General features: G+C 60.2%; 52 protein-coding genes, 1 pseudogene and 1 riboswitch (1 of these 54 running past the window's edge). Of the genes and pseudogenes, 35 read left to right on the plus strand and 18 right to left on the minus strand.

All coding sequences use genetic code 11. The annotated features are described in order from the left end of the window. The 5 genes and pseudogenes from AF71_RS04130 to AF71_RS04150 all read left to right on the plus strand — a co-directional run. A partial coding sequence (locus AF71_RS04130; RefSeq protein ID WP_169680144.1) for a carbohydrate ABC transporter permease occupies positions 1-324 on the plus strand: 324 nt, incomplete at its 5' end. A gap of 4 nt (positions 325-328) precedes the next feature. Continuing rightward, positions 329-1,444: an ABC transporter ATP-binding protein gene (locus tag AF71_RS04135; protein ID WP_025660749.1), complete on the plus strand. Its 1,116-nt coding sequence runs from the start codon at positions 329-331 to the stop codon at positions 1,442-1,444. A gap of 38 nt (positions 1,445-1,482) precedes the next feature. Further along, positions 1,483-1,733 (plus strand): annotated as a pseudogene (locus tag AF71_RS31480) (GMC oxidoreductase); the annotation flags it as partial. Between the two features lie 78 nt (positions 1,734-1,811). Further along, positions 1,812-3,071 carry a glycerate kinase gene (locus tag AF71_RS04145; RefSeq protein ID WP_169680145.1) on the plus strand — a complete coding sequence of 420 codons (1,260 nt, stop codon included), beginning with the start codon at positions 1,812-1,814 and terminating at the stop codon, positions 3,069-3,071. 403 nt (positions 3,072-3,474) lie between these two features. Further along, positions 3,475-4,242 (plus strand): SDR family oxidoreductase, encoded by a 768-nt coding sequence (locus AF71_RS04150; RefSeq protein ID WP_018854672.1) that lies wholly within the window; start codon positions 3,475-3,477, stop codon positions 4,240-4,242. Position 4,243: 1 nt separating this feature from the next. Here the strand turns inward: AF71_RS04150 and AF71_RS04155 are convergent, their stop codons facing one another. From AF71_RS04155 to AF71_RS04170, 4 genes are all read right to left on the minus strand, one after another. Beyond that, positions 4,244-4,540, minus strand: coding sequence for an AraC family transcriptional regulator (locus tag AF71_RS04155; RefSeq protein WP_245267892.1), 297 nt, complete (start codon positions 4,538-4,540; stop codon positions 4,244-4,246). A gap of 53 nt (positions 4,541-4,593) precedes the next feature. After that, complete coding sequence (locus AF71_RS04160) at positions 4,594-5,175, minus strand: TetR/AcrR family transcriptional regulator (RefSeq protein WP_018854674.1); 582 nt, start codon at positions 5,173-5,175, stop codon at positions 4,594-4,596. 3 nt (positions 5,176-5,178) lie between these two features. After that, the gene (locus tag AF71_RS04165; RefSeq protein WP_018854675.1) at positions 5,179-5,652 is read right to left on the minus strand and encodes a nuclear transport factor 2 family protein; all 474 of its coding nucleotides are present in this window, start codon (positions 5,650-5,652) and stop codon (positions 5,179-5,181) included. A 532-nt stretch (positions 5,653-6,184) separates the two neighbouring features. Further along, a complete protein-coding gene (locus tag AF71_RS04170; protein WP_018117065.1) occupies positions 6,185-7,396 on the minus strand; it encodes an MFS transporter in 1,212 nt (403 codons plus the stop codon). Between the two features lie 108 nt (positions 7,397-7,504). On the opposite strand from AF71_RS04170, the gene AF71_RS04175 reads away from it, so the two are divergent. The 11 genes from AF71_RS04175 to AF71_RS04225 all read left to right on the plus strand — a co-directional run bounded on the left by AF71_RS04175 (position 7,505) and on the right by AF71_RS04225 (position 20,203). After that, the gene (locus AF71_RS04175) at positions 7,505-8,323 is read left to right on the plus strand and encodes a helix-turn-helix transcriptional regulator (RefSeq protein ID WP_018854676.1); all 819 of its coding nucleotides are present in this window, start codon (positions 7,505-7,507) and stop codon (positions 8,321-8,323) included. Between the two features lie 213 nt (positions 8,324-8,536). Then, positions 8,537-10,054 (plus strand): glycerol-3-phosphate dehydrogenase, encoded by a 1,518-nt coding sequence (glpD, locus tag AF71_RS04180; protein ID WP_018854677.1) that lies wholly within the window; start codon positions 8,537-8,539, stop codon positions 10,052-10,054. A gap of 41 nt (positions 10,055-10,095) precedes the next feature. Beyond that, on the plus strand, positions 10,096-11,172 hold the full coding sequence (locus AF71_RS04185) for an ABC transporter ATP-binding protein (RefSeq protein ID WP_018854678.1): 1,077 nt from the start codon (positions 10,096-10,098) through the stop codon (positions 11,170-11,172). Positions 11,173-11,183: 11 nt separating this feature from the next. Then, positions 11,184-12,254, plus strand: coding sequence for an ABC transporter ATP-binding protein (locus AF71_RS04190; RefSeq protein ID WP_018854679.1), 1,071 nt, complete (start codon positions 11,184-11,186; stop codon positions 12,252-12,254). A 2-nt stretch (positions 12,255-12,256) separates the two neighbouring features. Beyond that, positions 12,257-13,123 carry a sugar ABC transporter permease gene (locus tag AF71_RS04195; protein ID WP_018854680.1) on the plus strand — a complete coding sequence of 289 codons (867 nt, stop codon included), beginning with the start codon at positions 12,257-12,259 and terminating at the stop codon, positions 13,121-13,123. Positions 13,124-13,137: 14 nt separating this feature from the next. Beyond that, positions 13,138-13,965 (plus strand): carbohydrate ABC transporter permease, encoded by an 828-nt coding sequence (locus AF71_RS04200; RefSeq protein WP_018117059.1) that lies wholly within the window; start codon positions 13,138-13,140, stop codon positions 13,963-13,965. 16 nt (positions 13,966-13,981) lie between these two features. After that, on the plus strand, positions 13,982-14,263 hold the full coding sequence (locus AF71_RS04205; protein ID WP_018117058.1) for a DUF2160 domain-containing protein: 282 nt from the start codon (positions 13,982-13,984) through the stop codon (positions 14,261-14,263). Between the two features lie 77 nt (positions 14,264-14,340). Beyond that, positions 14,341-16,065, plus strand: coding sequence for an ABC transporter substrate-binding protein (locus tag AF71_RS04210; RefSeq protein ID WP_026371448.1), 1,725 nt, complete (start codon positions 14,341-14,343; stop codon positions 16,063-16,065). A gap of 138 nt (positions 16,066-16,203) precedes the next feature. Next, a complete protein-coding gene (glpK, locus tag AF71_RS04215) occupies positions 16,204-17,718 on the plus strand; it encodes a glycerol kinase GlpK (RefSeq protein ID WP_018854682.1) in 1,515 nt (504 codons plus the stop codon). 94 nt (positions 17,719-17,812) lie between these two features. Then, on the plus strand, positions 17,813-18,391 hold the full coding sequence (locus AF71_RS04220) for a dual specificity protein phosphatase family protein (RefSeq protein ID WP_018854683.1): 579 nt from the start codon (positions 17,813-17,815) through the stop codon (positions 18,389-18,391). Between the two features lie 147 nt (positions 18,392-18,538). Then, positions 18,539-20,203: a phosphoethanolamine--lipid A transferase gene (locus AF71_RS04225; RefSeq protein WP_018854684.1), complete on the plus strand. Its 1,665-nt coding sequence runs from the start codon at positions 18,539-18,541 to the stop codon at positions 20,201-20,203. 79 nt (positions 20,204-20,282) lie between these two features. Here AF71_RS04225 and AF71_RS04230 read toward each other — a convergent pair whose 3' ends face one another. Together AF71_RS04230 and AF71_RS04235 are read right to left on the minus strand one after the other, a co-directional pair. After that, positions 20,283-20,642, minus strand: a complete 360-nt coding sequence (locus tag AF71_RS04230) for a response regulator (RefSeq protein WP_018117053.1) — start codon at positions 20,640-20,642, stop codon at positions 20,283-20,285. A 198-nt stretch (positions 20,643-20,840) separates the two neighbouring features. Next, the gene (locus AF71_RS04235; protein WP_018854686.1) at positions 20,841-21,626 is read right to left on the minus strand and encodes an IclR family transcriptional regulator; all 786 of its coding nucleotides are present in this window, start codon (positions 21,624-21,626) and stop codon (positions 20,841-20,843) included. Between the two features lie 258 nt (positions 21,627-21,884). Between AF71_RS04235 and AF71_RS04240 the strand changes: the two genes are divergently transcribed. Together AF71_RS04240 and AF71_RS04245 are read left to right on the plus strand one after the other, a co-directional pair. Beyond that, positions 21,885-23,063, plus strand: a complete 1,179-nt coding sequence (locus AF71_RS04240; RefSeq protein ID WP_018854687.1) for an amidohydrolase — start codon at positions 21,885-21,887, stop codon at positions 23,061-23,063. Between the two features lie 217 nt (positions 23,064-23,280). Then, positions 23,281-23,937, plus strand: coding sequence for a CBS domain-containing protein (locus tag AF71_RS04245; RefSeq protein ID WP_018854688.1), 657 nt, complete (start codon positions 23,281-23,283; stop codon positions 23,935-23,937). Positions 23,938-23,947: 10 nt separating this feature from the next. Here the strand turns inward: AF71_RS04245 and AF71_RS04250 are convergent, their stop codons facing one another. Further along, positions 23,948-25,060 carry an acetate/propionate family kinase gene (locus tag AF71_RS04250; RefSeq protein ID WP_169680147.1) on the minus strand — a complete coding sequence of 371 codons (1,113 nt, stop codon included), beginning with the start codon at positions 25,058-25,060 and terminating at the stop codon, positions 23,948-23,950. Positions 25,061-25,246: 186 nt separating this feature from the next. Between AF71_RS04250 and AF71_RS04255 the strand changes: the two genes are divergently transcribed. From AF71_RS04255 to AF71_RS04290, 8 genes are all read left to right on the plus strand, one after another. Further along, complete coding sequence (locus tag AF71_RS04255; protein WP_245267893.1) at positions 25,247-26,110, plus strand: cysteine hydrolase; 864 nt, start codon at positions 25,247-25,249, stop codon at positions 26,108-26,110. 182 nt (positions 26,111-26,292) lie between these two features. Beyond that, entirely contained in the window at positions 26,293-27,732 is a 1,440-nt protein-coding gene (locus AF71_RS04260) for an MFS transporter (protein ID WP_026371450.1), read from the plus strand. A 40-nt stretch (positions 27,733-27,772) separates the two neighbouring features. Continuing rightward, on the plus strand, positions 27,773-28,330 hold the full coding sequence (locus tag AF71_RS04265) for a DUF924 family protein (protein ID WP_018854692.1): 558 nt from the start codon (positions 27,773-27,775) through the stop codon (positions 28,328-28,330). Between the two features lie 82 nt (positions 28,331-28,412). Then, positions 28,413-30,959: a mechanosensitive ion channel family protein gene (locus AF71_RS04270; RefSeq protein WP_026371451.1), complete on the plus strand. Its 2,547-nt coding sequence runs from the start codon at positions 28,413-28,415 to the stop codon at positions 30,957-30,959. A 121-nt stretch (positions 30,960-31,080) separates the two neighbouring features. After that, positions 31,081-31,344, plus strand: coding sequence for a hypothetical protein (locus AF71_RS04275; protein ID WP_018854694.1), 264 nt, complete (start codon positions 31,081-31,083; stop codon positions 31,342-31,344). A gap of 207 nt (positions 31,345-31,551) precedes the next feature. Beyond that, the gene (locus tag AF71_RS04280; RefSeq protein WP_113470949.1) at positions 31,552-34,065 is read left to right on the plus strand and encodes an FAD-dependent oxidoreductase; all 2,514 of its coding nucleotides are present in this window, start codon (positions 31,552-31,554) and stop codon (positions 34,063-34,065) included. A gap of 145 nt (positions 34,066-34,210) precedes the next feature. Beyond that, the gene (locus AF71_RS04285; RefSeq protein WP_169680149.1) at positions 34,211-35,041 is read left to right on the plus strand and encodes a response regulator; all 831 of its coding nucleotides are present in this window, start codon (positions 34,211-34,213) and stop codon (positions 35,039-35,041) included. Between the two features lie 185 nt (positions 35,042-35,226). Next, on the plus strand, positions 35,227-36,558 hold the full coding sequence (locus AF71_RS04290) for a diguanylate cyclase (protein WP_169680151.1): 1,332 nt from the start codon (positions 35,227-35,229) through the stop codon (positions 36,556-36,558). Between the two features lie 15 nt (positions 36,559-36,573). Here the strand turns inward: AF71_RS04290 and AF71_RS04295 are convergent, their stop codons facing one another. From AF71_RS04295 to AF71_RS04315, 5 genes are all read right to left on the minus strand, one after another. Beyond that, positions 36,574-37,593: a GlxA family transcriptional regulator gene (locus AF71_RS04295; protein ID WP_018854697.1), complete on the minus strand. Its 1,020-nt coding sequence runs from the start codon at positions 37,591-37,593 to the stop codon at positions 36,574-36,576. 296 nt (positions 37,594-37,889) lie between these two features. After that, complete coding sequence (locus AF71_RS04300; RefSeq protein WP_169680153.1) at positions 37,890-38,087, minus strand: hypothetical protein; 198 nt, start codon at positions 38,085-38,087, stop codon at positions 37,890-37,892. A gap of 341 nt (positions 38,088-38,428) precedes the next feature. Then, positions 38,429-39,583 carry a glycosyltransferase gene (locus AF71_RS04305; RefSeq protein WP_169680155.1) on the minus strand — a complete coding sequence of 385 codons (1,155 nt, stop codon included), beginning with the start codon at positions 39,581-39,583 and terminating at the stop codon, positions 38,429-38,431. A gap of 194 nt (positions 39,584-39,777) precedes the next feature. Continuing rightward, entirely contained in the window at positions 39,778-40,005 is a 228-nt protein-coding gene (locus AF71_RS04310; protein ID WP_169680157.1) for a hypothetical protein, read from the minus strand. Positions 40,006-40,330: 325 nt separating this feature from the next. Then, positions 40,331-41,131 carry a methyltransferase domain-containing protein gene (locus AF71_RS04315; RefSeq protein WP_169680159.1) on the minus strand — a complete coding sequence of 267 codons (801 nt, stop codon included), beginning with the start codon at positions 41,129-41,131 and terminating at the stop codon, positions 40,331-40,333. A 324-nt stretch (positions 41,132-41,455) separates the two neighbouring features. Here AF71_RS04315 and AF71_RS04320 point away from each other — a divergent pair, with 324 nt between their 5' ends. Both AF71_RS04320 and AF71_RS04325 read left to right on the plus strand, forming a co-directional pair. Beyond that, positions 41,456-42,397, plus strand: coding sequence for a LysR family transcriptional regulator (locus tag AF71_RS04320; protein ID WP_025660718.1), 942 nt, complete (start codon positions 41,456-41,458; stop codon positions 42,395-42,397). Between the two features lie 88 nt (positions 42,398-42,485). Beyond that, on the plus strand, positions 42,486-42,641 hold the full coding sequence (locus AF71_RS04325) for an entericidin A/B family lipoprotein (protein ID WP_007788385.1): 156 nt from the start codon (positions 42,486-42,488) through the stop codon (positions 42,639-42,641). 7 nt (positions 42,642-42,648) lie between these two features. Here AF71_RS04325 and AF71_RS04330 read toward each other — a convergent pair whose 3' ends face one another. Next, positions 42,649-42,996, minus strand: coding sequence for a hypothetical protein (locus AF71_RS04330; RefSeq protein WP_169680161.1), 348 nt, complete (start codon positions 42,994-42,996; stop codon positions 42,649-42,651). A gap of 172 nt (positions 42,997-43,168) precedes the next feature. Continuing rightward, entirely contained in the window at positions 43,169-44,167 is a 999-nt protein-coding gene (locus AF71_RS04335; RefSeq protein ID WP_062371170.1) for a glycine betaine ABC transporter substrate-binding protein, read from the minus strand. A 520-nt stretch (positions 44,168-44,687) separates the two neighbouring features. Here AF71_RS04335 and AF71_RS04340 point away from each other — a divergent pair. Further along, positions 44,688-46,142: a cobyric acid synthase gene (locus tag AF71_RS04340; protein ID WP_113471018.1), complete on the plus strand. Its 1,455-nt coding sequence runs from the start codon at positions 44,688-44,690 to the stop codon at positions 46,140-46,142. On the opposite strand, the gene AF71_RS04345 is transcribed toward AF71_RS04340, so the two are convergent. Beyond that, positions 46,139-47,929 (minus strand): chloride channel protein, encoded by a 1,791-nt coding sequence (locus AF71_RS04345; RefSeq protein WP_018854708.1) that lies wholly within the window; start codon positions 47,927-47,929, stop codon positions 46,139-46,141. The genes AF71_RS04340 and AF71_RS04345 overlap by 4 nt on opposite strands. Before the next feature lie 247 nt (positions 47,930-48,176). Beyond that, positions 48,177-48,574, plus strand: a riboswitch (cobalamin riboswitch). 128 nt (positions 48,575-48,702) lie between these two features. On the opposite strand from AF71_RS04345, the gene cobU reads away from it, so the two are divergent. The 5 genes from cobU to AF71_RS04370 are packed head-to-tail and all read left to right on the plus strand — an operon-like array spanning position 48,703 to position 55,119. Continuing rightward, the gene (gene cobU / locus AF71_RS04350; protein WP_018854709.1) at positions 48,703-49,227 is read left to right on the plus strand and encodes a bifunctional adenosylcobinamide kinase/adenosylcobinamide-phosphate guanylyltransferase; all 525 of its coding nucleotides are present in this window, start codon (positions 48,703-48,705) and stop codon (positions 49,225-49,227) included. Between the two features lie 5 nt (positions 49,228-49,232). Further along, positions 49,233-50,282, plus strand: coding sequence for a cobalamin biosynthesis protein CobW (gene cobW / locus AF71_RS04355; RefSeq protein WP_169680163.1), 1,050 nt, complete (start codon positions 49,233-49,235; stop codon positions 50,280-50,282). A 10-nt stretch (positions 50,283-50,292) separates the two neighbouring features. Then, complete coding sequence (gene cobN, locus AF71_RS04360) at positions 50,293-54,060, plus strand: cobaltochelatase subunit CobN (protein ID WP_169680165.1); 3,768 nt, start codon at positions 50,293-50,295, stop codon at positions 54,058-54,060. 1 nt (position 54,061) lies between these two features. Beyond that, complete coding sequence (gene cobO, locus AF71_RS04365) at positions 54,062-54,694, plus strand: cob(I)yrinic acid a,c-diamide adenosyltransferase (protein ID WP_018854712.1); 633 nt, start codon at positions 54,062-54,064, stop codon at positions 54,692-54,694. Next, the gene (locus AF71_RS04370) at positions 54,694-55,119 is read left to right on the plus strand and encodes an EamA family transporter (protein WP_025660709.1); all 426 of its coding nucleotides are present in this window, start codon (positions 54,694-54,696) and stop codon (positions 55,117-55,119) included. The genes cobO and AF71_RS04370 overlap by 1 nt, the downstream gene beginning before the upstream one ends. Here AF71_RS04370 and AF71_RS04375 read toward each other — a convergent pair. The 3 genes from AF71_RS04375 to AF71_RS04385 all read right to left on the minus strand — a co-directional run bounded on the left by AF71_RS04375 (position 55,116) and on the right by AF71_RS04385 (position 57,171). Then, positions 55,116-55,919, minus strand: a complete 804-nt coding sequence (locus AF71_RS04375; RefSeq protein ID WP_192240626.1) for a helix-turn-helix transcriptional regulator — start codon at positions 55,917-55,919, stop codon at positions 55,116-55,118. The two genes, AF71_RS04370 and AF71_RS04375, sit on opposite strands and share 4 nt — an antisense overlap. Before the next feature lie 2 nt (positions 55,920-55,921). Further along, positions 55,922-56,287 carry a nuclear transport factor 2 family protein gene (locus tag AF71_RS04380; RefSeq protein ID WP_169680167.1) on the minus strand — a complete coding sequence of 122 codons (366 nt, stop codon included), beginning with the start codon at positions 56,285-56,287 and terminating at the stop codon, positions 55,922-55,924. A gap of 98 nt (positions 56,288-56,385) precedes the next feature. Continuing rightward, positions 56,386-57,171: a TSUP family transporter gene (locus AF71_RS04385; protein WP_169680169.1), complete on the minus strand. Its 786-nt coding sequence runs from the start codon at positions 57,169-57,171 to the stop codon at positions 56,386-56,388. Positions 57,172-57,270: 99 nt separating this feature from the next. On the opposite strand from AF71_RS04385, the gene AF71_RS04390 reads away from it, so the two are divergent. Further along, on the plus strand, positions 57,271-57,671 hold the 5' portion of the coding sequence (locus AF71_RS04390; RefSeq protein ID WP_169680300.1) for a cobalamin biosynthesis protein. 19 nt of this gene lie beyond the right edge of the window; the window shows 401 of its 420 coding nt (coding positions 1-401); its start codon is at positions 57,271-57,273; the stop codon falls past the right edge of the window.

Genomic DNA, 57,671 nt, shown 5'->3' on the forward strand with positions numbered 1-57,671 from the left:
GCGCAGGTCGACGGTGCCAGCTTCTTCCAGATCTTCCGCCGCATCATGCTGCCGAACTCGCTGCCGATCATCGTCGTCACCGTCATCTACCAGTTCACCAACATCTGGAACGACTTCCTGTTTGCCTCGGCCTATGCCGGCACGGGCGATTCCATGCCGATGACGGTGGCGCTGAACAACGTNGTCAACACCTCCACCGGTGTCGTCGAATACAACGTCAACATGGCGGCGGCGATGATCGCAGCGCTTCCGACCCTCCTCGTCTACATTCTCGCCGGCCGCTACTTCGTGCGTGGCCTGATGGCGGGCGCTGTCAAAGGATAATCCAATGGCTTTCCTCGAAATCTCAGGTCTCAAGAAGCGCTTCGGCTCGCTGGAGATCCTCAAGGGCATCAACCTTGACCTGGAAAAGGGCGGCTTCCTCGTGCTCGTCGGCCCGTCCGGCTGCGGCAAGTCGACCTTGCTCAACACCATTGCCGGCCTGGAATCGATCACCGAGGGCGACATTCGCGTCGATGGCCGCAGCATTGCCGACCTGCATCCGTCGAAGCGCGACATCGCCATGGTGTTCCAGAGCTACGCGCTCTACCCGAACATGACGGTGGCCGGAAACATCGCCTTCGGCATGGAGATGCGCGGCGTGCCGGTCGAGGAGCGCAACAAGGCGATCGACAAGGTCGCCAAGGTGCTGCAGATCGGCCACCTGCTCAATCGCAAGCCGAGCCAGCTGTCGGGCGGCCAGCGCCAGCGCGTCGCCATGGGCCGCGCCCTGGTGCGCGACCCGAAGCTGTTCCTGTTCGACGAACCGCTCTCCAACCTCGACGCCAAGCTGCGCGTCGACATGCGCATCGAGATCAAGCGGCTGCACCAGGCGACCGGCACGACGATCGTCTATGTGACCCACGACCAGATCGAGGCGATGACGCTGGCCACCAAGATCGCCGTCATGCGCGACGGCGAGGTGCAGCAGTTCGGCACGCCGGCCGAGATCTACAACAACCCGGCCAACATGTTCGTCGCCGACTTCATGGGCTCGCCGGCGATGAACCTCCTCGCGGGGACGATCGAGAAGGGGGCGTCCGGCCTGACCGTGTCGCTTTCGCGTCCGCAGGGCGAGCCGATCCGGCTGCCTGTCACGGCGGGCAACGGCGCGCTCGAAGCGCATACCGGCCGCGAGATCGTCTTCGGCATCCGCCCCGAGGCGCTGACCGATCCTGACGGTGCGGACCGCAACGCCAAGGCGCTGGCCGAAAGCGACTGCCTGATCGAGGTGGTGGAACCGGCCGGATCCGACACCTTCGCGGTCACCAAGCTCGGCGGCAAGGAGGTCGTGGCGCGGCTCAGGGCCGACGCCCGCATCCAGGCCGGCCAGCACGCCCGCCTCGCCTTCAACCTCGACAAGGCCGTGTTCTTCGATCCGCAAAGCCAAACCCGAATCGCTTAAACCAGGAGCCAGGATTCCAAACATGAACAGCTCGGATGTGGGGCTGCGCGAGTGCCAAGACAGACCAGCATCCGTCGGTACGCGTGAGAAGGGATCGGACCGGAAGCTGTTGTCGGTCTCGATTCCAGGGTCCATGGTCTAGAGGCTTCGCGTGCGTGATTCGTTGGTCATGCCGCGAATTCCATCGTACAACAACGCACCGACCATCATGGTTGGCGAACGAGGCTCCGACCTTATCCGGAGACTTCCGCCGTTGCCTGCCGCGATCCTCGCTCACGAGCGCAAATGAAACGCGCCAGAGGGCAGGGCAATCGCCCGCCAGACCAGGCAGGTGTTCGGACTGCGAACTTTGAAAATGGAGTAGGGTTTGATTTCCGATCCACGAGCTTTCCTGCAAACCCTGTTTCACCAAGCCGTCAAGGCCGCCGATCCTTACGAGGCCCTGGTTCGCCATCTTCCTGATCCGCCGAAAGGCAGGACAATCGTTGTTGGGGCAGGGAAGGCCGCAAGCCAGATGGCGGCCGCTTTCGAACGCGCTTGGTCTCATCCCTTCGAAGGTCTCGTTGTTGCCAGGCATGGGCCAATCGCAGAGTGCCGATCGACGAAGATTCTCCAGGCGGCTCATCCGGTCCCAGACAGAGCCGGTCTTATCGCCGCCGAGGCGCTGATGAACCATCTGCATGGGCTGACGTGTGATGATCTGGTGATCGCACTGATATCCGGCGGCGGCTCGGCCTTGCTGCCGGCCCCGCCGACCGGTTTCACCCTCACCGACGAGAGCGCGTTGAACGAATCGCTGCTGGCGTCGGGCGCGCCGATCTCCGGGATGAATGTGGTGCGGAAGCATTTCTCCCGCATCAAGGGGGGACGGCTTGCCGCACTTGCCCATCCGGCAAAGGTCGTCAGCCTCGTCGTCTCCGATGTTCCGGGCGACAATCCGGCCTTCGTTGCGTCGGGGCCGACGGTTCCCGACAGCAGCGATGCGGAGGAGGCGCTACGAGTGATCCGGGACTACCGGATCGATCTCCCGGCGCGCGTGATCGATTGTATCCGCAATACCAGAGCGCCAAGTGCCGGTGACCGCGTCTTCGCCAACAACGAAGTGCATGTGATCGCCTCGGCGCGGGTGTCCCTGGAGGCGGCTGCCGATCGGGCAAGATCTCTCTGCGTGCAACCCCTCATCCTTTCGGATTCGATCGAAGGGGAGGCGAAGGATATCGGCCGGATGCATGCGGCGCTTGCTCGGGAGTTTTTGACGAGACCGCCGGCTCCAAAGCCTCTCGTGCTGCTTTCGGGCGGGGAGACTACGGTCAGCATCGGAACCGGAACATATGGCAAGGGCGGGCGAAATTCCGAGCTTCTCCTCTCGGCGGCGATCGATCTACAAGGAGTCGATGGCGTTGTAGCGATGGCCGCTGATACCGACGGTATCGACGGCTCCGAAGACAATGCTGGCGCCTTCTGTGACGGCGGGACGGTGGCGCGGATCAGGAGCGCCGGCGGCGATGCGCGCGCGTTCCTGGCGGGCCATGATTCGTGGTCGGCCTTCAACCTCGCGGGCGATCTGTTCGTTCCGGGACCGACAGGTACCAACGTGAATGATTTCCGCGCATTTCTTGTAGAATAGCGCGCCACAAGGCCGAGCAGCTTTAGCGTGTGCCAAGCTGCCGACGTCCTGCGTGGAGTGTCGGCGGCGCCAAATCAGTAAGGCGCAAGCCCGCCTAGTAGGTTGTCACAGACACGTATGTCTTTGTAAGAGTTGGGAAGCCCGCCCCAGGCCCCTCGGGGGCGGGCTCTATCGATCCGGACCCCTTCCGGACCGCGGCTGATGGTGAGCCGCTGGAAACACACATGCCCGGTGTTGCGTGTTGAGACAACCGAAAGCTGTTTTGTTGGTTATTTGGTAAGGTTACCGGGCGACGCAGGTGCGTCTGGACATTGACCGGGACTCTCTTCAACACTGCATCGGCAGACGCCCACTCGACGACGAGTGAGTGACGGCGAACAACGGGAGCAAGGGGATTGGGGTCATGGTCGACCGGCTGAAGGGGAAGATTGCAATTATTTCAGGCGGCGCGACGGGCATGGGCGGAGCGGCCTCGCGCCTCTTCGCTGCCGAGGGCGCTAGGGTAGCGATCATTGACCGGAATGAAGCGGCAGCACGGCAAACGGCGGAGGAGATTTGTTCCGCCGGTCATGTCGCCGACTACTGGGTCGCCGACGTGTCGGAGGAGGCCGCCGTCGTCGCGGCCGTCAGGGGTGTGGAGGATAGGTTCGGCGCCGTCACCGTGCTCTTCAATCACGCCGGCACTATCGTCATCAAGCCGTTCCTGGAGACCACGCTCGAGGAGTGGGAGTGGCTGCACGCGGTCAACGTGCGATCGATGTTCCTGATGACGCGGGCGGTCCTGCCGGGGATGATCGCCGCGGGCGGTGGTTCCATCGTCTGCACGTCATCAATCTCGGCCGTGGCCGCAACGCCGATGGAAGTGCTCTACGACACGACGAAGGGCGCTGTGCATATGTTTGCTCGTGCGATCGGGGTCGAATTCAGGGATCGCAACATCCGCTGCAACGCCGTCTGCCCCGGCTTCATCCGCACGCCGCACGGATTGCGCGAGGTCAGCGAATTGCAGGCATTCGGCGTCGATGTGTCGGACGCGGCTATTGCCGCCCAGCAGGGACGGATCGGCGAACCCGAGGACGTGGCACGCGCCGCGCTCTATCTCGCTAGCGACGAGTCGATGTTCGTCAATGGCGCGCATCTCTTCGTCGACAACGGCTTCACCGCTATCTAAATTAAACGCTGCAACGCCGCCAGCGTGCCGGAGGATGCCCCGTTTGGCGTCGGAACACTGTGATGAAATGGGTCCGCGATCGAAATCCGACGTCGATCGCGATTTCATCGATGCTCAGGCCATCGCTGATCAGCTTCGCTTTCGCGCGCTTTATCCGACGTTCCTGCAGATAGACGCGTGGACTGAAGCCCGTCGCCGACCGGAACCCTGCTGCGAAGTGCATTGGACTGAGCCCCGCCGCGTGCGCTATGTCCGCGAGCCGAAGCGAGGTCGCCAGGTTGAGTTCGATGAAATCCACGGCGCGCTTAACCCGCCAGGGTGCGAGGATGACGGAATTATTCCGGTGCTTCTTCATCTCTGCTTCTCTCCACTGGTCGCGGCAAAAAGTCGGGACTGGACCCGCTGAAGGGTCCGTTCGAAAACCTCAGGCTCGTCGAGTGCTCTGGCGACCACGAGGGCTCCCTGAACGGCAACGACGGTCTCCTCGGCCAGCGCGGCGGCATCCGACTCGAGGCATCCGGCTCGCGTGAGAGCTGAGGCAAGCGCGCTATGCCATTCGGCGAAGTAGTCCCTGACCTGAGCGCTGAACCGGTTGCGGACATTATCGAGTGCGAACGCACCAACGAGGCACACTCGGCTGCCGGAGCGAAAATACCGGGAAACAGAGCGAAACATGTCGGAGATAGCGGAGCGCGGATCATCCCCGTTCCGTAACGGTTCGAAAACCTGTGTCACGAACCATTCGTCGATCTCGCCGAGCACGGCTATGGCCATCTCTTCCTTTCCGCCGGGAAAGAAGTGATAGAGGCTTCCCTTTCCGAGTCCTGTTTTTTCCGTGATGGTTGAAAGACTTGCGCCCTCGAAGCCATACTCCCGAAAGACTTCGGCCAGGGATGGGATTGCGTCGGAGCGCTCGGCGACGATCTTTGGCATGTGTTACAGTCCCAATTCAGAAAGGCTTGGGTGGTCAGCAGGCCTGGGGCCGGACCGATCCCAGAAAAACTTGCGTTCGGATTCCTTGATGGGCATATCGTTGATGCAAGCATAGCGGTGGTGCATCAGGCCGCTCGCGTCGAACTCCCAGTTCTCGTTGCCGTATGCCCGATACCAGTTCCCGGAGTCGTCGCGGTATTCGTAGGCGAAGCGAACCGCGATGCGGTCGCCGTCGTGGGCCCACAGTTCCTTGATCAGCCGATACTCGAGTTCCTTGCGCCATTTCCTGGTCAGGAACTCGACGATCTTTTCCCGCCCTTGGACAAATTCCGCGCGATTGCGCCAGTAACTGTCAACGGTATAGGCGAGTGACACCCTGTCGGGATCGCAACTGTTCCATCCATCCTCTGCGGCTCGGACTTTGGCAGCCGCGGTTTCGCGGGTGAAGGGAGGGAGTGGTGGGCGGTGTTCAGGCATGGTTTCGATCTCCTAGTGCTCGTTTCTGTACCGATCGGTAAACAGTATGTCAATCGGTACAATCGATGGTGCGCAGAGTCAACGCAATCGCCAGCCACTGCATCTTTTTGCCGTGCGAATCGAAAGTTTTCGGATTGGAAAGCACGCAGTCCAGCAAGTGCCAACCACTGCAGACTGAGTGCGAAAGGGTTTAGGTACACGCCAGCTGCCGAAGGCTGAAAAGGGCCGAGATGGTGATCTCGGCCCTTGTCGTTGTGCGCCCAGCATGGGCGCATTCTTGTGGGTGGAAGTCCCACCGTAACCTGGGGTGGCCAGCAAGTGGCAGCAAATGCCGGTCGCTGGTGGCGCAACAGCGGCAAGCTCCTTAACGCCACCCTCACCATTAGATGGGCTGACCAACTTGGAATGCCCAGGCTCGTCTAACCTCAATCTCTCGAACCNCCCGGTGCGGACCCGCATGCCGGGTGGTGTGGCAGGGGTGCGATCACATCGATCGCCCCCTATGCCGATTGGTAATCCTGCGGGTGTTCGCTTACTTGCCCGCTTTCGTGGTGTGGCGGCGGCCCTTGCCGATGTCCGGCAGGAAGATGGTCAACAGGCCGAGCAGCGGTAAATACGAGCAGATTTTGTAGACGAACTCGATGCCCATGTGGTCGGCCACCATGCCGAGGCCTGCTGCGCCAATGCCGCCGATACCGAAGGCAAAGCCGAAGAACAGGCCGGCAATCATGCCGACACGACCCGGAACCAGCTCCTGCGCAAAGACGACGATGGCCGAGAAGGCGGAGGCCAGGATGATGCCGATCAGGAAGGTCAGGAAGACCGTCCAGTTGTAGTCGGCATAAGGCAGAGCAAGGGTGAAGGGCAGGGCGCCGAGGATCGAGAACCAAATGACGAACTTGGTGCCGAACCAGTCGACGACAGGGCCGCCGGCGACGGTGCCGATGGCCACGGCGCCGAGGAATACGAACAGCAGAATCTGCGCGTGCTGCACCGACACTCCGAAGCGTTCGATCATATAGAAAGTGTAGTAGCTCGAAAGGCTCGTCATGTAGACGTATTTCGAGAACACTAGCAGTGCCAGGACACCGATCGCCGCAATGACCTTGTTGCGTGGGAGATGGACCGCGGGTGCCGCCGCCTTGCGACCGGCGTTATTCTTGCGGTGATCGGCGTACCAGACGCCGACGCGCCACAGGACGATCATGCCGGTCAGAGCTGCGAGCGAGAACCATGCAACGCTATGCTGGCCCCGCGGTAGTACGATGAAGGCGGCCAGGAGCGGACCTATCGCCGAGCCGAAGTTGCCGCCAACCTGGAACAGTGACTGGGCAAGGCCATGGCGTCCGCCTGATGCCAGCCGGGCAACGCGCGAGGATTCTGGATGGAACACGGCGGAGCCGAGGCCGACGACACCCGCGCCGATGAGCAAGACCCAATAGGCGTGCGCATATGCGAGCAGCACCAGGCCGATCAGCGTGAAGCCCATGCCGACAGACAATGAGTAAGGCAACGGGCGTTTGTCGGTGTAAATGCCGATCAGCGGCTGCAGGAGCGACGCGGTGACCTGGAACACGAGGCCGAGGAAGCCGATCTGCGTGAAGTCGAGGCCGTAGCCGTCCTTGATCATCGGATAGAGCGCGGGGATCAGCGACTGCATGGTATCGTTGAGAAGATGGCAGAAGCTTACCGCCATGATAATGCCGAAAACCGTCTGTTCCGCAGAGTGCCTCTCTGCCGTCATTGCGCTGTCTGTCACGATTCTGCTCCGTCCTACGAGGCTTTGGAATAACCGACTTGTGGTCGTCCCGCTTTCGTGTTTTGGTCTTGCTATTTCGCAAGTGGGCCAAAAATGGTGAAATCCAAGCAAAGCCTGGCGACGAGTGAGTTGGCCAAGCTCCATGTGGAGCGTCTTGCTGCCATCGAGGCAGCCTCAGAGCCGGTCTATGCCATCCCCTCGGAATATCCGGCCGGCTACCATGTGGAACCCCATAGTCACAGCCGTGCACAGTTCGTCTATGCTCGGTCCGGCGTGCTTATGGTGTCGTCGATACTGGGGCGCTGGATGGTGCCGCCGCAGCATGCGTTGTGGATACCGGCAGGACTTGTCCACACCGTCGACATGCTCGGCGATGTTGCGATGCTTTCGGCCTATGTCTCGCCCCAGGCCTTGGCCGATCCACCGACGGCCATCCGCGTCGTGGCGCTGACTGATCTTGCCAGAGCGTTGATCACCGAGGCTGTTGCGCCGCCCGAGGCCAAGAGCGGCAGACGGGATCTCATCATGGCGCTGCTGCTCGAGGAGGTCTTGCGGCTTCCCGACCGGCCGTTGGGATTGCCGTTCCCCTCAGATACGCGCCTGGCGACGCTCTGCCGCGGCTTCATGGAAAGTCCGAGTGCAAGGCTGGTCATCGACGATTGGGCGGAGCGGCTTGCCATGAGCCGGCGCGCCTTTACTCGGTTCTTTCGCAAGGAAACGGGTATCAGTCTCTCAACCTGGCGGCAGCAGGCGGCGGTGTTCACCGCCTTGCCCCGCCTCGCAGCCGGGGAGGCGGTTACAGCCGTTGCCCTCGACCTTGGCTACGACAGCGTCGCCGCCTTCACCACGATGTTCAGGCGGACGATGGGAGCCGCTCCCCGCGCGTATTTCAGGGCACCCGAACAATATTGAGCCTCTGCCCAAGCATGGATCCGCCGTCTCGCAGGACCGGGCGATGACGCGCTGCGTCCTCGATTTGACGTTTACGTTCACGGCAAATCTGTGAGTTTTGAGAATTCGAAAAACATTCGTTTGACATTCGAATAATCTTCGCTTTAATTGCTCTGACTTTCGCAAATGCGTGAGCATGTTGCGTTGCGGCATATTCTGGCTCGGAGGGGGAACGTGAGCCGTCAGATTCACGATCTTTTCATTATCGGCGGCGGCATCAATGGCTGCGGGATCGCGCGGGATGCGATCGGGCGGGGCTATTCGGTCGCGCTTGCGGAAATGAACGATTTCGCTTCGGGCACGTCTTCCGGCGCGACCAAGCTCATCCATGGCGGCTTGCGCTATCTCGAGCACTACGAGTTTCGTCTGGTGCGCGAATCTCTGATGGAGCGCGAAGTGCTCTGGGCGATGGCGCCGCACATCATCTGGCCGATGCGCTTCGTGCTGCCCTATCACAAGGGTGGCATCCGCCCGGCATGGCTGATCCGTCTCGGGCTGTTTCTCTACGATCACCTCGGCGGACGAAAGTTGTTGCCGCCGACCGCGGTTCTCGACATGCGCCGCGACCCGGCCTCCAAGCCATTGAAGGCACTCTTCACGAAGGCGTTCGAGTATTCGGATGGTTGGGTCGACGATGCGCGTATGGTAGTGCTCAATGCGCGGGACGCGGCCGACCGCGGCGCGCTGATCATGCCGAGAACGAGAGTCGTTTCGGCGCGGCGCGAGAACGGATTGTGGTCGATCGAGACGGTCGACACCGTCAGCGGGCAGGGCAACAGTTTTCAGGCGCGGATGCTGGTGAATGCTGCCGGGCCATGGGTCGATCAGGTCATTCGCACGGCCTTCGGGCAGAACGAGGCCCGCCACGTGCGGCTCGTGCAGGGCAGCCACATCGTCGTAAAGAAGAAGTTCGACGATCCGCGGGCCTATTTCTTCCAGAACCCGGACAACCGCATCATCTTCGCGATCCCGTACGAGCAGGACTTCACGCTGATCGGTACCACCGACCGCGACTACTCGGCCGATCCGAAGGATGTGAAGATATCCGAGGAAGAGACGATCTATCTCTGCAACGCGGCGAGCGAGTATTTCAAGGAGCCGGTACGGCCGGAAGACATCGTCTGGACCTATTCGGCTGTGCGGCCTCTGTTTGACGACGGCGCTTCCAAGGCGCAGGAGGCGACCCGCGACTACGTGCTGAAGATCGAAGGCGAGGGTGAAAGCGCACCGCTGCTCAATGTCTTCGGCGGCAAGCTCACGACCTATCGGCGCCTATCCGAACACGCACTGGAAAGGATCGCCGAGGCGATCGGCGCCAAAGGCGCGTCCTGGACAGCGAAGAGCCATCTGCCGGGCGGGGATTTCGCCGCGACCGGCTACGAGGCGGAGGTTGCTAAGCTGAAGGGCGGTTATCCGTTCCTGGCGGACCGGCATGCGCGCCAACTGGTGCGCCGCTACGGCACCAAGGCGTCGGTCCTGCTCGGGCGGGCCGCCAGCGCGGAGGACCTGGGACACTGTTTCGGAGGCGATCTCTTCGAGGCAGAGGTTCGCTATCTCATCGATCACGAATGGGCCAGACGCGCAGAGGATGTGCTTTGGCGAAGAACGAAAGTCGGCCTGCGCCTGACCAAGGAACAGGCTGCGCTATTGGAGGAGTACATGGCCGCGCGACCGGCGCAGATGGCTGGTTGAAGCGGTAATGTCCCCGCTGTTGAGGAGGCACGGGAACCGGAATGCTTGAATTGCGGAACGCTGCAAAGATGGTGGGCGGGGAGTATCACATCCACGCAACCAATCTTGCATTTGAAAAAGGCACATTGAATGTGCTGCTGGGGCCGACGCTGTCCGGCAAGACATCGCTGATGCGACTGATGGCCGGGCTCGATCGACCGACGAGCGGTTCCGTCCATTTCGACGGCGTAGACGTGACCGGCATGCCGGTGCAGAAGCGCAACGTCGCGATGGTCTACCAGCAGTTCATCAACTATCCGGCCCTGACGGTTTACGAAAACATCGCCTCGCCAATGCGGATTTCAGGCAAGGACACCGCGACGATCGATCGTGAGGTGCGCAAGGCCGCCGAACTCTTGCGCCTTACGCCCTATCTGGATCGCACGCCGCTCAATCTCTCCGGCGGCCAGCAGCAGCGCACGGCGCTTGCGCGTGCCCTTGTGAAGAATGCCAGCCTTGTGCTGATGGACGAGCCGCTCGCGAACCTCGACTACAAGCTGCGCGAGGAACTGCGTGCCGAACTGCCGCGGATCTTTGCGCAGTCCGGCGCCATCTTCGTCTACGCCACAACGGAGCCTTCCGAAGCGCTTCTGCTCGGCGGCAGCACGGCCACCCTTTCGGAAGGCCACGTGACGCAGTTCGGACCGACGATCGCCGTCTACCGAAATCCGCTCGACCTCGTAACTGCAAAGACCTTTGCCGATCCGCCGCTCAATTTCATGGATGTGATAAAGGCCGGCGGTTCGTTCCAGAGGCAAGGAGCTGATATCCTGCCGGTGCCCGCGCATTTGGACGACATGGCCGATGGTCCGGTCACGATCGCCTTCCATCCGCACCACCTCGCTCTTTCGCCGCAGACTCAGACGGCAGCAAAACTGCAGGCACGCACGCAGGTTTCCGAGATCACAGGCTCCGAAAGCTTTGTGCATATGGATTTCGACGGTGTCCGTTGGGTCATGCTTGCCCACGGCATTCACAACATCGATCCGGATACCGAGGTCGACATCTACCTCGACACCCGTCACGTCATGGCGTTCGGCACCGATGGCCGGGCAATCGCAACTGGCGCAAAGGCGTAAGGGAGAAGGACATGGCACGCATCACGCTCGACCACATCCGCCACGCCTACGGACCGAACCCGAAGTCCGACGCAGACTATGCGCTTCGTGAAGTCGATCACGAATGGCGGGACGGCGGCGCCTACGCGCTTCTCGGACCATCCGGCTGCGGAAAGACGACGCTACTCAACATCATTTCCGGCCTGCTGCAGCCGTCGCACGGCCGTATCCTCTTCGATGGCCTGGATGTGACGAACCTTTCCACGCAGGCGCGAAACATTGCGCAGGTGTTCCAGTTCCCGGTCATCTACGACACCATGACTGTCTACGACAACCTGGCTTTCCCGCTGCGCAATCGCAGGGTCCCCGAGCCGGAAGTCGATCGGCGCGTTCGCGACATTCTCGAGATGATCGATCTCGGCGGTATGGCCAAGCGCAAGGCACAGGGCCTGACGGCCGACCAGAAGCAGAAGATCTCGCTCGGCCGCGGACTGGTGCGCAACGACGTCAACGCGATCCTGTTCGACGAGCCTTTGACCGTGATCGACCCGCACATGAAGTGGGTACTGCGTTCGCAGTTGAAGCGCCTGCACAAGCAGTTCGGCTTCACCATGGTCTATGTGACGCACGACCAGACGGAAGCGCTGACCTTCGCCGACAAGGTTGTCGTCATGTACGAAGGACAAATCGTCCAGATCGGCACGCCGGCAGAGCTTTTCGAGCGGCCGAGCCATACCTTCGTCGGTTACTTCATCGGGTCGCCGGGCATGAACGTCCTGCCGGTGCAACTGCAGGGCAACGCGGTGCGTATCGGCAGCGAGACGCTGTCATTGGACTACGCGCCGCAAGCGGCTGCCGGCGCCAAGACCGAGCTCGGCATACGCCCGGAGTTCGTCAATATCGGCCGCGAAGGAATGCCGGTCACCGTCAACAGGGTCGAGGACATTGGACGGCAGAAGATCGTGCGCGCCACCTTTGCCGGCCAGCCGATCGCCATCGTCGTGACGGAGGACTCCGAAATCCCGGCTGATGCGCGGGTGACCTTCGATCCGGCTGCCATCAATATTTACGCCAATTCCTGGCGCGTCGGCAGGGAGGGCTGAGCATGGAAAAGACCTGGAACAACAAAGCCTGGTTTCTGGTTCTGCCGGTCCTTGTGCTGGTCGCCTTCTCGGCCGTCATTCCGCTGATGACCGTTGTGAACTACTCGGTCCAAGATACGTTCGGGAACAACGAGTTCTTCTGGGCGGGGACTGACTGGTTCGTGCAGACGCTTCATTCCGACCGCTTCTGGGCGGCGTTGCAGCGCAATCTCGTCTTCTCGCTGATCGTTCTGGCGCTGCAGATCCCGCTTGGCATCTTCATTGCCCTCAACATGCCGAAGAAGGGGATCGGCGTACCGATCTGCCTCGTGCTGATGGCGCTGCCGCTGCTCATTCCGTGGAACGTGGTCGGCACCATCTGGCAGGTTTTCGGGCGTGTCGACATCGGCCTGCTTGGTCATACGCTTGAGGCAATGGGGTTTGACTACAACTATGTCCGCGACCCCCTCGATGCGTGGATCACCATCATCCTGATGGACGTCTGGCACTGGACGAGCCTTGTGGTGCTGCTCTGCTATGCCGGCCTCGTTTCGATCCCGGATGCGTATTTTCAGGCAGCGAAGATCGACGGCGCGTCGCGCTGGTCCGTCTTCCGCTACATCCAGCTGCCGAAGATGAAGCGCGTGCTACTCATCGCCGTCCTGCTGCGTTTCATGGACAGCTTCATGATCTACACCGAACCTTTCGTCGTCACCGGCGGCGGTCCCGGCAACTCGACCACCTTCCTGTCGATTGACCTTGTGAAGATGGCCGTTGGCCAGTTTGACCTCGGTCCGGCAGCGGCAATGTCGATCATCTACTTCCTTATCATCCTGCTTCTGTCATGGGTCTTCTACACCGTCATGACCAGCAGCGACGCGAACGCCTGAGAAAGGAGAGGACCATGGCTCAAACAATGAAATACAAGCCTGCGGGCAACTTCTCCTGGGTCGTTTCGACGGTCTACATCATCTTTCTGCTGCTGCCGATCTACTGGCTGATGAACATGAGCTTCAAGGAGAATGCCGAGATCACCGGCGCCTTCTCGCTGTGGCCGCAGAACCCGACGCTCGGGAACTACATGGTGATCTTCACCGATCCCTCCTGGTACAACGGCTACATCAACTCGATCATCTACGTGGTCATGAATACAGTGATCTCGGTGCTGGCGGCGCTGCCTGCGGCCTATGCCTTCTCGCGCTACCGGTTCCTGGGCGACAAGCATCTGTTCTTCTGGCTGCTGACGAACCGCATGGCACCGCCGGCCGTCTTCGCGCTGCCGTTCTTCCAGCTCTATTCGGCTTTCGGGCTGATCGATACGCACATCGCCGTGGCGCTCGCCCACTGCCTGTTCAACGTGCCGCTGGCAGTCTGGATCCTGGAAGGCTTCATGTCCGGCGTGCCGAAGGAGATCGACGAAACGGCCTATATCGACGGCTATTCTTTCCCGCGGTTCTTCGTGAGGATCTTCATGCCGCTGATCGCGTCAGGGATCGGTGTCGCCGCCTTCTTCTGCTTCATGTTCTCGTGGGTGGAACTGCTGCTGGCCCGCACGCTGACGACGACTGCCGCAAAGCCGATTTCGGCGATCATGACGCGCACCGTCTCCGCTGCAGGGATGGATTGGGGTGTGCTGGCGGCTGCCGGTGTGCTGACCATCATCCCCGGCGCGCTCGTCATCTACTTCGTACGCAATTACATCGCCAAGGGCTTCGCGCTCGGCCGCGTCTGACAAGGGAGGACCACTCATGAACTTTTCCTGGATGGCGTGGACGCTGCCGACTGCATTGTTTTTCCTGGCGATTTTTATGCTGCTCGTTGGCATGAGCATCTGGGAGTATTTCGTGCCTGGCGGCTCGCCGCGCGTCGGAATCCTCAGGTTCGAAACCACGCGAGGGGATCGGCTCTTCGTGTCGCTGCTTGGCGCAGCATACATACATCTCGCATGGCTGGGTCTTGTCGGACCCAACCTGTGGTGGGCTCTTGCCCTCTCCGTAGTCTACGCCATCGGTGTCTTCCGCTACGTGTGACGGCAGGGAAATACAGATGGCCGGGGGTACTGGCCGCCTGAACGTGAAGACTGCAATCGCAACCCTGGGAGGATATTATGCGAAGGCATTTACTAGCGACAACAGCAGGCATGTTGCTGACCATGGCGGGCGCCGCCTATGCCGGCATGAATGAAGCGAAAACTTTCCTGGACAAGGAAATCGGCGATCTTTCGACGCTTTCCCGCGCGGACCAGGAAAAGGAAATGCAGTGGTTCATGGATGCGGCGAAGCCTTTCGCCGGCATGGACATCAAGGTCGTTTCCGAAACCCTGACGACGCACGAATATGAATCGAAGGTTCTGGCGCCGGCCTTCACCGCGATCACCGGTATCAAGATCACGCACGATCTCATCGGCGAAGGCGACGTTGTCGAAAAGCTGCAGACGCAGATGCAGTCGGGCGAAAACATCTATGACGCCTATGTCAATGACTCGGACCTCATCGGTACGCATTGGCGCTACCAGCAGGCCCGCTCGCTGACCGACTGGATGGCGAACGAAGGCAAGGATGTCACCAACCCGGGCCTCGATATCAACGACTTCGTCGGCACCAAGTTCACGACTGCACCGGACAAGAAGCTTTACCAGCTTCCCGACCAGCAGTTCGCGAACCTCTACTGGTTCCGCTACGACTGGTTCAACGACGAGAAGAACAAGGCGGACTTCAAGGCGAAGTATGGTTACGATCTCGGCGTTCCGGTCAACTGGTCTGCCTACGAGGACATCGCCGAATTCTTCACCGGCCGTGAGATCAACGGCAAGAAGGTCTTCGGCCACATGGACTACGGCAAGAAGGACCCATCACTCGGATGGCGCTTCACCGATGCCTGGCTATCGATGGCCGGCAACGGCGACAAGGGCCTTCCGAACGGCCTTCCGGTCGACGAGTGGGGCATCAAGGTCGACGAGAACTCGCGTCCGGTTGGTTCGTGCGTTGCGCGTGGCGGCGATACGAACGGCCCGGCTGCCGTCTACTCGATCCAGAAGTATCTGGATTGGTTGAAGGCCTATGCACCGCCGGCAGCGCAGGGCATGAACTTCTCCGAATCCGGTCCTGTGCCGGCGCAGGGCGAAGTCGCCCAGCAGATCTTCTGGTACACCGCCTTCACGGCCGATGCCGTCAAGCCCGGTCTGCCAGTCGTCAACGAGGACGGTACGCCGAAGTGGCGCATGGCGCCAAGCCCGCACGGCGTCTACTGGAAGGACGGCATGAAGCTCGGCTACCAGGACGTCGGTTCCTGGACGCTGATGAAGTCGACGCCTGACGATCGCGCCAAGGCCGCTTGGCTCTATGCGCAGTTCGTGACCTCGAAGACGGTCGACGTGAAGAAGAGCCACGTCGGTCTGACCTTCATCCGCGAGTCCACCATTCGCGACAAGAGCTTCACGGAGCGCGCTCCGAAGCTTGGCGGTCTGGTCGAGTTCTACCGCTCGCCCGCCCGCGTCCAGTGGTCGCCGACCGGTACGAACGTTCCTGACTATCCGAAGCTCGCTCAGCTTTGGTGGCAGGCGGTCGGCGATGCGTCGTCCGGTGCGAAGACCGCGCAGGAAGCGATGGACTCGCTTTGCTCCGAACAGGAAAAGGTGATGCAGCGACTGGAACGCGCCGGAGTGCAGGGCGATATCGGTCCGAAGCTCGCCGAAGAGCATGATCTCGAGTTCTGGAACAAGGATGCGGTCGCCAAGGGCAACCTCGCGCCGCAGCTGAAGATCGAGAACGAGAAGGAAAAGCCGGTTACCGTCAACTACGACGAACTGGTCAAGAGCTGGCAGTCGAACTGATCAGCAAGGTTGGCCGGGGTGTGTGCCCCGGCCAACCGCCGACCGCATAACGTCGGCATTACACCCTCCTATGAATGACCTATCGCTTCCGCTGGCGCGTTCGCGCCGGCGAGGTGAGCTATTGCGCCGGAGAAGACAATGAGCGGCCATATTCTCGCGATCGACCAGGGCACGACGTCCTCGCGTGCGATCGTCTTCGACGCCGGGATGAAGATGATCTCGTCAGCACAGGAGGAGATCAAACAATCCTATCCGCAGCCAGGCTGGGTCGAGCATGATCCGAATGAGATCTGGACGAGCGTGGTTAGCACGGCGCGGCAAGCGCTGGCGAATGCCAACATTCCACTCACCGATATCGCCGCGATTGGCATCACCAACCAGCGCGAGACAACGGTCGTCTGGGAACGCAAGTCGGGCAGGGCGCTTAACAATGCGATCGTCTGGCAGGACAGGCGGACGGCTGAAGTCTGCGATAGTCTCAAGGCGGATGGATATGAGAAACTGTTCAGCGCGAAGACGGGTCTGCTGCTCGATCCTTATTTCTCCGGGACCAAGCTGCGCTGGCTGCTCGACAACGTCGACGGATTGCGGGAGCGCGCCGAGGCAGGCGAGGTCTGTTTCGGCACGGTCGACAGCTGGCTGATCTTCAATCTGACTGGCGGACGCGTTCATGCGACTGATGCCACCAACGCGTCGCGAACGCTGCTTTTCAACATTACCGAGGGCAGGTGGGACGAGGAGCTTCTCGGCCTGCTCAGGATCCCGGCATCCATGCTTCCGGAGGTCAAGGACTGCGCGGACGATTTCGGCGTCACTGATCCGGATATCTTCGGTGCGCCGATACCGATCCTCGGTGTTGCGGGCGACCAACAGGCAGCAACTATCGGTAGTGCCTGCTTCGAAGCGGGCATGATGAAATCGACCTATGGGACGGGCTGCTTTGCCTTGCTGAATACGGGGCGGGATTGCGTAACATCCAGCAACCGGATGATCACGACGATCGCCTATCGGCTCGGCGGCGAAACCACCTATGCGCTGGAAGGATCGATCTTCATCGCCGGTGCGGCGGTGCAATGGCTACGCGACGGCCTCGGCTTGATTTCAAACGCATCGGAGAGCGGCACGCTGGCGATGAGGGCCGATCCCAATCAGCAGGTCTATGTGGTGCCGGCCTTTACCGGCCTCGGTGCTCCCTATTGGGACCCGGAGGCGAGGGGTGCGATCTTCGGTTTGACCAGGAACAGCGGGCCGGCGGAATTGGCGCGCGCCGTGCTCGAGTCTGTCGCCTACCAGACGCTCGATCTCCTCATCGCGATGCGGAAGGATTGGGGCGGCCATCACATTGAGACGGTCCTGCGTGTCGATGGCGGCATGGCAAGTTCCGACTGGACGATGCAGCGTCTTGCCGACGTTGTCGGAAACCCGGTGGATCGGTCGGCTGTCGTCGAGACGACGGCGCTCGGCGCGGCCTGGCTCGCCGGTTCGCGAGCAGGGGTTTGGCCCGACAAGGAGAGTTTCGGAAAAGCATGGGCGTGCAGCCGGCGGTTCCAACCCTCCATGGAGGAGGCAGAGCGACAGAGGAAGATCGCTGGCTGGCGCAATGCGGTCTCACGCACCTTGTCGGGCGCGCAATTCAGCAATCAGTTGGCCTGACCGTCGTCACGCCACCATCAGGACGCCGTTTTCAGGTGGTTGTCAGGCCAAACCGGCAATGCTAGCTCGCTGCAAAAGTTGCGACGAGGTTGGCATGAAACGCCTGTGGAATTTTCGGTGGTGGAAGGCATCCCTCATCGGCACCGTTACGATTGGCGCGATGTTCGGGGGCTATATTGTTTATCTCCAAGCGAGCGGGAATTTTCACGCCGTCATCGCGGATCAGCTCTACCGTTCGGCGCAACCCTCGCCTGAGCAGTTGGCATCTTACGTGCGTAGTCATGGCATCGAGACGGTCATAAACCTGCGCGGGATGCACGTTGGCAAGAAATGGTATGCCGACGAGATTGCAACTGCACGCGGTCTCGGCGTTCAGCATATCGACTTCGAAATGTCGCCGTCCAAGGTCTTGTCGCCCGAGCGCGCCGAGCAGCTGCTGGCGATCATGAGAGCGGCACCAAAGCCCATCCTTCTCCACTGCCAATCTGGCGCCGATAGGACAGGGCTCGTGTCGGTCCTCTACAGCCAACAAGTGGCCGGTATCAATGAGGACGTCGCCGAGCGTCAGCTCTCGGTCTACTACGGCCATATTGCCATTCCTTACCTGTCGGGAACCTACGCGATGGACAGGAGCTGGAAGGGCCTCGAAAGGTATTTTGGGATCCAAGGGTAGCCGAACGGCCGCAGCGCTTGCCAAGGTTATTCAGGTGACTGTCAGAAAATCCGGTCATGGCTGGCGAATATTCTTCGACGGCCATCAACTACAGATGATTCGATCCTGGTTCCGTCGACGCCAAAATCTGGACGCGGAGACGACCAATTGGAAGATAATGCCACCAAGGTCCGCCTGATCGAGCGGCGGCCCGCAATCGGCAGCGTGACGCTTTGCCTTGCTACGACTCTCTACCTGCTTCTTGTGACAAACAGATCGTTCTGGAGCACGGCCTATAGCTATTTTGCGGCCGATCATCTCTCGTTCGTGCTCTTTGTCGTCGGCATTTCGGCTGTGAGCATGGCAATCATCACGGCCTTCTCCGCCAAATATGTCACCAAGCCTTTTTTGATCTTCTTCGTTCTCGCGGCAGCCGCCGGCTCCTGGTTTACCGATCAGTTCGGCGTGGTCGTGGACAAGGAAATGATCCGCAACGCGGCGGTGTCGACGGGCGCGGAGGCAGGGCATCTGATAACGACGCGTTTTGCCCTTTATTTGATGCTCACTGGTATACTTCCGTCACTCGTCATCCTCTGGGTACGCATCCGGCATCGCCCGGTGCTGTCCAAACTTGCTCATAATACCGGCGTGATCGTGGCTTGCCTGGCTGTCTTCGTCGTGGTCGGATTCGGCGACTACCGTGCCTTTGCGGGCGTCGGGCGCGCCCACAGAGACATCCTCGACCGGCTGAACCCATTCGTACCGATCACCAGCACCATTCGCTTTGCGGTTTCGTCCGAGCAGGATGCGCATGTCGTCGCCGAGCCGCTCGGTACGGATGCGCATCGGGTGAACACTGCCGGCCTTAACAAGCCGCGCGTAACGATCATCGTTGCGGGCGAGACAGCGCGTGCCGATGACTTCTCGCTTGGCGGTTATGCGCGGAAAACCAATCCGGAGCTCGAAAAGCGGAACGTTGTCTATTTTCCGAAAACGACCAGCTGCGGCACAGCGACGGCAATTTCTATCCCGTGCATGTTTTCGGTCTATCCGCGAACAGCCTATACGCACCGGAAGGGCCTTGCGACCGAGAACCTCCTCGACGTGCTGAGCCATGCCAAGGTGGACGTATCCTGGCTGGATAATGACACCGGCAGCTATCATGTCACCGACCGGGTCCCGTTCACGTTCTTGCCGGAGTCGGCCGATCCACGTTTTTGCAAGGATGGTGAGTGCCTCGACGCTATCCTTCTCGACAAGGTCGACGATTGGCTCGACCACGTAAAGGGTGACAGCGTGCTGGTCTTGCACCAGCTCGGAAGCCATGGGCCAGCCTACTTCGCTCGTTATCCCGATGAATACCGACGTTTCGTTCCTGATTGCCAGGCGAATGATTTCGGCAGCTGCACGGCCGAAGAGATTACCAACGCCTATGACAATACGATCCTCTACACGGACCACATTGTCTCGACGGTCATCGATAAGCTCAAGCAGCATTCCGACAAGGTTGCCGGTGCAGCGATCTACGTGTCGGATCACGGTGAATCGCTTGGCGAAAACGGAATCTACCTGCATGGCGCGCCCTATATCGTAGCGCCGTCGCAGCAGACACACGTGCCGTTCCTGGCGTGGGTCAGTGACGATCTCGCGAAGGGGGCCGGCTTCGATATGAGTTGCATGGCTAAGCAGGCAGACAGGGACCGTTCGCACGACAACTTCTTCCACAGTGTGCTCGGGCTCATGGACGTGGCGACCAAGGCCTACGATCCGAATCTGGATGTTTTCGCCGGATGCCGCCGACAGGCGGATAAACTCGCAAGCCTTCAGCGATGAGACAGCGAGGCTGCTGCAACGCAACAGCCGGAATAGGCTCTATCGTTGTATCGATTGCCTCGGGATGCCAATCCAGCTCTCAGTGCTTGTGGTTTGCCGCTTTCATCCGCTCTGAAAGCTCGGAGAGCCCGAAGGGCTTCACCAGGAAATCGTCCGCGCCGCTTCGCAGGCCCTCGATCTGATCCGAAGTCTGGTCGTGCGCCGTCAGAATGATGACGGGGACGGAGTTCGCTTGTCGTCTAAGCGCCTTCAATAGGGTTAAGCCATTACCATCGGGCAAGCGCAGGTCGAGCAGGATGACGCCGTATTTGCCGGTTTCGGCCGCTTGGGTTGCTTCCGCGAGATTGAGGCACCAATCGACCGAATGACCGTCGGCCGCGATGTGATCGCGCACGGCGTCTCCCAAAAGGACGTTGTCCTCAACCAGCAATACGTTCACACGCTATCTCCCTTGAATGCCTGCCTTCCAGCGGCATCCTCCATGGCCATGACGGCGTCTATCCGTCGCCAGGACTAATGAGATCGCTAGCTGACAATGACCTTAAGGCTTTGCGGGGATCGGCATTAAACGCGGTTGTGATCCCGGCTTCCTCGGCACTGGCCTGCAGGTGAGAATATATGTCGGCGTGCTGCCAGGTCATGTCGGCATTCCGACGTCAGAACCGGCGAGCAGCGAAAGCTCGTTGGCGGTCTTCATCACCATGGTGATCGTCTGGCTGATATCGGGCGCTGCCGAGGCATTGACCAGCGCGATATAGGGGCAGGTGAGGGCCGCAATGCAGCGTCCGTCCGGCCCAAGGATAGGAGCGGAAAGGTTATTGACGCCTGCCGTCTGGGCGCTCGCCATCATTTCGTAACCGTGTTCGCGGATCTGGGCGAGGCGCTCGTAAAATTCCGGTCCGAGATTCACTTCCGCGCGGCTGCGCACGTGTTCCGCGATCATCATCTGCCGCTCTTCATCGCTTCGGAACGCAAGAAGCACGTGGCCGGAGCCGGTGTCGAAGAGACTGATGTGCGACCCGATGCGGATCGAGAGACCCCAGTAATCCGGCGCCTCGTGCTGCGCGATCACCACCGCCGAACCGCGGTCAAAGACGACCAGGTGGTTCGCCTGTTTGGTCTTCTGCGCTAGTTCACGCATCAATGGCATTGCGAAAGACGCCAGCCGGCGTGTTGGCGCGTGCAACTGGGCCAGCCCGAATAGCTTGAGTGTCAGTGTAAACCGGTCACCCTCCAGCTTCGTCACGTAGCCGCGGCGGACGAGGCGATCGAGCATGCGATAGAATTCGTTGGGGCTACGATCGAGACGCTTGGCGATCTCCGCCTGGGTCAGCCCTTCCTCGACGCTGGCCAAAAGCTCGAGGATATCGAGCCCCTTGTCCAGCGCCGGAGCGCGGTACCGATCAGCGTCATCTGCTTCCATCAATTTCTCCTGTGAATGCCACCTTACATATACAAATGCGTAGCTGCCGAAAAGCGCAGCGTGCAGCTCGGTTCGGTCGGTAGCGTCGCCTGTATATGAAAAGGAACCTCATATATGGGTAGGTGCTTGCCGGCGCGAACTGCCGATCCGCAGCGCGTGGCGGACCTTAGTAGTGAACTTCTTCATCGACTATGGAAAACGGGCAGGTTAGGCTCGCGCTCTTGAGGTGAGGCTGTTCGTGTTCCGAGGATTCTGGTGATGTTTTTGACTGATGGAGAACTAAGCGAAATCAAAGCGTTTCGACGGGAACTTCATCGCAATCCGGAAGTCTCGGGTGAGGAGGCGGAAACCGCATCCCGCGTTACAGAGGAACTCGGCCGCACGAGGCCAGATCGCATCGTTGCCGGCATCGGCGGCCATGGCCTCGCGGCCGTCTATGAAGGAGCGGCATCAGGTCCGACGATCATGATCCGTGCGGAACTGGATGGCCTGCCGATCGAGGAAATCTCCGATGTCGCGCACCGTTCGACGGTGCCGGGCAAGGGCCACCTTTGCGGCCATGACGGTCACATGGCGATCCTGATGGCACTCGCGAAGGGTCTTGGGCACGAGCGGCCTGCGAAGGGGCGGGTTATCCTGATGTTCCAGCCGGCCGAGGAGAACGGTGCAGGGGCAGCGGCCGTGCTTGCCGATCCGAAGTTTGCGACGCTGACGCAGGATCTATCGCTCTCGCTTCATAACTTCCCGGGTATCCGGCTCGGACACGTCCTTCTCAAGGAGGGGCCGGTCAATTGCGCATCGCGCGGAATGAAGATCATTCTAAAGGGTAAGACATCGCACGCCTCTTATCCGGAGCAGGGCATTGCGCCGACTTTCGTGCTGGCGCGGTTGCTCGGTGATCTGACGGCGTTGGGCAACAATGGGCCGCTGGGGCCGGACTACTCGCTGGTTACGGTCACACATGCGCGGCTCGGGGAGCCGGCATTTGGGATCAGTCCCGGCGAAGCGCAGATCTGGGCGACCCTGCGGACGCTGACCGATGAAGCGATGGCCGCGTTGGTTTCCCGCGCCGAGGAACTGGTGCAGACCCAGGCGAAGGCCGGGCAATTGCAGGTGGAGATCAGTTACGAGGACGTGTTCCGCCAGTGCTACAATTCCGCCGAAGCGGTCAAGGAGCTGCGGCGTGCCCTGGATGACGAGGGCGTCAGCCATGACGATGTCAGTAGCCTGCTGCCAATGAAAGCTTCTGAAGACTTCGGTCTGTTCCGGACTGTGGCGCCCGCAGCGATGTTCTTTCTCGGGGCGGGTGAAGATCATCCGCGACTGCACAACCCCGACTACGATTTTCCCGATGAGCTGATCGCGACCGGATCGCGGGTCTTCATGCGCGCCATCAGGAACATTCTCGGCCGAGCTACCCTCCGGCGGCCCCTGTAGTAGCTGCCGGACATTCCCGCCGGTGATTGGCCGATGGCGAGGACCCTGCTTCCGTTCCGTCGGCGCGGTGCCTTCGCATCTCCGGTCAAATTAGATCGCAATCCCTGATCGACTTGGGAGTGGATTTGCGCAATATTTTCAGCATCGGATGCATGCGCGGTTCGCGCAGCGTCACGTCGGAACCATTTGACTTCCTCCAGAGTGCAATGGGATTAGCATGTTTGCTCAAGACATCATGAACACCGACATCACAACGATCAGCGCCGATAGCAGCATCCATCAGGCAATAGACCTGATGGTTGCCAAGAATATCAGCGGCCTGCCTGTTATCGACAACGATGGCAATGTTTGTGGCCTGCTGACAGAAGGAGACCTCCTCCGGCGCATCGAGTTCGGTGGCGGCAGATCGGCCGGCAAGCCGGATGAGACGTCGCTCGTCGACCTCGACGACTATATCCGAAGCCGCAGCTGGCGGGTATCGGATGTCATGTCCGCAAGCGTGATCAGCGTGACGCCGGATACGCCGGTTGCGGCGATCGCCGAGGCGATGTTCCGGCACAAGATCAAGCGGGTGCCCGTCGTCAGCGACAAGCGCCTTCTCGGTATCGTCAGCCGTATCGATCTCCTCAAAGCAATCGTTGCGGCGCCGGCCGAGAGAACGGCAAGTGGTGACGATGCTCTCGCCCGCGCCATCCGCGCGCGACTGCAGGGTGACCTTGGTCTCGACACCGATGCGATCAAGGTATCGGTTCAGGATTCCAGAGCGGTGCTTGAAGGGACCGTATCGAGCGAACTGGAGCGGCGCGCCATCCGTGTCCTGGTAGAGAACCTCAAGGGCGTCAGCGGCTTCATCGACAAGCTCGGTGTTGCCTGATCGGAGATCCTCAGGCTACCGTACGGAGAAGCTTTTTCGCTTGTGTTGCCATCAGTCGTTCTTCGTTGGTCGGGATCACTAGCGTTTTGAAATCACCCAGGAAGCGCAGCCTTCGCAGGATTGCCTCGCGGACAGGGGCGGCGTGCTCGCCAATCCCGCCCGTAAAGACAAGCGCATCGATGCCGCCTAGGGAGACGGCCATCATCGCGATATGCTGAGCCGTTTTGCGGGCAAAATACTCGAGCGCAAAGGCGGCTTTGGGATCGTCGCTTTGAAGCAATGCCTCGACGTCGTTGCTGATGCCGGACAAGCCTTTCAGGCCCGAACACTCATAGAGGATATCCTGGACCGCTTCGACGCCGAGCTCCAGGTCGTGGATCATGTAGAGAACGGCGCCCGGATCGATTGAGCCGCTGCGGGTTCCCATAGGAATGCCGTCGAGCGCGGTCATGCTCATCGTCGTATCGACGCTGACGCCGTTCTTCAACGCACAGAGGCTGGCGCCATTGCCGAGGTGGCCAACAACGACACGGCCGGCATGGAGGTCCGGATAGTCCTTGGACAGCACCTGAGAAATCCAATCATAGGAAAGCCCATGGAAGCCATAGCGGCGCATGCCTTTGTCGCGCATCTCCTGCGGTAGTGCGAAGCTGCTGGTCAGCTCGTCGTGGCCTGCGTGAAAGGCTGTGTCGAAGCAGGCAATATCGGGCGCTCCGCTCGCGATTCTCGCCGAAGCGGTGATACCGGCGAGATTGTGGGGTTGGTGAAGCGGCGCTAACGGGATCAGCGCCTCGAGCCGGCGCATCACATCCGGCGTGACAATGACGGGCTCTCGGAAGGTCTGCCCACCATGGACGACGCGATGGGCAACGGCTGTTGTGCGCCAGCCGTGATCGTGCCCGCCTATGAGCTCGGTCACCGCGCGGAGTGCTAGATTGTGATCAGTGCTCGCGGGCAGGGTACTTCGCGTCTCCTCACCATTGGGAAGCTTCGCACGCATCTCAGGCGTGTCACCAATACCGGTGACCTTGCCGCTCATCAGCACGTTTAGGTCCCGTTCCGCGAAGATCTGAAACTTCAGGCTCGATGAACCGGTGTTGAGAACAAGCAGCGTGTCGATCATCGAATTGTGCTCCGAGGCCGATCAAGAGAGTACAAAAGCGAGACGGTGTGTCAGGGCGTCGCAATTGCCCTGCGCCGGCACTGAGTACCCCTCTGCTGCGGCAGGGTGGCCGCAGAAGATGCAAGTGTCAAATTGTTTCTGTTTCAGGATTCGCGTATAACGAGTTCTTTCTCAGGTGGCGTTGCGGTGGATCAAATCCTGCCTTTATGCGGTTATGGTCGCCGGCTCTATTCCCGAGGGTTTGGACTTGCCGTGGTCGATGCGGGCAGACTCCAGCGTGTTATGGTTGTGGGCAGCTCGAGCACCACGCTACTCGATTTGGGAGGGATGGGAATGGAAATGCAGCTATCCATTGCTGCTCGCCCTGAAGCGGTCAGCTTCGATCCTAGCCGGACTGCCGTCATGGTCATCGATATGCAGAACGACTTCGGCTGCCGTGGTGGAATGTTCGATCGCGCCGGCCTTGACGTCGCGCCCATCGCGCATCTCGTTCAGCCGATTTCGCGGTTGCTCGAAGCGGCGCGGCGTAACGCATTGCTCATCGTCTACACCAGGCAAGAGCATAATGCGGACCTTTCCGATGCCGGTAACGAAGATGCTCCGCATCGCATCAAGCACAAGCGCCTGAATATCGGGGCAGCCGTGGTAGCCCCAAACGGCATCCAAAGCCAAATCCTGGTGCGCGATACCTGGAACACTGCAATTATCCCGGAACTCGAGCCCCAGCCAGGCGACGCCGTGATCTCCAAGCATCGCTACAGTGCATTTTTCGAAACGTCGCTCGATACCCTCCTTCGCGCCAGGAGGATCAACACGCTCATCTTCACCGGTGCCACGACCAGCATCTGCGTTGAGTCCACAGTCCGTGACGCGACTTTTCGCGACTATCGTTGCATCGTGCTTAGGGACTGTACGGCAGAACTAATCGCGGCTGACACAATGCGCAGCAACCATGAAGCGTCGCTGCTCGCAATCGAGCTGCTCTTCGGTTGGACAGCGGAGTCCGAGGCGGTGATTGACGCCTTATCCAGAAGTGCAAAAGCCGGGTAGGGGGCAAGCCGCAACCGCCGCTGATCGGTGCCCCTACTCACAAAATCCTCTGAGATCTCAGGATTTTTCTCTTTTCGGGTTGCGTCGATCGGCCTATCAAGCGGTAGTGCTGTTCGGCACGCCTCGGATCCCGCTTCTGTGTCCATTCTATCCGGATGCATCCATTCCACATCGGCAGATCAATGACAGCTATGCAGACGACTGAGAAAGACGATGTGGAGAGCATCCGCAGGGCAAAGATCGTCGCGCTGGTCGTTGCCGTTTCGTTTTTCATGCAGATTCTCGACGGCACCATCGTCACCACTTCATTGCCGCAGATGGCGGCGAGTTTTGGCGTTCAACCGATATCCATGAGCATCGGCATCACGGTCTATATGCTGACGATGGCGGCCTTCATTCCGCTTTCGGGATGGCTTGGGGATCGATACGGCGCACGGCGCGTCTTCATGGCCTCGATCGCCGTCTTTACGATCGCATCGCTCTTCTGTGGGCTCTCCGATGGGCTTGCGGAGTTTGTCATCGCCCGCGCGGTGCAGGGCGCGGGCAGTGCGCTGATGACGCCGGTCGGCCGGATCATTGTCCTCAAGAATGCCCGCAAATCGGAGCTCGTCCAGGCGATCGCGCTGATAACCTGGCCGGCGCTGACGGCTCCCGTTGTCGGTCCGCTGCTCGGCAGCTTCATCACCACCTACGCAAGTTGGCATTGGAACTTCCTCATCAATGTGCCGATCGGGGTGCTCGGCATGGCGCTGGTTCTTCGTTTCGTGCCGGAACAGCGCGAGGAAGATGCCGGGCGGCTGGATTTACTTGGCTTCGTTCTCAGCGGCGGCGGATTGACCTTCCTGCTGGCAGCACTTGAGTTCTCGGTGAAATGGCATGGCGGGCTGGTACCAATTTTGCTGATGCTGGTGGCAGGGCTCGTGCTCTCGGTCATGGCGACCCGGCATTTCCGGCGAGTCAGCAATCCATTGCTCGATCTGTCTGCCTTCAAAGTGCAAACCTTTGCGATCGCGACCCTTTCAGGCGGGACGGCGAGCCGTCTCGCGATCAACGCGACGCCCTTCCTCTTGCCGCTCCTCTTCCAACTCGGATTCGGATTGAGCTCGATCGAAGCGGGTGCCTATCTGCTGGTCTACTTTCTCGGAAACCTCGGCATGAAGGTCGTCACGACACCGCTGCTCGCCAGGTTTGGATTTCGCGCGGTGCTCTTCTTCAACGGGTTGATTGCTGCATCGGCGATTGCCGCCTGCGGCTTTCTCGTACCCGAGACGCCGCGTATTGTTATCTACGTGCTGTTGATGACCGCGGGTCTCTCGCGCTCAATGGAATTCACGGCACTGAATACACTGGCCTTTGCCGATATCAGTTCTGCACAACGCAGTTCGGCTTCCACTCTGTCGAGCATGCTGCAGCAGATTTCGATGTTGCTCGGCGTGGCGATCGCGGCGGCGGTGCTCAACATCTCCGTCGCCTTGCGCGGTGTCGAGGGGCCGGGGCTCGTCGATTTCCGATGGGCGTTTCTTGTCGTCGGCGCAATCGGCATCATCTCGTCAGTGAGCTTCCTGCGGCTGGTGCCGGATGCAGGCGCCGAGGTGTCGGGTCACAAGATCGGCACGAAATAGTTGGCCGCCGTGCAGTCCGGCGGCTCTCGCGGGAGGAAATATGGAACTCGGATATGTCTGCACGCCACAGGAGGTCTTCGACTTCTGGTTCGAGGAGTGCGGCCGCGATCAATGGTTCAAAGCGACGACGGCGCTTGATCGGGATATTCGCAAGCGCTTCCGCGACACGCATCTTGCGCTCTCGCGCGACGTGTCGGAGGAGTGGCGTGCGACGCCCCACAGCAGGCTTGCCGCAGTAATCGTGCTGGACCAGTTTCCTCGCAACATCTACCGCACGACACCGCTCGCCTTTGCCACCGATGGGCTTGCGCTACGGGAAGCAAAGCTTGCCGTGGAAGCTGGCGCCGACCAGCAGGTCAGCCCGGAATGCCGGACGTTTTTTTACATGCCCTTCGAGCACTGCGAAGATCTGGCCGAGCAGGATCGTGCCGTGGCACTGTTCAGGGCGCTTGGCGATGAGGAATATATCGACTATGCGCTTCGCCACCATAAGGTGATCGCCGCCCACGGTCGATTTCCGCATCGAAACGCCATCGTCGGACGACAATCGACCGTGGCAGAACTAGAATATCTGGCACAGCCGGGTGCAGGCTTCTGAGCGCGTCGCCTTTCTGTTGCCTTTCTTTCTTATGAAAAACTGGACTCCAATTTTGATCCAGAACCTTCCGAGCGGGGATATTTTGCGGCCGACCCAACTCTTGCTTCGCATTTTCCTAGTCGCTGCGCTGGCGACCGTTGGCGCGAGCCTTGCAAGCGCGCAGGCGCCTCAACCGCAGGCCGAGCAACAGCCCCAGGCGACCGAGCAGGCTTCAGTTGCTGACGGTCCGATCGAGCAGGCCGCTAAGGCGCTGGAGAAGGCAAAGCAGGACCTCGTCGCGCTCGAGGACGGCGTAAGGCAGAAAGGCGACGATGACGACGCGCTGGTGGCTCTCGCCGGAAAGACCGACGAACTTGGGCGCTCGGTTCTCAACATATCCGTCGGCCTCCGGCCGCGGCTCGACCAGATCAAGAACCGCCTTGGCGAGCTAGGCGATCCACCAAAGGAAGGGCAGCCGGCCGAAGCGGAGATCGTTACGACCGAACGCAACGCCCTGACGGCCGAGCGCGCCCAGATTAACGCCGTTACCGGTGATGCCGAGACCCTGTCTGCTTCCATCAGCAAGCTTGGTAACGTTATCGCTGAAACACGCCGACAGCTTTTCGCCGCGACCTTGCTGCGACGCACCGATGTCTCGGTTTCTGTTATTGACGATGCGGCGCGCGCCTTCGTCCAAGAGGGGTCGGAGTTTGTCCAAGCCCTTGGAAGCTGGCTGGGATTTGTACTGAAGTTCAAGGCTTTCGCGTTCTTCGCGGCCATCTTCATGTCGCTTGTGACGGCGTTGGTGCTGTTGTCCGGCGGTTACCGCATCTTCGGTCGCTACCTGCAGCGTAAGGAAACGGACGAGCAGCCCTCCTATATCAATCGTCTCTCGATTGCTTTCTGGTCGACGCTGATCCGGACGTTCGCGCTTACTACGCTCCTGGTGACCTCCTATTTCTTCCTCAACAGTTTCAACGTTCTGAGACCGGATATCGCGCCGATCATCGGGGCGCTCTTCGGTGCGATCGGGTTGATCTATTTCGTCAGGCGTTTCACCAATGCGGTGTTCGCACCGAAGGAGCCGCAATGGCGTCTCGTCAAGCTTTCCAACCGCGGTGCGAGTTCCATCGGAGCCTGCTTGCTCGCGATGGCCATCGTCAATGCGCTTGACTACCTCTTCGGCAGCATCAGCGAGGCGATGGGGTCCCCACTCGTCCTGACCGTGGTCAAAAGTTTGATTGCGGCATTGATCATCGGCTTCATTCTGATTGCTGCCTCGTTTGGCAGGCCGATGCTGGCGCGAAATGGCGATCCTGACGCGCCGGGACGCCATTGGCCGCGGGGCATGGCGATCATTCTGCGCGTCCTGGGTGCGGGGCTGATCATAACCGCGCTGACTGGTTATGTCGGGCTTGCGCGCTTTGTTGCGACCCAGTTGATCATCACCGGCGCGATCATCGTCACGACCTATATCGGTCTCCTGTCGGGCAAAGCGATTTCACGCAGCGAGACTTTTGGCGAGACATCGCTTGGTCGTTTCCTCCAAAAGCGTTTCAAACTCGGCCCTGTTGCCATCGACCAAGCGGGCCTGTTGGTTGGCATGTGCATCTCGGCCGTCGCGCTGATAGTTGGGATTCCGCTGGTGCTGCTCCTGTGGGGCTTCCACATCCAGGATCTTGAACTTATCGCCTATCGCCTTCTCACGGAGGTCAGGCTGGGTGGGATCAGCATTTCGCTGGTCGGGATAATGACTGGTGTCCTTCTCTTTGCAGGCGGCTACCTGCTGACGCGCTGGATCCAGCGCTGGCTCGACAGCAACGTCATGGCGCGGAGCCACGTCGACCTCGGCGTTCGAAATTCGGTCAAGACAGGAATCGGCTACCTTGGCGTTGGTCTTGCGGCGATTGTCGGCGTTTCCGCTGCGGGCATCGACCTCTCAAACCTCGCGCTCGTTGCCTCGGCGCTTTCGGTCGGCATCGGTTTCGGCCTCCAGAACATCGTGTCGAACTTCGTTTCCGGTCTGATTTTGCTCGTAGAACGGCCGTTCAAGGTCGGCGACCACGTAGTTTCCGGTACCGCTGAGGGCATCGTGAAGCGCATCTCCGTGCGCGCAACCGAGATCGAGACATTCCGAAAGCAGTCGATCATCGTGCCGAATTCCGAGCTGATCAACGCATCGGTCGGTAACTGGACCCATCGCAACAAGATGGGGCGCTCCGAAATTCCGGTTTCGGTGAGCTACGATTCCGATCCGCAGAAGGTGATGGACATCCTGCTGGAGCTGGTGAATGCCGTGCCTGTCGTCCTGCGCAATCCTGAGCCGCATGTCGAGTTCCTTCGCTTCGGGCCGTATTCGCTGGATTTCGAGCTTCGCTTCATGCTTGCTGACATGGGGGACGGCCTGAAGGTCCGGAACGATCTCCGGATCGCGATCCTCAAGAGATTCAGGGAGGAGGGCGTCCAAATCCCGCTTCCGCAAAGCGATGTCGTATTCCATCGCCAGCCGGACCAAGTCGGAGGGGCAACTCCCGCAAGCAAGGCGCCGGCGAAGATCGAAGATGTCTCCGAGACGAGCGAAATGGACGACGAGGCCGGCACTGTGCGCCGGTTGCGCGGTAAGTCGGCTGATGGCAATCTCAAGGGGTAAAGGCGTTGTTCAGCGATCGTTCAGAGCGGTCGCCGTATAACGCCTGCAATCGGGTTTTCGCTGCTGGGGGCAGCAGCGCCGAGACGCTCCGAGGGAGGGCGCAACATCCGCGCCGCACTGCATGGCAAGATTTGCCGTCGTACTGCTTTTTTTGCTCATGGCCGTAGGCCAAACTCACGCAGCTTCCATCACCAATACCGATAGCGCCGCTGTTGTGATCGTCCTTTCCGAGGGCGGTCACAAGATGCAGCTCGTGCTCGATCCTGGTGCATCCGAGACGTTCTGCCAGTCGGGCTGCTTCATCACAACGCCTGACGGTGATCGCATCGGGCTCGATGGCGGCGAAACGATCGACATCATCAAGGGATCGGCCGTCGTAAAGTGAACGACGGCGCGCTCTGATCACAATTTTTGTCCACGGATTTTCGACCAAAGGCCTTTTGCGGCTTGCCTATTTGCATGCAGTCGCGGCAAGCTTTTCGCATGTCGTAAACAGGCATTTGGCAAGCCCGGCCTCGCTGCATAGTTCGCTAAGGCGATTTCCGTCGGCGGCATTCGTCGGACAGGTTAGTAGAACAGAGGGTAATTCTCCATGAAGACACATGCGCGCGCAGTGGTCATCGGCGGCGGCGTCGTTGGCGTTTCGACGCTTTATCACCTCGCCAAGAAGGGCTGGGACGATGTCGTCCTGATCGAACGCAAGGAACTGACCTCCGGTTCGACATGGCATGCCGCGGGTCTGCTGCCTTTGTTCAACATGAGCTACTCGGTCGGCCAGATCCACAAGTACTCGGTTCGGTTCTATCAGGAGCTTCAAAAGGAAACCGGCATGAATGTCGGTTTCAGCCAGGTTTCCAACATTCGTCTGGCGCGCACCAAGGATCGCTGGGACGAGTACATGTACTATGCCGGCATCGCGGAGACGATTGGCGTCAAGGTCAACGTACTGACGCCGGAGCAGGTCAAGGAGATTTGGCCGCTCTGCGAGACGGATGGTCTCCTCGGCGCGATCCAGCATCCCGATGACGGCTACATCCAGCCTGCAGATCTGACCCAGGCGCTCGCCAAGGGTGCGCGCGACCGCGGTGCCACGATCTATCGCAACACCACAGTCACCGCGATCGAGCAGCAGCATGATGGTCTCTGGAAGGTGACGACGGACAAGGGCGAGATCACGGCAGAGCACATCATCTCCTGTACCGGCAACTTTGCCCGCAAGACCGGAGAGATGGTCGGGATCAACATTCCGGTTATCCCGGTCGAGCACCAGTATATCGTCACCGAGCCGCATCCGGCGATCCTCGAGCGCAAGGCCAAGGGCCTGCCGGAGATGGGCGTGCTCCGCGAATCCGACAGCGCCTGGTACATGCGCGAAGAGAATGGCGGCCTCATTCTCGGGCCGTACGAGCACGGCGCGCCAGTCTGTTACGTCGACGGTCCGTCGGATGAGAGCGAGTACGAACTCTTCCAGGAAGAGCTCGATCGCCTGATGCCGCATATCGAGACCGCGATCGCCCGCGTCCCTGCTTTTGGTGAAGTCGGCATCAAGAAGGTCTATAACGGCGCGATCGCCTATACGCCCGATGGCAACCCGATTGTTGGTCCCGCACCGGGCCTCCGCAATTTCTGGCTCAACGAGGGGCACTCCTTCGGGATCACCGCAGCCGGTGGCGCCGGTTGGCAGTTGGCGGAATGGATCGTGGATGGCGAGCCGACCGTCGACATGATGGGCGTCGATCCGCGTCGTTTCGGTCCCTATGCGACCGAAGGCTACCTCATCGCCAAGAACGAAGAGGCCTACGCCAACGTCTTCACCATGCACTATCCCGATGAAGAGCGCGGTGCCGCTCGTCCGCTGAAGACGACGCCGGTCTACGATCGCCTGAAGAAGCTGGGTGCTGTTTTCGGTTCCGTCTATGGCTGGGAGCGCGCCAACTGGTTTGCACCTGAAGGCTACGACCTGCCGAAGGATCAGATTGGCGTTGGCGAGGATGTCCTCACCAACCATAATCACTCCGATCCTGAAGAGGATGGTCGCATCCTTGAACGCTGGTCGTTCCGGCGCTCGAACTACTTCGAGCATGTCGGCACCGAAGTCATGAATGTGCACAAGAATGTCGGTGTGCTCGACATGTCCGCCTTCGCCAAGATGGAAGTCTCCGGCCCCGGCGCACGCGCCTGGTTGGAATCGATCTTTGCCAACGCCATCCCGAAGAAGCGCGGTCGCATCGCGCTCTGCCACATGCTGACGGTTCACGGTGGCGTTCGCGCCGAGTTCACGGTCTATGAATGGGCTCCGAACCGCTTCTACCTTGTGTCAGCCGGCGCCTACGAGGCGCACGACCATGACTATTTGCGCAGGCTCGCGCCGACCGATGGTTCCGTTCGGCTGCAGCAGATCACGCAGCGACTCGGTGTGCTGGTGCTTGCCGGTCCCAAGTCGCGTGACCTGCTCAAGAAGCTCACGCGGACGAGCCTTGAGAACAAGGACTTCCCGTGGTTGTCGGGCAAGGAGATCTCGATCGGCGTTGCGAGCGCACATGCGCTGCGCGTCAATTTCGTCGGCGAGCTTGGCTGGGAATTGCATCATCCGATCGAGATGCAGAACTACATCTTCGACAAGCTGATGGAAGCCGGGGCCGAATTCGGCATCAAGCCGTTCGGTATTCGCGCGATGCTGTCGATGTCGATCGAGAAGTCCTACCGTCTCATCCCCCGCGAGATGTCGATCGAGTACAACGCCTATGAATCGGCGCTTGATCGCTTCATCAAGCCGGAGAAGGAGTTCCTCGGTCGTGAGGGGCTGTTGGCCTACAAGGACAAGGGGCTGAAGTGGAACTTCGCGACCCTCGTCGTCGAGACCGGCAACGATGTCGATGCCCGCGGTTCCGAAGCCATCTACAACGAGGCTGGCGAGCTCGTCGGACGTGCGACAAACGGCACCTTCGGCTTCCGCATCAATCGGTCGCTGGCGCTGGCGATGCTGCGTCCCGACTACGCCAAGGAAGGCACGAAGCTGAAGATCAAGATCCTCGGCACGACGTACAACGCCACCGTCGTCGGCGAGAGCCCCTTCGATCCGGACAACGCCGCGCTGAGGGCATAGTCCTTTAAGCATGTTTCGAAGAAAGTCAGGGCGGCCCTCGTGGCCGCCTTTTTGTTGGTCAGTGACCGCAGCCGATTAATACTTATTCAAACCGGCTACTGTACCGCTTTGAAGCGGGGATACTATTTTATCAAAAGGTTTCGAAATGGCGTTTTTGGGTATTTCAGGAATGCAATATTCCGGAGGCATGTTTGCCGGTGCGCGCATTATTCTCGCCGAGGATTCCAATGTCTTCACATCGATGATCGGCAGGCGGCTGAAGGAGCTTTTCGATATCGACGTGGAGATCTGCCGGAGTTTCGAAGAGCTGCAGCTGTCATATGACAAGTCCACCGACCCGATCACGCTTGCCATTTCCAACATCAATCTGCCCGGTGCCGAAAATGGCGAAGCATTGGAATATCTGGTCGATCTCAGCATCCCGACCATCGTCTTCACCGGCACGTTCCAAGAAGGTATGCGCGACAAGCTGATCGCCAAGGACATCGTCGATTACATCCTCAAGGACAATGTCTTCGCGGTTGATCTTCTTGCCGAATCGATCTGCCGCTTCCTTACCAATCATCGTCATCATGTTCTGATTGTCGATGACAGCGCTACGGCCCGCGCGCTGCTCTCGAGCCGCCTCAAGCGCTACAATTTCCGGGTCAACACCGCGGAAAGCGGCGCCAAGGCGCTCGAAATCCTCAAGGCGAATAGCGACATCGGCTTGATGATCACCGACTACAACATGCCCGATATCGATGGCTTCGAGCTGACGCGACGCATACGCGCCAACATCGGCTCGCACGAGTTGCGCATCATCGGCGTGTCGTCATCGTCCAACCGGCTGCTGTCGGCGCGGTTCCTCAAAGCCGGCGGTAACGACTTCATGCTGCGCCCATTCATCGACGAAGAGTTCTACTGCCGCGTCAACCAGAACCTCGACACGCTGCTGCAGATCCAGTTGATGCGCAGGGAGCGGGCCGTTGCCTGACGCACTTCCTGCGCTCGAGGATTGTAGATGGGACGGCATTCACGCCCCCGGAAACGGAGATTTATGCAATTTCCGGTGTTGCCAAGTCTCGATATCTTCTCAGGCGTGTTTCTGTGAGTTATCTTCATAAAAGTCGAGAAGACGGTCGATTCGGACTGCGGCGGCTTTCTGGGGGATAGGAGTGAATGGCGTTCCAGGAGGATCTCCATCGGGATGGATTCGGACCACGTTTTGGTGGCCAGCGGGTGCTCCTAGTTGAAGATTCCCGGATGTTTTCAGCGGTTCTGTGCCACCGGCTTCATGCAGAACTCGGCCTGAACGTCAAACCGTGCGCCTCCCTGAAAATCCTCGAAGAGACGATCGCCCAGTCGCCAAACGATTACACAATGGCGATTGTCGACCTCAATTTGCCGGACGCACCCTATGGCGAGGCGCTCGACTGCACCATACTGGCCAGTATCCCGACCATTGTCTTCACCGCCACTTTCGACCTCGATACGCGCAATCGCATCATGGAGCGCAATGTCATCGACTATGTGCTGAAAGACAACGAGTTCGCGCTCGATAGCGTTGTTGCCAGCGTCAGGCGGGCATTATCGAACAGGAAGATACGGGTGCTCGTGGTCGACGATGTCCCTTCCGCGCGCGAACTCCTGGTCGGGTTGCTCGAAGCGCAACAGTATACGGTTGTGGAAGCCGCTTCCGGCCTCGAGGCCTTCGCCGCGCTTGAGACCTACGACGATATCGAGGTCGTCATCACTGATCATCATATGCCCGACATGAGCGGTTGCGAGCTGACGCGGCGGATACGGCGGCACTTCGGCTCTGATCGGCTGCGGATCATCGGGGTTTCATCTTCGAGCGATCGCCTGCTCTCTGCGAGCTTTCTGAAGGCCGGCGCTTCGGATTTTCTCTATAGGCCGTTCGTGGCTGAGGAACTGCAGTGCCGGGTCGCCAACAACGTCGAGACTTTGGCGCAGCTGAAGCAGCTTCGGGCGGCTGCGGCCTGCGACTACCTCACTGGCCTCTACAATCGCCGCTACTTCTACGATCTCGGGCCCAAGCTGGTGAATGACTGCCTGCGCCAGAAGACCGCGGCCGCTGTCGCGATCCTCGACATCGATCATTTCAAGCGGTTGAACGATACATACGGGCACGAGATCGGAGACGAGGTGCTGAAGGCGGTCGCAGACCGGCTTGCAACGATCTTCGAGGGAAGCGACAACCTTCTTTCGCGCCTCGGTGGTGAGGAGTTTGCGATCTTGTTCCCGATGATGGATTCAATGGCCGCGAGCAAGCTGTGTGATGAGATACGGTCGGATATCTCTCGCATGAAGGTGATGGCCGATGACGAGGAGCTTTCCGTCACCGTGTCGATCGGCGTTGCCGAGATTTCCGACTATGAAACCTTCGACAACTATCTCAATGCCGCCGACCAGTTTCTCTATATGGCCAAGCACAAAGGGCGCAATCAGGTCTATTCCGACGCGCGGATGACGGCGGAGGCGGCTCAATAGCCGCCCGGGCTGAGATCACGCGGCGATAGCCTGGCGTGCGGTTGCCATCGTCATCTTGCGTTCTGCGCGCTCCTGTTGCGGCGAGCGATGATAGAGTTCGCGATAACACTTGGAGAAGTGTGAGGCCGAAACGAAGCCACAGGCGACGGCGACTTCGACGACCGGCATGGAGGACTGCACCAGCAGGTGGCGGGCGCGATCAAGCCGTATTTCCAGATAATACCGCGCCGGCGAGCGCCCCATTTCCTGACGGAACAACCGCTCGATCTGGCGGCGTGACAGGTCGACGCCGTCCGCGATCTCAAGCAGCGAGAGCGGTTCGGAGAGGTTGCCTTCCATCAGTTCGATGATGGAGAGAACCTTGGCATTCTGGACGCCGAGGCGCGCGCGCAGCGGCAGGCGCTGGCGATCGTTCGGGCTGCGGACGCGATCCGTCAGATGCTGCTCGCAGACCCGGTTCACCAGCGTTTCGCCGAAATCCTGGCCGATCAGATTCAGCATCATGTCCAGCGACGCCGTGCCGCCGGCGCAGGTGTAGAGATTACTGTCCACTTCATAGAGATCGGCATAGACCTCGGCCTGCGGAAAGGCTTCCGAAAAGCCCGGCAGGTTTTCCCAGTGGATAGCACAGCGCTTGCCGTTCAGAAGCCCCGCCTGTGCGAGGATGTGCGCGCCGGTACAAAGGCTGCCGACGGCGACGCCGCGGTTGTAGGATTCGCGCAACCAAGCACTGACGGACTTGTTGTTGAAGTCTTCGACATCGATGCCGGAACAGACCAGCACCATGCTCGGGCGATATTCGCCGCCGAGATTGCGGCGCTCATCGGCCAGCGACGTATTTGCCTCGACGCCGATGCCGCAGGAAGAATAGACCTTCTGCCCGTCAACCGAGGTCAGCCGCCACGTGTAGGCCTGGTAGCCGAGCATGCGGTTGGCTATGCGCAGGGTATCGATCGCCGCTGAAAAGGGCAGCATCGTAAACTGCGGAACCATGAAGAAGACGAGAGAGCGTTGCTTGTGCGACATCTTGTTCATGAGACAAATCCGTGCTGGAGGTGCGAATGCACTATTCGTTGCTTGGAATACGTCGTTTCGATATCCTGAAAGCGACATTCTCATGGATAAATGCGGCCGCAAAGAGCAAATTTGCGACATTGCTGAAATTGACGATGGTCAAATGACGTTTGCGTTCTTCAAAAGTTCGAAAAAGGCGCTCGAAGAAAATATATGTGTCTGAAATTCAAGATTTAATTAGGAGCCCCTAAAGACGGAGAAAGCGGCGCTGCACGAAGGCGGGCGCCGCTCTCACGCGGGGAGGAATGTCGGATTCATTACATAACCTTGCGTTCATCCGCGCCATCCGCCGACGGCCAGCCAATGTCCTTACGCATGTCGAAGGGCATGGATTCGATTTCGCGGGCGGCCTGCCACCGGTGCCAAGCATGAACCAGCTTGCGGGCATAGTCGACAATATGCGCATGAGCTTCGCTTGAGGACGCCTTGGTGTGCCTGAAGGTAATCGTCGTCATAGCCGTTCCTTTCTTCGTCGGATGACGCCTTGTTTGATGAGTAAAATATGGGTGTTTTCGTCCCATCAATCAAACGAATAGCATTTATGGATATCATCAGTGATTTTGAACGATGGCGACGCGCGGCGGATTGGATATCTGCCGACACGGCCAATTCAATTCGAGGGGCGTCGTGCCTACCGGCGGCGCGGGGAGGAGCCGCCACGCATGGTGTTGATCTAAAGGGAGATGCGGGCACAGCGCTGCCGGCGGAACAGTGGCCGATCTGGCGGGGCGGATTCATATGTCCCGAGGGCAACTTGGGCGGCTGGCGGCCGCCGCGGTATGTCGATTGCCCTAGTTTAGGGGCCTGCAATCGGTTCGGCTACTCCACCCTCCAGGCGCGATTCCTGCGATCTGATCACCATAATGTTTCCGCGCCAATCGAAACTGCCTCTCAACCAACTCCGTGTCCAGATCGCTGGCTGCAAGACATCGCGGGTAGCCATTGCGAGGAGTGACAGCAGGGATAGGTGCCAATGCTTGCGGGCTGCAAGAATAAGTTCCGGCGCGTAGGCGGTGCATAAGACTGCCAGGGTTGTAGTAACGAGACTGGTGCCGGAAACGACGGCAGCGCTCAGGCCCAGCAATAGGGGAGGAACTACGCCAAGCAGGATCTCCGGCGCGAAGAAGTGCGGGAAAGTGACGCGTCTCAGCCGCGCCCAACGAGACTGCCTGGCCCAGAGCTCGCGGAAGGTCCTTCTGCCTAGGGGCTGCTCGAATGGTCCGGCGATGAGATGCACCTTGAGGCCCATGCTGTTGACCAGCTTTGTGGCGGCGGCGTCTTCTGCGATCTCGGCCGCAAGGGCTTGGATGCCACCGTGGGCGTCGAGGATCGTCTTTTGCCAGAGCATGCTCTTGCCTTGCGCGAAGCCGAATCCAAGCGCTTCCCCGGCATATTGCCAACGGGCTTGGTGGGTGTTGAGAAAAGCACATTCGACCTCCGCCCAAAATCCGCTCGGACGGGAGCCAAGTGGCGTCGAGCAAACGAGGCCGCTGTCGGGTCGCCATGCGGCCATAAGGCGTGCGAGATAGTTCGCCGGCATCAGGACATTGGAATCGGCAAGGACGACCCATTCATGCGCCGCCGCGCTCCAGCCCTTGACGCAGTTGTTGAGTTTCGGATTTGCGCTGATGCGGTCATCCCCGATCAAAATCCTTGCATTTGCCAGCGGCCTTGCTCGGAGGGTGTTCTCCGCCAGACCAATGATCGGATCGGCCTTGTCTGCAACGCAAAAAATGACTTCGTAGTCGGGCCAATCCAGGATCAGCGCGCTTTCGAGTGTTTCCCGCGAGAACTGTTCTATGCCGCAAAGGGGTATCACGATCGAGACAGGCGGACGCACAGCGACACTTGGCGTCTTGTCTTGGCGGGACCGAATTCGCCATCCCGCGATCATAAGGCTGAGGGTATTGGCTGCCAGCAGGGCACCGGCGACGGCAATGATATACAGCATCAGTCATTCCAGCGGTGAACAGCGCCGGAATGAAAACGAGTCTCAGCGCTCGGTGAGTCAAAACATCACCGTCAGATGACGCGATGATGACATCTACCCAACGGTGACGCCTTAGTCATGCGAAGATCCACCGGATCTGTCTGCCGACGAGGACCGGCTTGCCCGCCGCGACGCCGATGCCGACGGGCCCCGGCTCAGTGTTTCTTCCTCAGCGCCCTCTGGATCTTCACAACCTCATCCTTCATCAAGATCAGGAAGTGCTTCTTGTCGAGGCGATTGGCGACCTCGCCATCCATTGTCATGTAATCGGTTCTGGGCCTAGGGATGGCTTCATCGGCAACCCTGATCTGTTCGATGACAATGCAGGGATTTCCTGCGCCGCCCGTGCATTTGAACCGCCGCGTCTCCTGATACTGTGACATCAACGCCCCTCCTAGCTGACAGCAAGCATCATCGTTTCCGACGCGGCGATTTCAAGTTTTATTTTAGTCATTACTGAAATAGATGGAGGGGAGATCGTCGAGATGAGCGGACAAAGCCCGGTGCTGGTTTGGACAGCGCCGGGCCTCTGCGACTGCAGTTGAGGGAAACGCAGTCAGCGCAACGACAAAGCAAAGCGTGCGTTGCCCAGAAGGAACGCCTCCTAGCATCGGATGTTCCGACAATTCGAGGCATTGTCGGACGAGCCGTGTTTTGGTGCGCGCCTTCGCGCGTCGGCACAATGAGCGGCTGCCGTGCGCGTGATATCTACCGTGGCGCCTCGGCGATGAACACCAGCGCTGACATCGGCCCTTCGATCGGACCTTTGCCGAAAGCCTGCTCGAGAGCCGCCGTGACTCGTGCCACGACGTCGAATTTCGGGTTGCGGGCTTCGATTTCCATGCGGAGCGGGCTGCCCTTGCAGAAGGCGGTTGCGGCGTCCCTTGCCGAGGACGCATGGGCAGTCTTTTCGACCTTGGTGAAAGCGGCCGACTCGAATCCGGCCCGTTCGAGTTCCGAGAGGATCGCCTCGGCATCAAAATAGCTGTGCGGCGTTCGCCGGAAGAAGTCCAGCGGATCTTCTGGAAACAATGCATCCGTCTCAGTCATCATGAACTTTGCGAAGGCGTTGCTCTCGAGGGAGTCCCAGGTGCTGAAGAGGAAGGTCCCTTTCGGCTTGAGTACGCGGAGGATTTCGCGGTAGGCGCGTTGCTTATCGGGAAAGAACATGACGCCGAACTGGCATGTGACGGTGTCAAAGATGTGATCGGGAAAGGGCAGGCTCAACGCGTCAGCCTGTCGCCATGCGATATGCCCGCCAGAATGTCTCAATGCGGCGACATCCAGCATCGCCTGGTTCAAATCGGTGGCGATGATTTGGGCGTGTGGAAGCGCCGACGATATCGCGCGCGTGAGGGCCCCGGACCCTGCTGCGACTTCGAGAACGCGGTGCGGATGAACCGATGCCAGGCGCTGCGCCAGATCGGCGGCATAAGGGTCAAACAGGATCGGCACCAGATACCGATCGTATGCTGCAGGGATATCGCCTTGGAAACACGCATCGTTCATCGCGATGGTCCTTACGCTCCGTCGCCGCGCCCGGAGCGTATATTAGAACCTTTCGATGCGTCTTTGAAGCCGCTGGCGGCGCTCGCATCTTCAGCGAGGGACGGTCATACCTAGTGCCTGTAGGTCGAGGTCATCAGCGAGATGCCTCGGCAGTCGAGCCAACTGATCTCGTGTGCGATTGCGTGTCTGACGTGAGATCTGACGAGATCTGAATGCGTAGAAGATGTCGAAGATTACAATGAGCGTGTTCATCGCGGCCTCCTTTCATCAGTACTAGCCGCTATGAACCAAGGGTATTGTCGGGTTGACTTTCAATCAAACAAAATGATATGGAAGTCAAATTCAGAAAAATTGAAAGATGTGACGATGAGTATTCCCTTTCGCCGTCCCATTCCTTTGCTTGACAACGACGTGCTGCGCACCTTCGTTGCCATTGCAGAGACCGGCAATTTTTCCACGGCCGCGGAAGCCGTCTATCGGACGCCGTCGGCGGTATCCATGCAGATCAAGAAGCTGGAAGAGCAACTCGGCGCCACGCTGTTTCTGCGTGATGCGCGATCGGTCAGTCTGACCCAGCATGGCGAAGTGCTGCTCTCCTACGCGCGCAACATCCTCGCTCTGTCGAACGAGGCCGTCTCGCGGTTCATCATGCCCGAGCTGAGCGGCGTGGTGCGGCTCGGCGCGCCTGAAGATATCGGCGAACGGCTGCTGCCGAATATCCTGAAAAGCTTCGCCGAGAGTTTCCCGAGCATCATGGTCGATGTCACCATTGACATGAGCATCGGCCTCAAGAAGCGCATGGAAGAGCAGCGCCTGGACCTGGCACTGATCAATTGCGCGACGCGTCCGCTGCCGACGGATGGGGAGATCGTCTTCCGCGAGAGGCTTGTATGGGCCGGTGCCAAATGTGGTACGGCGCACCGCCGCGATCCGCTGCCGATCTCGATCTGGGAGGATGGCTGCATTTGGCGCTCTGAGGCACTGTCTCAGCTTGAGCGAATGAAGCGCGGCTATCGTGTCGCTTTTCTTAGCGGTCACACCATGGCCCAGCGAGCGGCCGTCGTTTCCGACCTCGCGATCGCGCCCCTGCCGCGCTCCTATGTCACTGATGAGATGACAATTCTCGGCGTGCAGGAGGGGCTGCCCGAACTCGGTTCCTTCGACATCAGGCTGCTCACTGCGTCACAGATGAACAACCCGATGCGGGCGGTAGCCGATAGCATCCGCTTTGCCTTTGCGGAAAAAGCCAAGGCCGTAGCGGCTTGACAACTTAGTACGGACCTCTTTTCTTCCTCCGGGGTTTAATGCGCGCGGAGTCGCCCGCGCGTGGACGATTGAAAAGAAGGATTTCGCAATGACGACAATGGCCAAGATCGGCTCCGCCCTCGCAATTCTGCTCGTGCTTTCTTCGTGTGGAAACACAATCCGCGGCATCGGTCGCGACACGGCAAATGCCGTAAACGCGACTCAGGATGCAGGTCGTTCGGTCGGTCGCGCGGCCACCAGGTAAGACGGCGTCAGATCACCGCCGGCGGGTAGGCCCTTTCCAGCCCGCCGGAACGCGAAAGCCCACTCCGGAACGCCGCATAGGCCGGGTGCTGGCTTGATTTCGCTGCCTCCATGAGGCGTATCTGCAGGCGGGCCGGCGCTGCGCCGCCAATCCATTTCCCAAGGCTCTCGAGTTTCAGCGTATTCAGGAATGGCGCGCTCGCGGCATTGTTCAGGTGACGGTGAAGACCATCGATGACGTTCTCGTCCTGTGCCGCATTTTCCATCAGCAGGGAGACGTAGGATTTTTCCTGCTCCTCCAGGCTGGCAAGCTTCGAGGCGATTGTGTCGCGGTCGGGAAACGGGGTGGATGTCATCTTTTTTCTCTTCGTCTGGGCAAGCAGCTTGGCACGATTGGGTGCCGCCGCTTACAGGAAACCGATACCGTCAGAAGACGGCTGCTCCTTTTGCCCGCTCACTCTTGCGCGAATCCTGCGCTGACCAATCGAAGAATATTGCACCGTCTGGTGAGCGATTGCTTTGCTCTTCCTAGAGCCCGGCCTTGACCTTCTGCGCGACATCGGCAGGAACCCATTTGGTCCATAGCGCGGCGTAGTTCTGGAGGAAGTAGACGGTGGCTTCCTCGTTGCTCTTGTGGTTGTCATCCTGCCAGGCGAGCACTTCGTTGATTGTCGTATTGTCCCACGAGCGGAGCTTCAGGTAATCCATGGCCGGTCCGGCACGGTCGGCGAAGGCTTTGGTGACAATCGTAAAGGCCCGTGAGACGGGATAGGAATTCACCTGCGGCCGCGCGCAGCCGGGGACAGATGTGCACTTATCCCATTCTGCCTTGTCATGACCCACGCCGAAGCTCAGGCGCGTCATGTCGTATTTGCCGAGGACGGCCGTGGGTGCCCAGTAATAGCCAAGCCAGCCCTCCTTTTTCTGGAAGGCGTTTGCGATAGAATCATCAAGGTCCTGTGGGCTGCCGGTTTCGATCAACTGAAACCCGCTCTTCTCGGCGTCCAGCGCGCGGAACAGGTTGGATGTCGAAATCTGACAGCTCCAGCCGACGGGGCAACTAAAGACGGCGCCCTGCGATGCATTTCCCGGCGCGGGGAAGAGTTCCGGATGCTTGAGCGCATCCTGTACGCTGCGGATATTGGGGTTAGCGTCGGCGACGAATTTGGGTATCCACCAGCCTTCGACAGCTCCCTCCGAAAGGATTTCCGCCGCCAGGATCAGCCTGCCTTCCTTGACCGCACCGTCGAGTTCTGTGCGGACGGAATTGATCCAGAACTCCGAAGCGATATCCGGCTCACCGTTCTCGTTCATCGACAGGAAGGTCGGCATCGTGTCGCCCGGGACGATTTTGACAGAGCAGCCATAACCCTTCTCAAGAATGAACCTGTCGAAGTTGGCCGCAATACCCGCCGAAGCCCACTTCATTTCAGCGATGGTGACGTTGCCGCATTCGGCAGCCTGCGCAGTCGTAGCGGCCGCACAGATTCCTGCGGCGAGCAGGATCGACGTGCAGAGAGATCTCATTTGCCTTCCCATTCTTGCTGCCCCGCCACAACTAGGCGTTCCGCGTCTTGCGGAGATCTTTATCCTGTTTGTCCGGCTATTGCTGTGGCGCTCGTCTTGATGCCTTGGAATGGCAGCCTACGCGTTCGGCTGTGGAAATCAATCGTTCTTCTGTGCATGAGGCGTGAAGTCTAAGCGTCTGATTTGAAAACGTATTGCCAGCCCCACCAAAAGGTTACCACGAGCGTCCCAAAGCCGGAAAATGCCGAAATTCATCTTTGCTTAGGGAGTTGCTAACCGTCCGGTAACAATGTGGCGGTATCTGTTCTTCCGTGGCGGGGGACACCGCCGCTTCTCCGGATCAGGTAATGCGTCCCGGAGAACGTGAGCTTCGCCGTGTATGGGCGAATGCGCCAGCGTATTTCGGCAGGCCGCGCTACCCTAAGCGGGTGACGTGGCCTTCGCATTTTCGGCGCTTGCGATTGACCACGGCAGAGAGGCCGTTGTAGGCGGGGGTCGGGTTCTCCGGAGTTCCGTGACAATGACCAAGGCCATCATGCTGCAAGGGACCGGCTCCGATGTCGGCAAGACCGTTCTTGTCGCGGGGCTTTGCCGTCTTGCTGCCAATCGTGGCCTTTCGGTCCGTCCCTTCAAACCGCAGAACATGTCGAACAATGCCGCGGTCGCCGACGACGGCGGCGAGATCGGCCGGGCGCAATGGCTGCAGTCGCTTGCCGCGCGTGTGCCGTCCTCGGTGCACATGAATCCTGTATTGCTCAAACCGCAATCCGAATACGGCAGCCAGATCATCGTTCAGGGCAAGGTCTGGGGGCAGGCCAAGGGACGGGACTATCAGAAACTCAAGCCAGCGCTCCTCGACTACGTGATGCAGAGCTTTTCGGCCGTTTCGGCCGGAGCGGATCTTGTGATCGTGGAAGGCGCAGGTTCGCCCGCCGAAATCAATCTCAGGGCCGGCGATATCGCCAATATGGGATTTGCCACCCGTGCCGGTGTGCCTGTCGTGCTTGTCGGCGATATTGACCGCGGGGGCGTGATCGCCTCGCTGGTTGGGACGCATACGATCCTCTCCGAGGACGACCGGGCAATGATATCCGGCTACCTCATCAACAAGTTCCGTGGCGACGTCTCGCTCTTTGATACGGGTATCGATGCGGTGCGCCGCTTCACCGGATGGCCATGCTTCGGTGTCGTGCCGTGGCTCAGGCACGCTTCGCGTCTGCCGGCCGAGGACTCGGTGGCGTTGGAACGCCTCGCACGCGGCGGCACGGGGGCACTCAAGGTCGCCGTGCCGGTCTTTACCCGCATCGCAAATTTCGACGATCTCGACCCCTTGAAGGCGGAGCCGGATGTCGATTTGGTTTTCGTCCGCGCGGGCGAGCGGCTGCCTGCGGACGCGCGGCTGGTGATCTTGCCCGGTTCGAAATCAACGATATCAGACCTGGCTGATATGCGTGCGCAGGGTTGGGATGCCGACATACTGGCCCATGTGAAGCGGGGTGGTCGGGTGATCGGGATTTGCGGCGGCTATCAGATGCTCGGGCGCAAGGTCCATGATCCCCTGGGCATCGAGGGACATGCGGTGGATATGGCGGGCCTCGGGCTGCTTGACGTCGAGACGGAGATGGCGCCTGAAAAGACCGTCCGCAACAGTGTTGCGACAGCAGTGGAGGACGGGTCCCCGCTTTCCGGCTACCAGATCCATCTCGGTATCACCTCCGGCGAAGACTGCGGCCGGCCGTTCGCGATCGTCGATGGTAGGCCGGATGGCGCGGTATCGGCAGACGGCCGGATTGCGGGAACCTATCTGCATGGGCTGTTCGCCAGCGACATCTACCGTTCTCGCTTGCTGCGCAGCTTTGGCCTTTCGGGCGACACGAATGACTATCGTGCCGGCGTCGAGAAAGCCCTGGACGACGTTGCGGCCGAGCTGGAAGCCTGTCTTGACCGGCGCTGGCTGGACGAACTTCTCGGCTAGATCTCGCCGGATATTTCGCGGCGGCGGCGATCGAGTTCTTCGCTGTAACGGCGCAGCGTATGCGCCTCGCTCAACTGGCCGACAACCTTGCGCTCAATCAGATTGTTGACGACGGCGAGCGCTTCGCTTTCGGTCTTGTCGAAGATGGCGGCTGCCTGCTTGGCGTTCATCTGCGGCTGCAGGAAATCGTTCTTGTAGCGGATGAATTCGCTGAGATCCTTGCCGGTTTCGTCGGTATCGGTCAGGTTCGCGTAAATCTCCGGAACGAGCACGAGGCCGCTGTACTTGCCGGTACCATCGACCAGGACGACCCGCTGCGCCGAGCCGATGGGGAAGCGTTCCTTGAACTCATCGATCGAGAGAGCGGCATTGGCGGTCTTCACATCGGCGCGCATCAGCCGGTCAACCGTTAGGTTGCGGATCCAGCCGACATCGTGCGCGCTGCGAATGCTCTCGCCGCGCAGGTGGAAGCGCCATGTTGCGAAGGAGTAGCCGAAGGTGCTGCGGACGACGAGCGAGGAGGTGATGACCGCCGCCAGCACAAGCGCCGTGATCGGAAAGTCGCCGGTAATTTCGAGAGCAAGGAACGTCATCGTCAGCGGCCCGCCGATGACGGCGACCGCAAGCGAACTCATGCCGACGACCGCGTAGATGACCGGTGTCAGCGTAGCGTGAGCGAAGTAGGGGGCGGAATAGGCGAAGAACTTGCCTACCAGCGCGCCCATGAACAGCGACGCGAAGAACAGACCGCCTCTGAAGCCCGAACCGATCGAGATCGCGGAGGCGAAGGCTTTCAGGAGGAACAGGCCCACGAGCACCGGAATCGCGACGTCGCGCCCGAGGTTGAGGTGGAGCGCGCCATGTCCTGCCGACAGCACCTGCGGTGTGATCAGCGCGAGGAGGCCAACGACGATGCCGCCAAGGGCAGGGCGCAGCGGCGTCGCGATCGAACTCCGGCGAGCCAATTCCTCGATCCAGGCAACGCCCTGCATGATCATGATACCGACACCCGCACAGAATGCGCCGAGCAGGAGAGCCGGGACGTAATCAGCCGGCATGACCGTACCGAATTCGCCAACGTCGATCAGGAAATCGCTGCCACCGAGCAGCCGAGCCACCAGCGTCGAAACCAGCGCAGAAACCACAACCGGCGTTAGCGAGACGATGGTGTACGAGCCGATGATGAGCTCGAAGGCGTAGAATGCGCCGGTCAGCGGGGCATTGAAGGCAGCGGCAATCGCACCCGCTGCGCCGCACCCAACGAGAACGCGCAGGTCCGAGCGGCGAAGCTGCAGCTTCAGCCCGAGCTTCGAGGCCAGTCCGGCCGCCAGCTGCGTGTAGCCGGCTTCCAGGCCGACGGAGGCCCCGAAACCATTAGAAATAAGATTTTGGACTGCGACCAGAATGCTATCGGTGAGAGATAGCCGACCGCCATGCAGTGCGTTCGCCTCGATCGGATCCACCATCGGCTTCTTGCGGGTCTTGGCAAGCACGAACAGCAACAGACCCAGGAGAATGCCGCCGCAGACCGGCGCCGTCAGCAACAGCAGCTTGTTGTCGATCTGCGACGAACTCAGTCTCTCGACGTCGCTGATTCCGAAGATCAGGCTGTGCATTTCGCGGGAAATGAGACCCATACCGGTCACCGCCAAACCCGATATGACACCGACGATCGCGCCGGCGATGACCATCCCCATCTCGCTGCGGCGCAGCAGGGCGCGCATCCGCCCGATATCGAGAAGGGTATGAAACGGACCGAAGCGGCGAATATCGATTTTGAGGAGCATGGCAGGAAAACTAGGCGGGCGCAGGCGCGTTCAAGTGCGAGGAAGGGAGGGGCAAATCAGTGGCGCGACCCGCTTGCGATGCAATTGCGGCAAAAGACCGGCGCGGACAATAATTATTTATGACGTAAGCCACTGATAAAAGACGATAAATCTTGTAGAGTAGGTCGACTTGACAGCGTTTCGCGGCGATGACGGCAATCTTAGGAGCGACGGCTTTTGATTGACTTCAGGAGTGGCCTTGCCTAACGATGACGCCATAACGGATGGTTCCGGACCGGTTGAATCGGTGCGGATGAAAAGGGAATGTGAAGCGGTGGACCCAATTCGGGCACCGTCATCAGAGCCGACCCCGCGACTGTAGAGCGGTCAGGGTTTTCCGTCCGGCGTTGGTTTCGCGTGGCTGACAGCCTGCAAGGGTGCAGGCGGGCTGTGCGAAAGTGGCGACGGAAAAGTCACTGGCAGTGCATCATGATCAACCGGGGCAGGACGCCTCTTACGTCTACGAATCGTCCGCCTTTTCATGAAATGCAGCCGGGAAGGCGAGGAAGATCCGCTGGCACGATCTGGGGCGACCGGTTTCCGGTTTGCCCCGATCGCGGCCAAGACCCGCGAGCCAGGAGACCTGCCAACTGTGCCGGGCGAAAAGCCCATTCCTGGGTGATGCCCGCTGCCAGCACGGAGGTTGTCATGGCTGAAAGACAGATTTGCCGGCTGCGCTCCGCAGTCGTTCCGGTCTCTCGCGGAAGGCTTCCGAAGATCGGTCAGCGTTTTCCATGAGCCCGATATCATCAGGCGCGACTTTCATCCTGGGCGGCGCGCGCTCGGGCAAATCGCGTTTTGCCGAGCAACTGGTCGTCTCGAGCGGCCTGGAGCACCATTACGTGGCGACCGGTCGGGCTTGGGACGACGAGATGCGCGCCCGGATCGACAAGCACAAAGCCGATCGCGGCGATCTCTGGCATACCCATGAAGAGCCGCTGGATCTTGTCGGCTGCCTGCGGGCGATCGATGGCGAGAAGCGGGCAGTTTTGGTGGATTGCCTGACGCTTTGGATCACCAATCTGATGATGGAAGACCGCGACATAGGGGCGGAATTTGCCTCGCTTGTGGCGTATCTGCCGACGGCACGAGCCCGTCTCGTCATCGTTTCCAATGAGGTCGGTCTCGGTATCGTGCCGGAAAACCGCATGGCGCGGGAGTTTCGGGACCATGCCGGCCGTCTGCATCAAATGATCGCGGCCGAGGCCGTGGATGTGTATTTTATCGCGGCTGGACTGCCGTTGAAGATGAAGGGTTGAATTTCATGAACCAGCAGAAAATTCCGGCGACCGTGATCACGGGTTTCCTCGGCGCCGGCAAGACGACGATGATCCGCAATCTGCTCTCCAATGCCAACGGTAAGAAGATCGCGCTTATCATCAACGAATTCGGCGATCTCGGCGTCGACGGCGACGTGCTCAAGGGCTGCGGCGCGGAGAACTGCACCGAGGATGACATCATCGAGCTCACCAATGGCTGCATCTGCTGCACGGTTGCCGACGACTTCATTCCGACGATGACCAAGCTTCTGGAGCGCGAACAGCGCCCCGACCATATCGTTATTGAAACATCCGGTCTCGCGCTGCCGCAGCCGCTCGTTGCGGCGTTCAACTGGCCTGATATCCGCACGCAGGTCACCGTCGATGGCGTCGTTACCGTTGTCGACAGCGCCGCCGTTGCCGCGGGCCGCTTCGCGGACGATCACGATGCCGTCGAGGCTCGTCGGGTCGAAGACGAGTCGCTCGACCATGAGAGCCCGATCGAGGAGCTTTTCGAGGACCAGCTGACCTGCGCCGATCTGATCGTACTCAACAAGACCGACCTTCTCGACACCGCCGGCCTTGGTCGCGTGCGCGATGAGGTTGCTTCCCGTATCGCTCGCAAGCCTGTCATGATCGAGGCGCGCAATGGCGAGGTTCCGGCAAGCGTGCTGCTCGGGCTCGGCGTCGGTACGGAAGACGATGTGGTCAATCGCAAGTCCCACCATGAACTCGAACACGAGGACGGCGTGCCGCACGATCATGACGAGTTCGACAGCTTCGTGGTCGAGCTTGGTCCTGTTGCCGATCCGGCAGCCTTCGTGGGTGCGCTGAGGGGCATCATCGGCGAACATGACGTGCTGCGGCTCAAGGGCTTCATCGATGTTCCCGGCAAGCCGATGCGCCTGCAGTTGCAGGCGGTCGGCAGCCGGATCGACCACTATTTCGATCGCGCCTGGGCGCCGGGCGAAGCACGCGGCACCCGTCTTGTCGTCATCGGCTTGCACGAGATGGACGAAGCGGCGGTGCGCAAGGCGATCGAAGCGCTGGCATAAGGCAAGACCGATGCATCTGCTTCTGGCACAGCAGGGAACAATCAGTGACGCCGAGGAGGCGATCGATCTCGGTCAATCGCCCGGCGATGTCCTGTTCCTGTCGGCTGCCGATACCGAGCTTGCCGCGATAGCCGCCGCTTATGACGAACCGTCGACCGGCTTCTCGCTGCGGCTGGCAAGCCTGATGAGCCTGAAGCATCCAATGTCGGTCGATGCCTATATCGAGCGGACGGCCCGCCACTCCAAGCTAATCGTCGTGAGGGCGCTGGGTGGCGCCAGCTACTTCCACTATGCGCTGGAGGCGCTCCATACGGCGGCAGCTCGATCTGGCGCGTTCATCGCCGTGCTGCCCGGAGATTCGAAGTCCGATGCGGGGTTGACACCATTTTCGAATGTACCGCTTGAAGACCTGAACGCCCTTTGGGCCTATCTCATCGAAGGCGGCGATGCCAATTCGCGGGCGTTTCTGGACTATGCCGGTGCGATGCTCTCGGGAACTGAAAAGCCGGAAGCGGCATCGCCGCTGATGAAGGCTGGGATCTGGTGGCCGGGCAAGGGCGTCGTCGGCGTCGAAGAGTGGAGGTCGGCGTGCGACGAACGGGTGCGCTTCGTACAGGGAGTGTCACAAACGCCTGTGGTCGCGGTCAGCTTCTATCGCGCGCTCGTGCAAAGCGGAGAGACCAAGCCTGTCGAAGCCTTGATCGATACGCTGCTGGCTGAAGGCATCCGGCCGCTGCCGGTGTTTGCTTACAGCCTCAAGGATCCTGTCTCGAAGGGCATTCTCGAAAGTGTTTTTAACGCCATCAAGCCCGAGGTGGTGATCAATACGACAGGCTTTGCCGTGTCTGCGCCTGGTGCGGATCGCGAGCAGACCGTGCTCGAGGCGAACGACGCGGTGGTGCTTCAGGCGATCTTTTCGGCGTCGTCGCGCCAAGCGTGGGCCGCTTCCTCGCAGGGGCTCTCCGCACGCGACCTTGGAATGAATGTTGCGCTGCCGGAGGTTGACGGACGGGTGCTTGCCCGAGCGGTTTCATTCAAGTCGGCATCGCGCTACGACGCGCGCGTCGAGGCCAATATTGTCGGCAGCGAGCCGGATATCGAGCGGATGCGCTATACAGCGCGGCTTGCAGCCAACTGGGCCAATCTGCGGACGACACCCGTCGGCAAGAGACACATCGCTCTTGTCATGGCGAACTATCCGAACCGCGATGGCAGACTCGGTAACGGCGTCGGGTTGGACACGCCCGCCGGCACGGTCGAGGTGCTGAAGGCAATGGGTGGCGCCGGCTATCCAGTCGCGGATATTCCCGATGATGGCGATGCGCTGATACGACGCCTGATGGAAGGGCCGACAAGTTCAGGACTGGATGGGAAGCTTGTTCGCGAATCGCTTTCAGTGAGTCGATACAAGGCTTTGTTCGGAAGTCTTCCCAAAAAGATTCAGGATGAAATCTGTGAGCGTTGGGGCGCGCCCGAGGCCGATCCCTATGTCGTGGAGGGCGCTTTTGCGCTGCCGTTCATGCGTCTTGGTGAGCTGCTGGTCGGCATCCAGCCGGCGCGCGGCTACAACGTCGATCCAAAGGAAAGCTACCATTCCCCGGATCTCGTGCCACCGCATGGCTATCTTGCCTTTTACGCTTTCCTTCGCCACGAATTCGGTGCCCACGCCGTTATTCACATGGGCAAGCACGGCAATCTGGAATGGCTGCCGGGCAAGGCGCTGGCTTTGTCAGTGGAATGCTACCCCGAAGCTGTCCTCGGCCCCATGCCGCATCTTTATCCCTTCATCGTCAACGATCCCGGCGAGGGGACGCAAGCCAAGCGTCGCGCCGGCGCCGTGATCATCGATCATCTGACGCCGCCGCTGACGCGTGCCGAGAGCTACGGGCCGCTCAAGGATCTGGAAGCGCTGGTCGACGAATACTACGAGGCGTCGGGCGGTGATCCGCGCCGCATCCGGCTTCTCAGCAAGCAGATCCTCGATCTCGTGGCCGACATCGGCCTCGATCGCGATGCCGGCATTGACAAGGGTGAGAGCGAGACGGAGGCTTTGAAGAAGCTCGACGCCTATCTCTGCGATCTCAAGGAGATGCAGATCCGCGACGGCCTGCATGTTTTCGGCGTCTCGCCGCAGGGACGGTTGCTGACGGATCTGACGGTCGCGCTGGCCCGGGTTCCGCGCGGGCTCGGACAGGGAGGTGACCGCAGCCTTCAGCGTGCGATTGCCGCGGATCTCGACTTGGCGTTCGACCCGCTCGATTGCGATATGGCCGAGGCCTGGGCTGGACCGCATCCGGATTTTCTCGTGGGCATCACGGACGCTGTCTGGCGAACGAACGGCGATACAGTCGAGCGGATCGAACTTCTTGCCGCAAAGCTGGTGGCAGCTGAGTTCACCTGCCCGGAGAACTGGGCAGCGACGCGCGCCGTTCTTGCGGAGATCGAGATGCGGCTCAGGCCAGCCATTCTCGCCTGTGGGACGGCGGAGATCGAAGGTCTGCTCCGCGGGCTCGATGGGCGTTTCGTGCCGCCCGGTCCGTCAGGTGCGCCCACGCGAGGACGTCCCGATGTGCTGCCGACAGGGCGGAATTTCTACTCCGTCGACAGCCGTGCCGTGCCGACGCCGGCGGCCTACGAGCTCGGGAAGAAGTCCGCTGAACTCGTGATCCGCCGTTACGTGCAGGATCACGGCGAATGGCCGGTCTCCTTCGGCCTGACCGCCTGGGGCACCTCGAACATGCGCACGGGCGGCGATGACATCGCCCAGGCTCTGGCCTTAATCGGCGTGAAGCCGGTGTGGGACATGACCTCGCGGCGCGTCACCGGCTATGAAATCATCCCGCCCGCATTGCTACGGCATCCGCGTGTCGATGTGACGCTGCGTATCTCAGGCTTCTTCCGGGATGCCTTTCCGGAACAGATTGCACTGTTCGACAAGGCAATCCGTGCCGTCGGGGCGCTGGAAGAAGATGCTACCGACAACCCGATTGCGCAGCGCATGCGCGGCGAGGCTGCACGGCTTGAAGCGGCCGGACTGGACCCGGCCCAAGCAAGCCGTCGGGCCGGCTATCGCGTTTTCGGCTCGAAGCCAGGCGCCTACGGTGCCGGCTTGCAGGCATTGATCGACGAGAAGGGATGGGAACGCCGGGCCGATCTCGCTGAAGCCTATCTCGTGTGGGGAAGCTACGCTTATGGCGCCGGCGAAGAGGGCCGGGCAGAGCGTGGTGTCTTCGAAGAGCGCCTGCGCTCGATCCAGGCGGTCGTGCAGAACCAGGACAATCGCGAGCACGACCTTCTTGATAGCGACGATTATTACCAGTTCGAGGGCGGTATGGCGGCTGCGGCCGAAATGCTCGCGGGTGATCGGCCAGCGATCTACCATAACGATCACTCCAGGCCCGAGAAGCCGGTGATCCGGTCTTTGGAAGAGGAGATCGGGCGTGTCGTGCGCGGCCGTGTAGTCAATCCGAAGTGGATCGACGGCGTCATGCGCCATGGCTACAAGGGCGCTTTCGAGATCGCTGCGACCGTCGACTACCTCTTTGCCTTTGCGGCAACGACGGGCGCTGTGGGCAATCATCATTTCGAAGCCGTCTACCAGGCCTTCGTGGTTGATCCGAAGGTGCGCGATTTCATGATCGAGAAGAACCCAGCCGCCTTCGAGGATATCAAGGAGCGGCTGCTCGAGGCCATCGATCGCCATCTCTGGACGCCGCGCAGCAATTCCGCGCGCTTCGACCTTTCAGACACATTCAAGCTTGCATCCGGGGAGAATTGAGATGACCGCCGAAAATACCGAAACCGCTGGCCACGACGACGCGCGCCACGCCGAGAAGATGGCGAAGAAGAAGGCCGCCCGCGACAAGATCATGGCGACGAAGACGGACGAAAAGGGCCTCATCATCGTCCATACCGGCAAGGGCAAGGGCAAGTCGTCCTCCGCGTTCGGGATGATTTTCCGGCATATCGCGCACAGAAAGCCGTCTGCCGTCGTTCAGTTCATCAAGGGCGCGATGTGGACCGGCGAGCGCGACCTGATCGAAAAGCACTTCTCCGATATCTGCCAGTTCCACACCATGGGCGAGGGCTTCACCTGGGAGACGCAGGATCGCGCTCGCGATGTGGCTGCGGCTGGTACAGCCTGGGAGAAGGCGAAAGAACTGATCCGCGACGAACGGAATTCGATGGTGCTCCTCGACGAGATCAATATAGCGTTGCGCTACGACTACCTCGATATCAACGAAGTGGTCGAGTTCCTGAAGAACGAGAAGCCGTATATGACCCACGTCGTCCTGACCGGGCGCAACGCCAAGGATGAGCTGATCGAGATCGCCGATCTCGTCACCGAGATGGAGCTGATCAAGCATCCGTTCCGTTCCGGCATCAAGGGACAGCCCGGCGTGGAGTTCTGATGACACAGAGTTGGATTTTCTGGGCGGTGCTTTCGGCGGCGTTTGCTGCGTTGACGGCGATCTTTGCAAAGATCGGCGTCGTCGGCATCAATTCCGATCTCGCCACGCTGATCCGCACTGTCGTTATCGTCTTCATCATCAGCGCCATTGTTGTGGCAACCGGGCAATGGCAGCCCTTCTCCAGCATTTCAGGCAAGACCTGGCTTTTCCTTTGCCTTTCAGGCGCCGCGACGGGCGCCTCGTGGCTTGCCTATTTCCGCGCACTGAAGATCGGCGATGCCGCACGCGTCGCGCCGATCGACAAGCTTTCCATCGTTCTTGTCGCGGTTTTCGGCGTCGTCTTTCTCGGTGAAAAGCTCAATCTCATGAACTGGCTCGGCGTAAGCCTGATTGCCGGCGGGGCGCTCTTGCTCGCCTTGTTCTAGCCGCTCGCCTGTGCCGTTGTTGCGAGAAGTCTTGCCGTTTCCTCGTTCGCGGGGAAAAAGGATTCGATCGCAAGTTCGGAAAGGGTGACGTCCACGGGCGTGCCGAAAACAGTGGTTGTCGAAAGGAAAGAGAGCAGGCCTGCTTCCGTTTCCAGTTCGAGCGGCACGGCGATGCCGGCATAGTCGGCTTTCCTGCTCGTCTCCGGCCGGCCACCGCTTAGCGGGTAGGCGGACAATTCCTTCAGCAGTTCGCCGAGAATCGGATCTCCCGTGGCCGAAATCTGTTGGTGCAGCCGCTCGAGGAGATGTGCGCGCCATTCCGGCAGATTGACAATCTTCGGCGCCAGCCCATCGGGATGCAGGCTGAGGCGGAGAACGTTGATTGGCCCTTCCCGCAAAGCGCGATCCCTGACGCCCTCAAGAAGCGGGGCGATCGCGTCATTGGCGGCAATCAATGTCCAGTGCCGGTCGATCGCAAGGGCGGGGTAGGGCTCGTGTCCCTTGAGGATCATGTCGACTGCCTGCCGCGCCGGTCGAAGGGTCGGATCGTCGAGCGAACGCTCGGAAAACAGCGGCGCAAAACCTGCGGCCAGCAGCAGCGGATTGCGATCCCTGAGCGGCACGCCGAGCCGTTCGACCAGATGCAGCAGCATGTCGCGGCTTGGGATCGACCGCCCGCTCTCGATGAAACTCAGATGTCTCTGCGAGATTTCGGCCTCCAAGGCAAGGGCGAGCTGGCTCATTCGGCGCTTCTGCCGCCAGTCGCGCAGATAGTCCCCAAGGGAGCGGGCGGGCGTCATCATCATGCGGCTTCCGGGAGTTGGTCGGTGAAGCCGTGCACGGATTTCAGTCGTCCACCTTCGAGCACCGCGAAATCGGTGCCCTTGATGAGGTGTTCCCCGCCCGTCGGTCCGAGACCCCACGAGAAGCGCAGGTTGTCGCCGTAGCCATCGGCGGTGCCGACGAGTTCGAACCGGAAACCCGGGAAGCGCGCATGCACGGCTTCAACAAGTGCGTTGATCTGCTCATGGCCTTCGCCGCGCATCAAGGGATCGATATAGGTTGCAGCTTCATGCCAGCTTTCCGCGATCAAGGCCGTGCGGCGGGTCGCATCCGTCTCGTTCCAGATCGCGATGTAGCGCTGGGCTTCGGTGTTCGCATCGGTCATCAGATCATCTCCTGTTGGCGCCTGGTTCGTCCAGACATCGCGATCATGGAGAAGCGCCGGCGCCTCATCAATTACGCCGGAGGTAATCGGACGCGGCGTCAGATTTCAAGCCAGATACGGATGGGATTGGCCGGATCGGCCAGAAGCTTGATCGTGAAGGCGACGCAGACGATGACGAGCAGCGGCTTGATCAGGCGGGCGCCGGTGCGCATCGCAAGCCGGGAGCCGAGCTGCGCCCCCAGAAATTGGCAGACGCCCATCATCAAGCCGATCTTCCAAAGGATCGCATCGAAGGAAATGAAGACGATGAGCGCGCCGATATTCGAGCCGAGGTTCAGAAGCTTGGTGTGCGCCGTTGCCTTCAACATGCCGAAGCCGGCAAGGGATACGAAGGACAGCATGAAGAAGGAGCCGGCACCAGGACCAAAGACGCCATCGTAGAATCCGATTGCCGGAACCAGCGTCAGGCCGAAGACGAAGGGCGTCATGCGGCGATGCTTGTCGACGTCATTCAGGTTCGGCTTCAAGGCAAAATAGAGAGCGATTGCCACAAGCAGGATCGGCATGACCGCGCGCAGCACTTCGCCCGGAACGACCGTTGCCAAGGCGGCGCCGAGAGACCCGCCGAGGACTGCCATCAAGGCCATCGGCAATTGCGTGCGCAGATGCACGTGTCCCTTTCGGGCATAGGCGATCGTGGCGGAAGCTGCCCCGAATACGGATTGCACCTTGTTGGAGCCCAGCGTTTGCAGCGGAGGAATACCGGCAATCAGCATCGCCGGGACCGTGATCAGGCCACCGCCGCCCGCGATGGAATCGACGAAGCCGGCGAAAAAGCCAGCTGCAGCCAGCATGAATAGCAGATGAGGGGCAAGGTCAGACAAGGCGGGAGAACTCTGGAATGTGGTACGCGGCGCATGTTGCATTTCCAGCCCCGTGCTGCAATGGCTTGAGGAACACAGGGGCGGGTTTCATTGTCGCATGTGACCGAAATTGTATTCGATGGGACGCGCCGGTACGTGCTCGGTCTCGGCTGCGAGCGCGGAACGCCTGAAAACGAGGTGAGCGAGCTTGCCAGCGCGGCGTTGACGGCGGCGGGTATCGACCCCGGTGAGCTGGCGGCCGTTGCGTCGATCGATACGCGATTCAATGAGCCCGCGATCCTTGCAGCAGCGCGCCGCCTTGGCGTGCCGTTCTTGCTCTTCGCTCCGGCACGGCTCGAGGAAGAAACGCCGCGGCTGAAAAATCCTTCGGCAGTCGTCTTCGCCCGAGTGGGGTGTCACGGGGTTGCCGAATCGGCTGCGTTGGCGGCGATTGGGCCGCATGCGGAACTCGTCGTTCCGAAGACCAAGTCACGACGCGCCACCGCTGCGATCGCGTGCGC

The organism is Rhizobium sp. 57MFTsu3.2, assembly GCF_012932765.1.
Classification (GTDB): domain Bacteria; phylum Pseudomonadota; class Alphaproteobacteria; order Rhizobiales; family Rhizobiaceae; genus Rhizobium; species Rhizobium altiplani.

Bases quoted from the DNA above. Each gene is read 5' to 3' on its own strand.
- AF71_RS04165 (WP_018854675.1), bottom strand. From the start codon at position 5,652: ATGCCTGAACACCGCCCACCACTCCCTCCCTTCACCCGCGAAACCGCG.
- AF71_RS04375 (WP_192240626.1), bottom strand. From the start codon at position 55,919: ATGACGCCCGCCCGCTCCCTTGGGGACTATCTGCGCGACTGGCGGCAG.
- cobU (WP_018854709.1), top strand. From the start codon at position 48,703: ATGAGCCCGATATCATCAGGCGCGACTTTCATCCTGGGCGGCGCGCGC.
- AF71_RS04330 (WP_169680161.1), bottom strand. From the start codon at position 42,996: ATGACATCCACCCCGTTTCCCGACCGCGACACAATCGCCTCGAAGCTT.
- AF71_RS04235 (WP_018854686.1), bottom strand. From the start codon at position 21,626: ATGGAAGCAGATGACGCTGATCGGTACCGCGCTCCGGCGCTGGACAAG.
- AF71_RS04190 (WP_018854679.1), top strand. From the start codon at position 11,184: ATGGCACGCATCACGCTCGACCACATCCGCCACGCCTACGGACCGAAC.
- AF71_RS04250 (WP_169680147.1), bottom strand. From the start codon at position 25,060: ATGATCGACACGCTGCTTGTTCTCAACACCGGTTCATCGAGCCTGAAG.
- AF71_RS04185 (WP_018854678.1), top strand. From the start codon at position 10,096: ATGCTTGAATTGCGGAACGCTGCAAAGATGGTGGGCGGGGAGTATCAC.
- AF71_RS04240 (WP_018854687.1), top strand. From the start codon at position 21,885: ATGTTTTTGACTGATGGAGAACTAAGCGAAATCAAAGCGTTTCGACGG.
- AF71_RS04200 (WP_018117059.1), top strand. From the start codon at position 13,138: ATGGCTCAAACAATGAAATACAAGCCTGCGGGCAACTTCTCCTGGGTC.
- AF71_RS04305 (WP_169680155.1), bottom strand. From the start codon at position 39,583: ATGCTGTATATCATTGCCGTCGCCGGTGCCCTGCTGGCAGCCAATACC.
- AF71_RS04380 (WP_169680167.1), bottom strand. From the start codon at position 56,287: ATGACCGATGCGAACACCGAAGCCCAGCGCTACATCGCGATCTGGAAC.
- AF71_RS04205 (WP_018117058.1), top strand. From the start codon at position 13,982: ATGAACTTTTCCTGGATGGCGTGGACGCTGCCGACTGCATTGTTTTTC.
- AF71_RS04170 (WP_018117065.1), bottom strand. From the start codon at position 7,396: ATGACGGCAGAGAGGCACTCTGCGGAACAGACGGTTTTCGGCATTATC.
- AF71_RS04310 (WP_169680157.1), bottom strand. From the start codon at position 40,005: ATGTCACAGTATCAGGAGACGCGGCGGTTCAAATGCACGGGCGGCGCA.
- cobO (WP_018854712.1), top strand. From the start codon at position 54,062: ATGACCGCCGAAAATACCGAAACCGCTGGCCACGACGACGCGCGCCAC.
- AF71_RS04300 (WP_169680153.1), bottom strand. From the start codon at position 38,087: ATGACGACGATTACCTTCAGGCACACCAAGGCGTCCTCAAGCGAAGCT.
- AF71_RS04195 (WP_018854680.1), top strand. From the start codon at position 12,257: ATGGAAAAGACCTGGAACAACAAAGCCTGGTTTCTGGTTCTGCCGGTC.
- AF71_RS04275 (WP_018854694.1), top strand. From the start codon at position 31,081: ATGGCAAGATTTGCCGTCGTACTGCTTTTTTTGCTCATGGCCGTAGGC.
- AF71_RS04280 (WP_113470949.1), top strand. From the start codon at position 31,552: ATGAAGACACATGCGCGCGCAGTGGTCATCGGCGGCGGCGTCGTTGGC.
- AF71_RS04345 (WP_018854708.1), bottom strand. From the start codon at position 47,929: ATGCTCCTCAAAATCGATATTCGCCGCTTCGGTCCGTTTCATACCCTT.
- AF71_RS04285 (WP_169680149.1), top strand. From the start codon at position 34,211: ATGGCGTTTTTGGGTATTTCAGGAATGCAATATTCCGGAGGCATGTTT.
- AF71_RS04260 (WP_026371450.1), top strand. From the start codon at position 26,293: ATGACAGCTATGCAGACGACTGAGAAAGACGATGTGGAGAGCATCCGC.
- AF71_RS04315 (WP_169680159.1), bottom strand. From the start codon at position 41,131: ATGAACGATGCGTGTTTCCAAGGCGATATCCCTGCAGCATACGATCGG.
- AF71_RS04160 (WP_018854674.1), bottom strand. From the start codon at position 5,175: ATGCCAAAGATCGTCGCCGAGCGCTCCGACGCAATCCCATCCCTGGCC.
- AF71_RS04325 (WP_007788385.1), top strand. From the start codon at position 42,486: ATGACGACAATGGCCAAGATCGGCTCCGCCCTCGCAATTCTGCTCGTG.
- AF71_RS04340 (WP_113471018.1), top strand. From the start codon at position 44,688: ATGACCAAGGCCATCATGCTGCAAGGGACCGGCTCCGATGTCGGCAAG.
- AF71_RS04220 (WP_018854683.1), top strand. From the start codon at position 17,813: ATGAAACGCCTGTGGAATTTTCGGTGGTGGAAGGCATCCCTCATCGGC.
- AF71_RS04370 (WP_025660709.1), top strand. From the start codon at position 54,694: ATGACACAGAGTTGGATTTTCTGGGCGGTGCTTTCGGCGGCGTTTGCT.
- AF71_RS04175 (WP_018854676.1), top strand. From the start codon at position 7,505: ATGGTGAAATCCAAGCAAAGCCTGGCGACGAGTGAGTTGGCCAAGCTC.
- AF71_RS04245 (WP_018854688.1), top strand. From the start codon at position 23,281: ATGTTTGCTCAAGACATCATGAACACCGACATCACAACGATCAGCGCC.
- AF71_RS04290 (WP_169680151.1), top strand. From the start codon at position 35,227: ATGGCGTTCCAGGAGGATCTCCATCGGGATGGATTCGGACCACGTTTT.
- AF71_RS04150 (WP_018854672.1), top strand. From the start codon at position 3,475: ATGGTCGACCGGCTGAAGGGGAAGATTGCAATTATTTCAGGCGGCGCG.
- cobN (WP_169680165.1), top strand. From the start codon at position 50,293: ATGCATCTGCTTCTGGCACAGCAGGGAACAATCAGTGACGCCGAGGAG.
- AF71_RS04210 (WP_026371448.1), top strand. From the start codon at position 14,341: ATGCGAAGGCATTTACTAGCGACAACAGCAGGCATGTTGCTGACCATG.
- cobW (WP_169680163.1), top strand. From the start codon at position 49,233: ATGAACCAGCAGAAAATTCCGGCGACCGTGATCACGGGTTTCCTCGGC.
- AF71_RS04335 (WP_062371170.1), bottom strand. From the start codon at position 44,167: ATGAGATCTCTCTGCACGTCGATCCTGCTCGCCGCAGGAATCTGTGCG.
- AF71_RS04265 (WP_018854692.1), top strand. From the start codon at position 27,773: ATGGAACTCGGATATGTCTGCACGCCACAGGAGGTCTTCGACTTCTGG.
- AF71_RS04295 (WP_018854697.1), bottom strand. From the start codon at position 37,593: ATGAACAAGATGTCGCACAAGCAACGCTCTCTCGTCTTCTTCATGGTT.
- AF71_RS04320 (WP_025660718.1), top strand. From the start codon at position 41,456: ATGATATGGAAGTCAAATTCAGAAAAATTGAAAGATGTGACGATGAGT.
- AF71_RS04135 (WP_025660749.1), top strand. From the start codon at position 329: ATGGCTTTCCTCGAAATCTCAGGTCTCAAGAAGCGCTTCGGCTCGCTG.
- glpK (WP_018854682.1), top strand. From the start codon at position 16,204: ATGAGCGGCCATATTCTCGCGATCGACCAGGGCACGACGTCCTCGCGT.